Source organism: Verrucomicrobiota bacterium, assembly GCA_016871535.1.
In the GTDB taxonomy this organism is placed as follows: Bacteria; Verrucomicrobiota; Verrucomicrobiia; order Limisphaerales; family SIBE01; genus VHCZ01.
In genome coordinates this window covers 1-40,642 of record VHCZ01000025.1, presented here as the reverse complement: position 1 = coordinate 40,642, position 40,642 = coordinate 1, and the positions used below count along the sequence as shown (strand labels likewise).

29 protein-coding genes are annotated in these 40,642 nt (G+C 59.3%); 10 read left to right on the top strand and 19 right to left on the bottom strand.

Annotated elements, in window-relative coordinates:
* Positions 1-90 precede the first annotated feature (90 nt).
* Both FJ398_05730 and FJ398_05725 read left to right on the top strand, forming a co-directional pair.
* A complete protein-coding gene (locus FJ398_05730; protein ID MBM3837449.1) occupies positions 91-1,197 on the top strand; it encodes a hypothetical protein in 1,107 nt (368 codons plus the stop codon).
* 104 nt (positions 1,198-1,301) lie between these two features.
* Entirely contained in the window at positions 1,302-2,102 is an 801-nt protein-coding gene (locus tag FJ398_05725; protein MBM3837448.1) for a DUF1559 domain-containing protein, read from the top strand.
* Positions 2,103-2,520: 418 nt separating this feature from the next.
* On the opposite strand, the gene FJ398_05720 is transcribed toward FJ398_05725, so the two are convergent.
* Entirely contained in the window at positions 2,521-3,720 is a 1,200-nt protein-coding gene (locus FJ398_05720) for an ATP-binding protein (GenBank protein MBM3837447.1), read from the bottom strand.
* Positions 3,721-3,907: 187 nt separating this feature from the next.
* Here FJ398_05720 and FJ398_05715 point away from each other — a divergent pair, with 187 nt between their 5' ends.
* The 6 genes from FJ398_05715 to FJ398_05690 all read left to right on the top strand — a co-directional run bounded on the left by FJ398_05715 (position 3,908) and on the right by FJ398_05690 (position 10,398).
* Positions 3,908-5,299: a homoserine dehydrogenase gene (locus FJ398_05715; GenBank protein MBM3837446.1), complete on the top strand. Its 1,392-nt coding sequence runs from the start codon at positions 3,908-3,910 to the stop codon at positions 5,297-5,299.
* A 233-nt stretch (positions 5,300-5,532) separates the two neighbouring features.
* Positions 5,533-6,636, top strand: coding sequence for a threonine synthase (locus tag FJ398_05710; protein ID MBM3837445.1), 1,104 nt, complete (start codon positions 5,533-5,535; stop codon positions 6,634-6,636).
* A gap of 164 nt (positions 6,637-6,800) precedes the next feature.
* Positions 6,801-8,021, top strand: a complete 1,221-nt coding sequence (locus tag FJ398_05705) for an aspartate kinase (protein ID MBM3837444.1) — start codon at positions 6,801-6,803, stop codon at positions 8,019-8,021.
* Positions 8,022-8,077: 56 nt separating this feature from the next.
* Positions 8,078-8,614, top strand: a complete 537-nt coding sequence (locus tag FJ398_05700; protein ID MBM3837443.1) for a hypothetical protein — start codon at positions 8,078-8,080, stop codon at positions 8,612-8,614.
* A gap of 22 nt (positions 8,615-8,636) precedes the next feature.
* Positions 8,637-9,710, top strand: a complete 1,074-nt coding sequence (locus FJ398_05695) for a UPF0365 family protein (GenBank protein MBM3837442.1) — start codon at positions 8,637-8,639, stop codon at positions 9,708-9,710.
* Positions 9,711-9,786: 76 nt separating this feature from the next.
* Positions 9,787-10,398, top strand: coding sequence for a hypothetical protein (locus tag FJ398_05690; protein ID MBM3837441.1), 612 nt, complete (start codon positions 9,787-9,789; stop codon positions 10,396-10,398).
* A 122-nt stretch (positions 10,399-10,520) separates the two neighbouring features.
* On the opposite strand, the gene FJ398_05685 is transcribed toward FJ398_05690, so the two are convergent.
* The 5 genes from FJ398_05685 to FJ398_05665 all read right to left on the bottom strand — a co-directional run bounded on the left by FJ398_05685 (position 10,521) and on the right by FJ398_05665 (position 13,752).
* The gene (locus FJ398_05685; protein ID MBM3837440.1) at positions 10,521-11,132 is read right to left on the bottom strand and encodes a YceI family protein; all 612 of its coding nucleotides are present in this window, start codon (positions 11,130-11,132) and stop codon (positions 10,521-10,523) included.
* Positions 11,133-11,338: 206 nt separating this feature from the next.
* On the bottom strand, positions 11,339-12,091 hold the full coding sequence (locus tag FJ398_05680; GenBank protein MBM3837439.1) for a DUF1080 domain-containing protein: 753 nt from the start codon (positions 12,089-12,091) through the stop codon (positions 11,339-11,341).
* A 46-nt stretch (positions 12,092-12,137) separates the two neighbouring features.
* On the bottom strand, positions 12,138-12,878 hold the full coding sequence (locus FJ398_05675) for a hypothetical protein (GenBank protein MBM3837438.1): 741 nt from the start codon (positions 12,876-12,878) through the stop codon (positions 12,138-12,140).
* Positions 12,862-13,248 (bottom strand): bleomycin resistance family protein, encoded by a 387-nt coding sequence (locus FJ398_05670; protein ID MBM3837437.1) that lies wholly within the window; start codon positions 13,246-13,248, stop codon positions 12,862-12,864. Before FJ398_05670 ends, FJ398_05675 begins: the two co-directional genes overlap by 17 nt.
* A 72-nt stretch (positions 13,249-13,320) precedes the next feature.
* Entirely contained in the window at positions 13,321-13,752 is a 432-nt protein-coding gene (locus FJ398_05665) for a rhodanese-like domain-containing protein (GenBank protein MBM3837436.1), read from the bottom strand.
* Between FJ398_05665 and FJ398_05660 the strand changes: the two genes are divergently transcribed.
* Positions 13,507-14,175: a PAS domain-containing protein gene (locus tag FJ398_05660; GenBank protein ID MBM3837435.1), complete on the top strand. Its 669-nt coding sequence runs from the start codon at positions 13,507-13,509 to the stop codon at positions 14,173-14,175. The two genes, FJ398_05665 and FJ398_05660, sit on opposite strands and share 246 nt — an antisense overlap.
* A gap of 972 nt (positions 14,176-15,147) precedes the next feature.
* On the opposite strand, the gene FJ398_05655 is transcribed toward FJ398_05660, so the two are convergent.
* The 13 genes from FJ398_05655 to FJ398_05595 all read right to left on the bottom strand — a co-directional run bounded on the left by FJ398_05655 (position 15,148) and on the right by FJ398_05595 (position 39,740).
* Entirely contained in the window at positions 15,148-23,130 is a 7,983-nt protein-coding gene (locus FJ398_05655; protein MBM3837434.1) for a hypothetical protein, read from the bottom strand.
* Positions 23,131-23,603: 473 nt separating this feature from the next.
* Positions 23,604-27,491: a hypothetical protein gene (locus tag FJ398_05650; GenBank protein MBM3837433.1), complete on the bottom strand. Its 3,888-nt coding sequence runs from the start codon at positions 27,489-27,491 to the stop codon at positions 23,604-23,606.
* A 410-nt stretch (positions 27,492-27,901) separates the two neighbouring features.
* On the bottom strand, positions 27,902-28,825 hold the full coding sequence (locus tag FJ398_05645) for a hypothetical protein (protein ID MBM3837432.1): 924 nt from the start codon (positions 28,823-28,825) through the stop codon (positions 27,902-27,904).
* On the bottom strand, positions 28,825-29,769 hold the full coding sequence (locus tag FJ398_05640; GenBank protein ID MBM3837431.1) for a type II secretion system protein: 945 nt from the start codon (positions 29,767-29,769) through the stop codon (positions 28,825-28,827). Before FJ398_05640 ends, FJ398_05645 begins: the two co-directional genes overlap by 1 nt.
* Positions 29,770-29,775: 6 nt before the next feature.
* Positions 29,776-30,687, bottom strand: a complete 912-nt coding sequence (locus FJ398_05635; GenBank protein ID MBM3837430.1) for a prepilin-type N-terminal cleavage/methylation domain-containing protein — start codon at positions 30,685-30,687, stop codon at positions 29,776-29,778.
* A gap of 281 nt (positions 30,688-30,968) precedes the next feature.
* The gene (locus tag FJ398_05630; GenBank protein ID MBM3837429.1) at positions 30,969-31,772 is read right to left on the bottom strand and encodes a type II secretion system protein; all 804 of its coding nucleotides are present in this window, start codon (positions 31,770-31,772) and stop codon (positions 30,969-30,971) included.
* 261 nt (positions 31,773-32,033) lie between these two features.
* Positions 32,034-32,990 (bottom strand): prepilin-type N-terminal cleavage/methylation domain-containing protein, encoded by a 957-nt coding sequence (locus FJ398_05625; protein ID MBM3837428.1) that lies wholly within the window; start codon positions 32,988-32,990, stop codon positions 32,034-32,036.
* Positions 32,991-33,009: 19 nt separating this feature from the next.
* The gene (locus FJ398_05620) at positions 33,010-33,285 is read right to left on the bottom strand and encodes a hypothetical protein (GenBank protein ID MBM3837427.1); all 276 of its coding nucleotides are present in this window, start codon (positions 33,283-33,285) and stop codon (positions 33,010-33,012) included.
* A 33-nt stretch (positions 33,286-33,318) separates the two neighbouring features.
* Positions 33,319-33,612, bottom strand: coding sequence for a hypothetical protein (locus FJ398_05615; protein ID MBM3837426.1), 294 nt, complete (start codon positions 33,610-33,612; stop codon positions 33,319-33,321).
* A 142-nt stretch (positions 33,613-33,754) separates the two neighbouring features.
* The gene (locus FJ398_05610) at positions 33,755-35,104 is read right to left on the bottom strand and encodes a type II secretion system F family protein (protein MBM3837425.1); all 1,350 of its coding nucleotides are present in this window, start codon (positions 35,102-35,104) and stop codon (positions 33,755-33,757) included.
* 21 nt (positions 35,105-35,125) lie between these two features.
* Positions 35,126-36,838 (bottom strand): pilus assembly protein PilB, encoded by a 1,713-nt coding sequence (locus tag FJ398_05605; protein MBM3837424.1) that lies wholly within the window; start codon positions 36,836-36,838, stop codon positions 35,126-35,128.
* A 5-nt stretch (positions 36,839-36,843) separates the two neighbouring features.
* Positions 36,844-37,941, bottom strand: a complete 1,098-nt coding sequence (locus FJ398_05600) for a type IV pilus twitching motility protein PilT (protein ID MBM3837423.1) — start codon at positions 37,939-37,941, stop codon at positions 36,844-36,846.
* 89 nt (positions 37,942-38,030) lie between these two features.
* Positions 38,031-39,740, bottom strand: coding sequence for a type II/IV secretion system protein (locus FJ398_05595; GenBank protein ID MBM3837422.1), 1,710 nt, complete (start codon positions 39,738-39,740; stop codon positions 38,031-38,033).
* A 454-nt stretch (positions 39,741-40,194) separates the two neighbouring features.
* On the opposite strand from FJ398_05595, the gene FJ398_05590 reads away from it, so the two are divergent.
* The coding region (locus FJ398_05590) for a hypothetical protein (protein MBM3837421.1) at positions 40,195-40,642 on the top strand (448 nt) is incomplete at its 3' end.

Sequence of the window (40,642 nt, the reverse complement as noted above, 5' to 3'; positions counted from 1 at the left end):
GCTGGAGCGTGCGACGCTATCAGCAGCAATTTGCCCGGCGAAACGGTGGCCCCGAACGCCTCCACGCCTTGGTCTTCGCCAAAGAACCGAATGCTTGGAGGTTACCAGCATGAAAAGACGTGCCGTGGCCGAACGCTTGTTTCCGGCAGCAAAGACGGGACGATCCGCTTTTGGACGGCTGGACCAGGGCGTCCGAGCCCAGAACGAATGATACCGCAGACGGGCATTCCACTCGGCTTTTCGCCGGATAGCCGGCGCCTAATGATCGAAACCACGGACAACGCAATCCGGATCTGGGACATCGTTGATCAAAAGGAAGTCGAGACGATCCAACTGCCTGACACGGCATTACGCGTCCGGTTTGATGGGAACACTGCCATCAACGGGAAAACGATTTCCGAAGATGGGCGGCGTTTGGCCGTTAGGCTGACGAACAGTGCGGTTCATATCTGGGACCTGGAGACGCGGCAAACGAATATCCTGCCAGAACATGAACAGGTGCGGCGAGCGGGCTCCTTCGCTCGGACTCGACTGGCCTTTTCTCGTGATGGCCGGGTTCTGGCCGCCGGAGATTACTGGCCAGATCTCGGTGGCAGAGCCTCAGTCGGAATTGTGCGCATGTGGGATTTGCCCTCCTTGCGAGCGGGAGAGTTTTCTATTGCTACCCGCATATGGGATCCAGGTTTGCCTCCCGCCTTGGCCCTCTCTCCGACAGGCAACCTTCTGGCCACCGGGTCAACTGACAACGGGACCCGGCTTTGGGACCTGAACGCGCAGCGGGAATTACTGGTATTGTCTGGTCCGCGCGGCGACGCGCTCAGCTTGGCGTTTTCACCGGACGGAAAGTTATTGGCCGGGGGCTTCCGTGATCACACGGTGTGGCTTTGGGAAGTTCCCTCGGGCAGGAGGCGGGCTCTACTGAAAGGCCGGCGAGCCGTGGTGAACTGGGTCGCATTCTCGCCCGACAGCAAAACCCTTGTCAGCGGAGGGTCCGACGATTTGGTCGAACTTTGGAACATCGCTGCTGCACGATCCGTTCTTACACTCAAAGCGCCTTTGGGTCTGTTTTCCCCCGATGGCAACTCATTTCTCCTGGCTCAGTCCTACAACCTCCTTGAGAACCCGCTCATCAAACTCCTGCGCCCGGATTCGCTGGCCCAAATCGACAGCGAAATCGCGGGAGGGGAAAAGCACTGACACGCCGTCGCGGAGCGAAGAGTCGATGCAAGTTTTCCTGAAACTCCCGCGGAATTTTTCTTCATCTCCCTGGCAAGAGCGAATCCAACCGTTCGCTCCGCGCCATGAAGTTGCTGAAAGATCCATCCCTTGGGTTCACCTTGCTCGAACTGCTGATGGTGATGTCAATCGTGATGGTTCTGGCTTCGGTGCTGATTCCAGCGGTCGTGGCAGCGCGGGAGTCGGCGCGTCTGGCCAGGTGCTTTGCGAACGAGAGGCAACTTTCCCTGGCCTGGACGATGTATTCGGACGATACCGGCCGGATCGCAGGCAATGGGATGGTTCGTGGAGGCGGGGATGCGGCCAATCCGATGTGGGTTCAAGGCTACCTCAATCACCACATCAGCTTTCCAGACGGCACAAATGCTACTCTTCTAAACGATGCCCGCTTCGCTCAGTTCTCGGCCTATCTCAAGGACACGCGAATCTACAAGTGTCCCTCGGATCGAAGCGAGTTTGTCGACGCGAACAGCGGCATTCGATTCTCCAAACTCCGAAGTTACGCCATGAATTGTTACATGGGCTGGATCAACGGCTCGGGCTGGAATCCGAAGGGGCCAGTTTTTCACAAGGATTCGTCCATTGCGTCGCCTTCACAAAAACTCGTGTTCATGGACTTGCATCCCGAGAGCGTCTGCTGGCCGTTTTTGGGGGTTGAGACCAATGACGTGTTTTTCAATTATCCAGCGATTCATCATCGCGGAGCCGCCAGTGTCTCGTTTGCCAACGGTCACGTCTCCGCCAGGCCGAGCGCGGACTCAAGAACAGCCGGCTATCCGGAAGGCCGCGCCTGGCATGACCACCGCCAGGTTTCTCCTGGCAATGCCTACCTGGCCTGGCTCCGGACGCATTCACGACCAGATTGATTGAAACCGCCGTGAACCCTTTGGCCGTCGCAAAGGGCGTGGCAATGCTTCGAGTTTTCGGTGTCAGGCGCCCGGAGTTGGATCCCGAACGATCAATAGGTTGAAGTAATCGCGGTAGTAACCCAAACGCGAGCCAAGAGACGTTGGGCGCACGCCGTATCGGTCAAGAAAGGGCCAGCCAAGTCCACGCCGGAGCACGGCATTCATGCCGCTTCAACTGACGAAAGGTCGTGGCTCCAGACCGCTATCCTTGGTCCGTAGCCAATCCGGACTCGAAGCGGCGTGAACGCCGCGCTCCCCATCCCAACGGAATCGTTCCGGACGCACGAACGCTGGTTCTTTGCCTGGACACGAGTTTCACGGATTCACGCGAATTCAAAGAAGAGGAACCCATTCGCGATGATTCGCGCAATTCGTGTCACTCATTCCTTTCGCGTCTTGGACGCTTGGAAAGCGCAGCGTTCGCCAGGTCGCCCAACTCCTCCACGCGCGCCCGCAACGCGGCGATGCCCACCGCGTCCGCCCAGGCGTTCAACGGATAAGATTGCCGGCCCGGATGCACAATGAAGGCGCGTTTCAGTTTCAGGTCGCGGCGTGCCACTTCGAGCGACTTCGTCACCGCGGGCGCGTCGGCGTATTTGAACTCGAAGCCGTAGCGCTGGCCGTTCAGGAACACGAACAGATCGAGTTCCGCTCCGCCTTGCGTGTTCCAGAAATAGGCTTCGCGATCGTCGGTCACGCGCAGCACTTCCTCCAGCGCGAACCCTTCCCACGAAGCGCCAAGTTTCGGGTGCGCCTCCAGCGCGGCGAACGACGCGATGCCCAGCAGTTCGTGCAAGAGTCCGCTGTCGCGCAAATAAACTTTGGGTGATTTCACCTGGCGCTTGCCCAGATTCTCGAACCACGGAGGCAACTGGCGCATGACGAGCGCGCCGCAGAGAATGTCGAGATGACGCTTGACCGTCGTGTGTGCCTCGCCGAGGGAGCGCCCGATTTCCGAAGCGTTCCAGATCTGTCCATGATAATGGGCCACCATGTTCCAGAAGCGACGCAGCGCCAGAGGCGCCACCTGCACGCCAAGGCGCCGCAAGTCGCGTTCGAGAAAGGTCTGGATGAAATCCGCGCGCCACTGACGGCTCTCGGCGTCGGTCTCGGCCAGAAACGAGCGCGGAAAACCGCCCCTCCACCAGAGGCGGCGCAAATCCTTTGTTCCGGCTTCCGACAAATCAAATCCCGCCATCGGGATCAGCGCGACACGGCCCGCTAGCGATTCGGAAACGCCACGAACCAGGTCCGGCGACGCGCTGCCCACGACCAGAAATCGCGCCGGCAATGAGGATCGATCGGCCAGGACGCGCAACACTTTGAAAAGTTCCGGCCGCAACTGCGCTTCGTCCAGAACCACCCAGCTCCGCAACGGTTCCAGTGCGGTCATGGGTTGAGTAAGCCGGTCGAAATCAGCCGGAGCTTCAAGGTCGAAATATTCGGCCTGGTGTGCATCGGCAAATTGGCGCGCCAGTGTGGTCTTGCCACACTGGCGCGGGCCAAGTAGCAACACGACTGGATTAGCCCGAAAGCGATCTTCAATGCGGGCCAGCAGTTCGCCGCGGTGAATCATTCCCATCGTGCATGCATTTTGAGCATCGGATGCTCAAAATGCATGGAGGCGTTGGCTGAGCCAACCGGGTAAAGGCTTGCGCCAAAAAATAGACTTTGTCGCTGCCATGGCCCTGCCTTTGACGCTCAACGGGAGGCGCAAAAAGGAATTGTCGGAGGCAGTGAATCCCGGCACTCTCTCCGCTCCTATGCAGCAGGTCAATGTGGGCCTTATTGGCGGCGGGACGGTCGGCGGCGGCGTGTTTCGCGCTCTCCAGCGCAACGCGCCGCTCATGGCGTCCCGTCTCGGCGCCCGCATCAGCGTCGCGAAAATCGCGGTCCGCGATCCCAAAAAAGCTCGCGCCATCCCATTCCCCGCTTCGCTGCTGACCTCCAGGTGGGAAGAAATCGTCCGCGATCCGCGCGTCAATCTCGTTGTCGAATTGATCGGCGGGACGACGACGGCGCGAACGATCATTCTTCGAGCATTGGCTGCGGGCAAATCCGTCGTCACGGCTAACAAAGCCTTGCTTTCCGCGCACGGCGAAGAATTGTTCGTGGCCTCTCAGCAATACGGCGCGAACCTTTACTACGAAGCCAGCGTCGGCGGCGGAATCCCGATCATCAAGGTCGTCCGCGAAGCGCTCATCGGCAATCGGATCACCGGCATTTACGGCATCGTCAATGGCACGTGCAATTACATATTGACGCGGATGAAGCACGAGGGCGCGGATTTTGCCGACGTGCTGGCGGACGCTCAACGCCTGGGTTACGCCGAGGCGGAGCCGTCCCTGGACATCGATGGCCACGATGCGTTGCACAAGGTTGGCATTTTGGCCTCGCTGGCTCATGGGTTTTGGGTCAACCCGAAACAAATCCACGTCGAAGGCATCCGGTCGATTTCGCGGCTCGACATTCAATTTGCCGGCCAGCTTGGCTATACGATCAAGCTGCTCGGCGTGGTGAAACTCATTGACCGCCTGCCTTCGGCGAAGGAACAGCCGCCCCGGTTGAAGTCACGGAAATCGCCAATCGCCAATCGCCAGTCGCCGATGCCGCATTGCCCCCCTCCCCGTGTGCAGGTCTCGGTGTATCCTGCGCTGGTGCCGAACGCGCAGGTCCTGGCCAGCGTGAACCATGTGTTCAACGCCATTTTTGTCCGCGGCGATGTGGTTGGCGACACGCTGTATTATGGGCGCGGCGCCGGCCCGGACGCAACGGCGAGCGCCGTGTTGAGCGATCTGGCGGACGCCGCGCTGGATTTGAAGTGCGGCAGCCAGAGCCGGATTCCGCCGTTTGTTCCGCACGAATGCGCCGGCGCCGTGCTGAACATGGGCGAAGTCGTTTCCAGGTATTACGTGCGTCTGAGCGTGATTGACAAACCGGGGACGCTCGCCAAAATCGCCGCCATTTTGGGCCGGAGCAAGATCGGCATCTCCTCGGTCATTCAACCCGAAGGCCACGAAGGAGAGAGCGTGCCGTTGATCCTGATGATTCATGACGCGCCGAATGCCGCGATGGCGCGGGCGCTCACAGCCATCAGCCGGCTGAACGTGATCAAAGCCGCGCCGACGATGATTCGCGTGGAAAGTTTTGAATAATTGAGAACCTCACCATTGAAATCGACCGCCAGGAATGTAGGGCAGGCTTCCAGCCTGCCAGATCGGGAGGCACCCTGCCTCTCGAATGTAAGGACAAACCTGCCAGTGGCGGATTCGCTCGGTGAACGTGGGGCGAGCGAACCGCCATCGACGCACAGCTCGGCAGGAGCCTCGCTCCACCCGCGCTTACCGAGCGATCACCCAGCGGTTTCATCACTCACCCTTCGTTCCCGATGAAGCACGGTCCGCCAGACAAAGGAGGAGAAGCCGCTCGCGCCTTTGTGTGGAAAGGTGTCATTCATCATTACGCGCGGTATTTGCCCGTCTCCAAGTCCACCCCCGTCGTCACGCTCCAGGAGGGAAATACCCCGTTGATCCGCGTTTCGAACTTTGTCGAGGCTTGCGGCGGCATGTTCGAGCTGTGGCTGAAGTGCGAGGCGATGAACCCGACCTGCTCCTTCAAGGACCGGGGCATGACCGTGGCGGTGTCGAAAGCGGTTGAGAAGGGCGCCAAAGTGGTCATTTGCGCGAGCACCGGCAATACTTCGGCGTCGGCTGCCGCTTACGCGGCGCGGGCCCAAATCCGCTGCGTCGTGCTCTTGCCGCACGGAAAGATCGCGTTGGGCAAATTGGCGCAAGCGTTGATGTACGGCGCCACGACCGTGGCGATCGATGGAAATTTCGATGAAGCCCTCCGCATCGTCCGCGAACTCGGTGAAACCGGCCTCGTGGAAGTCGTCAACAGCGTGAATCCCGTGCGCATCGCAGGCCAGAAGACGGCCGCGTTCGAAATCTGCGACCACCTGGGCCGCGCGCCCGACTTTCATTTTCTGCCGGTGGGCAACGCCGGCAACATCACCGCTTACTGGAAAGGGTACACCGAATACTTCTCGGATCAGAAGATAACCGGCCTCCCCCGGATGTTCGGTTACCAGGCCAGCGGCGCCGCGCCGATTGTCGAAGGCCGCCCTATTGAGAAGCCCGAAACTGTCGCCTCGGCGATCCGCATCGGCAATCCCGCCAGTTGGGAAGGCGCCGCGAAAGCATTGAAGGAATCGAATGGGCACATCGACAAGGTGACGGACGCGGAAATCCTGGCGGCTTACCAGTTGCTCGCGCGCACGGAAGGATTGTTCGTCGAACCCGCTTCAGCCGCGGCGCTGGCCGGCTTGATTCAATGCGCGAAAAAGAACTTGATTCCGAAAGGCAGCGTCGTCGCGGCGACGATGACGGGCCACGGTCTGAAAGACCCGGACAATGCGATCAAAACCGCCGGCGTGGAACCCGTCGTTGTGGAAGCCAAGCGAGAAGCGGTGCTGAAAGTGATTGGAGTGTGATGAGATCGACGGCGGCCACGATAGAAGTGACTGTGGAGTGGGCGAGACTCCTGCCGAGCCGGCCATTGCCACTCGATCATGGCTCCGCGGGAGCGTCGCCTCACCGGCTGAGGCTCTGCTTCAGGGTTGCCCCACCGAAGAGAATTTGTAATTGAGTTTAGGCCATGTCTCTCATTGTCCAAAAATACGGCGGCACATCCGTCGCCAATACCGAGCGGATCAAGAACGTCGCCGCTCGCGTCGCTCAATACCGCCAGCGAGGAGACCAGATCGTCGTCGTCGTCTCCGCCATGAGCGGAGTCACCGATAACCTCATCAAACTCGCGAAGGACATCATGCCTTTGCCGAGCGAACGCGAGATGGACGTGCTCCTGGCGACTGGAGAACAGACGACGATCGCGCTGACCGCGATGGCCCTGCACGCGATCGGCGTCGAGGCGATTTCTCTGACGGGGGCGCAGGCGGGAATTGTCACGGACGGCGTTCATACCAAGGCAAAAATCCAGAACATCACTCCGAAACAAGTCCATGCCTTGCTGGCCGCGGGGAAGGTTGTCATCGTGGCGGGCTTCCAGGGCCAGACGCCCGAAGGCCAGATCACCACGCTGGGACGTGGGGGATCGGATTTGACGGCCATCGCGCTGGCGGCGGCGCTCAAGGCGGATCTCTGCCAGATTTACACGGACGTCGATGGCGTTTACACGGCGGATCCGCGCATCGTGCCCGGCGCCCGCAAGCTCAGCGAGATTGCTTACGACGAAATGCTGGAACTGGCGAGCCTGGGCGCGAAAGTGATGCAGTCGCGCTCCGTCGAGTTCGCGAAGAAATTCGGAGTCGTCTTTGAAGTCCGCTCCAGTCTCAATGATAATCCAGGAACCCTCGTGAAAGAAGAAACCGCAAGCATGGAGGACGTCGTCATTCGCGGCGTGTCGCTCGACAAGAATCAAGCCAAAGTGACGTTGGTGGGCGTCCCGGACCGGCCCGGCGTGGCCGCGCGCATTTTCAAGGCCCTCGCGGACGCGGCCATGAACGTCGATATGATCGTGCAAAACGTCAGCCACGGTTCGGGAACGCCGGCGACGGACATTTCGTTCACTGTGGACAAGCCGGACCTGCTCAAGGCGACCAGAGTGATCGAGGCACTGAAGCCCGAGATGGGATTTCGCGAAGCCTTGTCCGACGAGAAGATCGGCAAGCTTTCCATCGTGGGCGTCGGCATGCGCAGCCATTCCGGGGTCGCCGCCAAGATGTTTGAAACCCTCGCGCACGAAGGCATCAACATCGACATGATTTCCACGAGCGAAATCAAGATCTCCGTCGTGATCGACCTGGCCAAAGGCGAAAAAGCGATGAAAGCCGTGCACGCGGCGTTCCTGGAGAAGTGAAGTCATAAACAGCCAATTGCGCTTGCGCCGTCCGCCCTTGCCTTCATAATCGAGGCATGGACACGGTGATCAACGGGCGCATTTTGGGCACCTCAATGCTGCTTGCCAATGCCGCGGGAGATCTCTCGGGCTGGGTTGTCGGAGCCTTGATTCTCGCGGGCGCGGCGCTGTTGCTCCTCGAGACGGTTTTGCCCGGCTTGATCGCGGGCGTCATGGGCCTCATCTGCCTGCTGGCCGGGGTCATCGTCGGCTATGCGAAATTCGGCGCACCCACCGGCAACCTGATTCTGCTGGGCGTCGCCACCGGCCTGGTGGTCGGCACGTTGGCGTGGATGAAGTATTTTCCAAACAGCCGCCTCGCGAAGGTATTTGTTTCGGAGCAAACGGTCGGCGAACTAGGCGTCGAGAAACCCGAACTATTGAATCAGACGGGCGCGGCCCACACGAATCTCCGCCCGTCCGGGACCGCCGTCATCAACGGCCGCCGGGTCGATGTGGTCACCGAAGGCAACATGATCGACCGCGGCACGCCCATTCGGGTTGTGGCCGTGGAAGGCTTGAAAGTCGTCGTCCGGGCTATTGAAAATTCCTGAAAACCCTTAACCCAAACCAACCATGGAAAAATCATTCTCCTTCTTCGCGCAGGGACTGTTCAACGGAGTCAGCGGGTGGACGCTGCTGTTCTTTGGCCTGATCGCGGTCGTCGGGCTGGTGATCGCCATTGTGGTCATCAACTTCTTCAGCGTCTGGATTCGGGCCTTGTTCTCGGGCGCGCGAGTGAGCTTCACGGAACTGATTGCGCTGCGGCTGCGAAATGTCCCGGTCGGCATGATCGTCGATAACCGCATCACGGCCGTGAAGGCAGGCCTGGATGTGACGATCGATGATCTCTCGACGCATTATCTGGCGGGCGGCAATCCGAAAATGGTGGTGGATGCCCTGATCGCCGCGCGCAAAGCCAGCATTCATCTTGTCTTCGACCGCGCCTGTGCCATTGACCTGGCCACGAAAGGCACCGGCAAAACCGTCCTCGAAGCCGTGCAAACTTCCGTCAACCCGAAGGTGATCGATTGCCCGAATCCGTCTTCAGGCAAAACTTCAATCGATGGCGTCGCCAAGGACGGCATTGTCATCAAGGCCAAGGCGCGCGTCACCGTGCGCACGAATCTGGACCGCTTCGTCGGCGGCGCAACGGAGGAAACGATTATCGCGCGCGTCGGTGAAGGCATCGTCTCGACCATCGGTTCGGCTGACACGTTCAAGGTCGTTCTGGAGAACCCCGACCGCATTTCCAAAACAGTTTTGGACAAAGCGCTCGACAGCAACACGGCGTTCGAAATTTTGTCCATTGACATTGCCGACGTGGACGTAGGCGAAAACGTGGGCGCCAAACTCCAGGCCGAACAAGCCGAAGCGAACAAGCTCATCGCTCAAGCCCAGGCCGAAGTGCGGCGCGCCGCCGCTGTGGCGCTCGAACAGGAAATGCTCGCGCGCGTCCAGGAAATGCGCGCCCGCGTGGTCGAAGCCGAAGCGCAGGTGCCGCTGGCCATGGCGGAAGCGTTTCGCCAGGGCAACCTTGGCATCATGGATTACTACCGAATCAAGAACGTCCAGGCCGACACCAACATGCGCGACAGCATTGCCGGCGGCGGCGCATCCCCTGCCCCGGTAAAACCGTCCGGAAGCTGATCTTATTGCGGATTGCAGATTGCAGACTACGTTCGCTGATAACTGGCAACTGGCAACCGACAACTGACAACTGACGATGGACTCACTGCTCGGCACCCTGGTGATCCTCTTGATCATGGCGGCTTCAAGCTGGCTGCAGCGCAAGGCGGAAGAGCAGCAGCAACGGAAGCCGCCGGCCCGTCCGCCCATGCGTCCGCCCGTTGGCCCGCCACCCCCACGTGGGGCTGCGCCGCAAGCGCAAACTCCGCCAAAGCCGGTTCAGAAAATAGACTGGCAAGAAGAATTGCGCCGGTTGTTGCAAGGGGACGTTCCTCCCGCGGAACCGCCGCCAGTGATCGTTCGCGAAGCGCAGCCTCCCGCGCCGCCGCCTGTTGTGAGCACGCCAAAGCTGGTTCCGCGTCCCGCCGTTTTGGCGGAAGTGACAGAAGAGGGACCCCAGAGCAGCCGGCTCACGGAAGCCAGCGCGGCTTACAAGAAGGCGCAACAACTGCATGATGCCGCTGCCATCCGGCTGCAACGTTTCTCCGATCATTCCCGGCATGACCATTCGGGAAAAATCCCCATCCAAAGCAAGGTTCGATCACCGGAGATTGCCGCCGCGAGATTGCTCCTCCGAAACCCGTCCTCCGTGCGGCAAGCCTTCATATCCTCGATTGTCTTCAATCCGCCAAAGGGCTTGGAGAATTAGCCCGGCCGCTGCCGGAGTTCTAAGTTCAAGGTTTCAAAGTTCAAAGCTGCGTCGGCGCGTTGAAAACTTCGGCTCGACGCCCCGCTCTACTGACAACTGATAACTGACAACTGGCCACTGAACTATCGCGGCGCCGCGCCGGCCAGGCTCAATTCGAGGACGATTTCGTCCGCCACCTTCTCTTCGTTCCGGCCCGGTTGAATGCCGAAATCACGCCGGCGCACCGAGAAGTTCGACCTCAAGACCAAGAGATCCCCATCCATGCCAGGCGTCCGCTCGCGCAACCGCCCTTTCAAGTAGGTCATCTTGACGGGCACGGTGATTTCTTTGGTGACGCCTTTGATCGTCATCTTGCCCGTCACATCGGCGGTCGTGACGTTTCCTTCGGCTTTGACGTTTTTCGCGCTGACGGCCTCGAAACTAATTTCGGGAAACTTCGCGGCGCTCATCCATTGATCGCCGTGAAGATGTTCCTTCTGCATCGGATTCCCCAAATGCATCGACGCGGTCTGCACGATGATTTTGCCTTTCACCGCGCCGGGATGATCCGGATCAAAGGTGACTTTGCCGGAGATGCCCGTCGCCGTGCCGTTGATGGCCTCCAGGGGCGCATCCAGTTTGAAGACGATATTGTTCACGCCTTTGGAGTCTTTGAAGTCGAACTCAATCGGCGCCGCGGAAAGCGTGGCTGCAAAGCAAATAGTGGAAGTCAGGATCAAAGCATTTCGTTTCATGATTCGAGAACGGTTTTCGGCATATATGACGCCGGAGCAGCCTCACGGTTTCAAAAAGATTGAACCGTTGTCTTCATTTAACAGGAGGAAACGGAGGGAACAGAGAAGAGCTCTCCGTTGCCTCTGTAATCTCCTGTTAGAAAACCAAGGAATCCAAGGATCTTCAAGGTTGGTAGGGAGCGAAAGTCCATGAGAACATCTCTAACCTATTTCGTGGACGGGATCGCTTTCACCCGGATGTTCCGGTAGCGCACGAACTGGCTCGTGTAATTCCCGCCGCCGTGAACCTGAAGCGCGATGCCGCCTTTGTCCGGATGGCGCAGCTCCTTCTCCTGCCACTCCATGATTTTCACGCCGTTGATCCAGGTCGTAATGTGTGGCGGATTGCCCACGATGCGGGCGCGCAACTCGTTCCACTGGCCATGACGCCAGAAATGCGGCCATGATTCGGGCAGCACGGCCAGAGGGAGCGGCGAATCCGTGACTGCTGCGATTTTCTCCGGCGTGTCCACAAAGCTGTAGTTGCGCACGCTGGGTTTTCCGCCCAGGCCCTCGCCGTAAATGCCCATGACATTTCCCTTCGCGTGGTAGTCAATCATCGCCTGCCACGCCTTGCCGTCCTCGGTGCTGCGGAGGAACAGCCCGCTGTCCGGCCCGAAGTCGTTGTTCATTTCCAGCGCGACCTCGAAGTCGCCGTATGGCTCGTCGGTGATCACGATGCCGCCGTTGGCGGGGATATCCTGGCTGCCGACGATGGCGCCGTTCTCCACCACCCAGCGGCCACCCGATTGATTCTTGCTCACGCGGCTGTGACCGGTCTTGGCGCTGACGTGCCAACCTTTGAGGGTCTTGCCGTCGAAGATGGAGACAAAGCCGTCGTCCTTCGATTGTGCCCAAACGCAAAGGGCGGAGACGATGGCGGAGGTCGAGAAGATCGTTGCGAGATTTCGGGTTTTCATAGGCAAGATTTAGTTCAACCAAATTGGTACTTGGTACCATTCAACACTAATTCACACTGATCAACGGTTCGCTGCAGCGCCCTGGCAAGGCTAGAGCCTTTCGACATTTTGGTTTCAATGTTAGGGTGCGACGCTTGTCCCATGTCCAGAGTGCTCGATCAATTGTCCGAAGATCAAGCGAATGGTGAAGCGCCAGTCCTCTGATCCGGTTAGCGATGCGGATGTAAAGGCGAATGTCGTCATAGGACTTCGGCGCAGTTTCGCCTAGGGCAGTCACCACTCGATAGTCCAAGATGGGGAATCTCTCAGGACGCATCCAGTGGAGAATAGCGGAAGCAGTGCGCAACGCGACTCCATGTAACTGTACCAGCGCCTTAATCGACGCGGCATCATTGGAGGCTTGAAAGGCGGCAGCGGTCGCTGTGCGGATGTCGGTCTCAGTATTCAACTCATAGTTCCGTGTATTCCGAACCGACTTCCACCGCGCGACGCGAACGAAGAGATCCTTTGTCAGATGGCCGCGACTGCGAGCCTCCCGAAAGGCATTTTCAAAGGCATGCTCCGCTTTAGCATCACTGTCAGCAATTAAAGTCCAGTAGTCGTCCGCAAGCGCCACGATCTTGTTACGATCATTAAGAACCGCAAGGGCTGCGCGGCTTAATGTCATCGTTGCTTGCATAGTTTCTGCCAACGACCCAAGCTCACGACGCGGGCAGCCAGTCGCGCTCGAATTGGACTGACGTCGCCCGCCCGCTTTCGGTGCACCGCCGTTAGCCATTTTCTTCAAGCGGCAAATTTCGCTTCGACTCCGTGCCGAGCCACAACACATTACCATCGGGATCTGCGAACATCATCTCATACGCCCAGGAACAATTCCGCGGCTCTTGGAGAACCTTGACGCCACGCGCCCTGAACTTCTCGAACAGGGTGTCGCTCTCCAAGCCGATCCACACCCAAACCGGCGCCGACTTATCGCGCCTGTGCTTCTGACGAAGCATGATCGAGCTTCCATCGCGCGAAACGGAGCAAAGCGCGCCGCCGCGCCAGTCGAGCTTGAACTCCAACTTCTCGGTGTAGAAGCGAATGCTTCGGGCGAGACTGCCCACCGGCAGAACCGGAATCGTGCACTCCACCTGACGACGCGCGCGCTTTTTCATTTTGGCTAACAGTGGAGATTACTGAAAACCAGTGGCTGCTCACTGGGTCTTCCCAAGCCAGTCCATCCCGTCTTACTTTTCCACCGCCTTGCCCGCCTTCTCCCACGCCTTGAACCCCGGCTCGAGGTTGACCAGATGCTTGAACCTGAGATCGCCCATCTTCGCGCAAGCCTTGCTGCTGCGGACGCCGCCGGCGCAGTGAACGAGGTACGTCTTGTCCTTGGCCAGCGCGGCGATTTTCTTTTCAAAGTCCGGGGCATTGAAGTCAATGTTCACCGCGCCTTTGATGTGGCCCGCCGCGAATTCTTTCGGCGTGCGCACGTCCAGCACGACATTCTTCTTGTCCGCGGCAAGTTTCTCGAATTCATCGACACCGACATTTTTGTAAGCCTTATCAACGGCTGTGGCGGCCGTTGGAGAGGTTTTGGTTTGGGCATCCTGGGCGGCCGCCGCCAGGCCAGACGCCAGCATCGCTGCGGCGGCGATCGGAATGAACATTCTCATGGGATAATTCTGGGATTTGATGGTTCGATTGTTCCTGGTTTCTTGATTGGGAGTTATTCATGCCCGATTTTCTCTGTCTTCGACAAGCAAATTGAACCTGCGATAACCCCTCTGCAACGCCATGAAGCGCTGGTACGCGCTCTGGCGGAAATCGTTTACGAGGGATGCCCCTCAACCGGCGAATGGCATTGGGACGGCGATTTCACGCGTCTGCTCAAATACTCCGCCGAGGAAATGGGATGCGATCCGGAAAGCTGGCGAAGCCGCGTGCATCCGGACGACCTTGAGTTTCAGAAACCTTACAAGCTGGAGGACCTGGCCCGTGTCGTCCGCGCATGTTTGGACGCCAGGCCTGTCGTTGAGGCTCCGGAACGCGCAGGCGGTAGAAACGCGGCGAACTGGTGGGATGGGCTGGCTCGGTGACCGTTACGAGCGCGCCGCTTGCGGTCACGTTGGTGAGGGTTGTCCAATTGACGCGCGGCGGATCCCCGACGTTTGGACTCCACTGCAATTCGTATTTCTTCCCCGCTTCCGCGTTCCAACTGAATTGCACGCGGCCGTCCGCCAGGATCACCGGAACCTGCAGCCTCGGCGCCGGAGAGGGCCCGGGACCGCCGGCTTCCGGCACGATTCGAAAGAGCCGATGCGGGTTGGGCAAGTCCAGGCAGTAGGACGAAGTTGAGCTGGAGGCCGTGACCCAGGACAACGGGATCCAAGACGATGCTGCATTGGGAGCAGCTTTGACGGAGGCCGCGAAGCTCCCCTGCACGGCGCCTTCATCAATGAGATTCCGCGTCCAGACGCCTTCGGGGCTCCTTTGCCAGAAGCTCACGATACTGGCGCCGGCCGTGGGGGGACCGTTCAGGAGCAAGCCGGCTTCCTCTCCCGGATCAACCCCGGTGATGACGAGGCTCCAGGTCAGCGCATTGGGCACCGGAACTCCCAGCTCCGTTGCATCGACGATGACATAGCCGCTCGGGCTGGTGTCGAGCGTGAATTCGCCGCTGCGAAACACCATCGTTCCCGGCGTGTCGTCCGGGCCGTCATTCAAGCGGAAGAACAATTCCGCTTTCTCGTTCGCGTTGGCGTTCGGACTCAGAAAATAATCGAAACGAAAATCGGTCAGAAGACGCTCGGTCCCGGCGAGTGTGACGTCGTCTCCAAACTCGATTCCGTTGCCTGGGAAAAACGATCGGACGGAGCTGCTGCTAACCGTGTTGTCGTACACCACCCGGGAAACACCGGAAGTGGCTCCTTCGACGCGATACTTCAGGCCCGCTTGTGAATCCCAGTTGAGGCAAACGTTCGTGCTCGAATATCGGACCCGCGGATCGATCACGCCGCCCTGCGACGAAAGCGCGGCGGAACGCGGGGCGGTCTGTGAGGAGAGCCGGCTCAGCGAAACCCGTCCCGCAAGGCGACCCGGAAGAATTGGTAGGCAGTCGGCAACGCCACACAGTGCTCGGTGTTCGTCGTTGTGGCCGTGATGACGGGCGAGACCCGGCTCCAGGCGGCGTCCTGGACGTTGGTCTTGGCTTCCACGGCGTAGTTTGTCCCGGCGACAGAATTCCAGCTCAGGCAAATGCTGTTCGTCTTCGCCACAGCTTTCACAGCAACGGGCTGGCTGGGCGTCGGTGCGGGCGGCGGTTGAGGCGCCGCTCCGACCACTTCAACGCGGAAGAAACGGTACGGTGTCGGCAACGTCACGCAATACCGGCTATTCGTGCTCGCCGCCGTGATCACAGAAGAAAGCCGGGCCCAGGCCGTGTCCTCGACGTTCGTCTTGGCCTCGATCACGTAATTCGTGCCCGCCACGGAATTCCAGTTCAAACAAAGGTTGGTCGCAGTGGCGACTGCCTTCAAGGCCACTGGCTCGCCCGGCGGCGAGGGCGGCGGGGGTTGAGGCGGCGTCCCGCCTACCACTTCAACGCGGAAGAATTGGTAGGAAGTCGGCAGCGTCACGCAATACTGGCTGTTGGTGCTCGCTGCCGTAATCTCCGCGGAAAGCCGCGCCCAGGCGGTGTCCGCGACGTTCGACTTGGCTTCGACGACGTACTTCGTGCCCGGCACCGAATTCCAGTTCAGGCAAAGGTTGGTGGTCGTCGCTACAGCTTTCACGGCCACCGGCTCGCTCGGCGGCGGCGGGGGCGGTTGAGGCGGCGCGCCGCCCACAACTTCGACGCGGAAGAAGCGGTACGGTGTGGGCAGCGTCACGCAGTATTCGCTGTTGGCGCTCGCCGCGGTGATCACGGAAGAGAGCCGCGCCCAGGCCGTGTCCTCCAGGTTCGTCTTTGCTTCGATCACGTAATTGGTTCCGACGGCGGAATTCCAACCCAGACAGAGATTGTTCGTCCCAACGGCTAGTTTCAACCGGACCTCTTGAGCCGGGGGTGGCGGTGGCGGCGGCGCCGGCTCGGTCACAATCACAATTCGCACAAACCGATACGGCGTGGGCAGCGGCACGCAATACTCCGTGTTCGTACTGGCGGCCGCGATGACCGAAGAGATGCGGCTCCACACTTGATCTTCGAGGTTGGTTTTGGCTTCCACGACGTAGTTCGTGCCCACCGCCGAGTTCCATCGCACGCAAAGGTTGGTTTCGCTGGCGTCGGCCCCGACAATGATGCGCTGGGCCGGCGGCGGCGGCGGCGGGGCCGCGCCCACGACGGTGATCTGGAAGAACCGATACGGCGTCGGCCGATCCAGACAGAATTCGCTGTTCGTGCTCGAAGCCGTCAGCACCGACGAAATCCGATCCCAGATCCGGTCTTCGACATTCGTCCGGGCCTCGACGACATAATTCGTCCCGATCGAAGACGTCCATCTCAGGCAAAGATTCGTGGGGTTCAGCACGAGCACGGGCGTGACAAACTGCACGGGCGGCGGCGGCGGCGGGGCCACACCCACCACTTCAACGCGGAAGAATCGATAAGGTGTCGGCAAGTCGAGGCAATATTCCGCAAGCTGGCCGGCCGTGGTGATCAAAGGCGAGACGCGAGCCCAGGTCGCGTCGTCCACGCTGGATTTGGCCTGGACGTAATAGTTGCTCAACACCATCGACGGCCAGCGCACGCAAAGGTTCGATTGCCCCACCAGGAGCAACGGCGTGATATACTGGCCCACGGGCGGCGGCGGCGGCAGCGGTGTGGTGGGCGTTTCCATGATGCGGAAGAAACGGAACGGTCCGGGGAAACTCATGCAGTACGTGACGCTCTCGCCGGTGCCCGTGCTTTGCGGCGCGGCGTCAATCCAGGCCGGATCATCGACCGCGGCCTTTCCTTGCACGTTGTAGAAATACCCAAACACCGTGTCCCAGGTCAGGCAGAGTTCTCCAGGCCGGAATGTCAGGTCCGGAATGATGAATCGAATTCCGGGCCGCTCGATCTCGATCAACTCGTCCCCTTGAATGGTGAAACGGAAATTCGTGGGGAGCCTGTTCACGACCAGAACGTACCAATCTCCGCGCAGCGTGGGCTGCTGAGAGTTGGTGGTAATCGTGGGGGCCGCGCTGAAATTCGTGCCCGACGTGTTGCTGCTCAGGAAACTCACCGGGGTGGGGAGGGAGTTGAAGCTGGCGAAGATATCCGCGTTCGCATTGAGGTTCGTCACCACGAATCTCACGCCGGGGACCGGATTCGTAATGGTGAAGCGGAAGTAATTCGTAAATTCCGGGCAGTACTGGATCGTGAAATCCAGCGGCACACTATTGGTGAGCGCCACGACATTGGTTCCCGTGATTTTCGCTCCCGCCACCGTTAGCTCGGTCGCCGTGATCGTGTAGAGAACCGTGTTGGTCGATTTCTGATAGACCCCGATGTACCACTCATCCCCCGGCAACATCGGCACAGGCGCGGAATTCGTGCTGATGGTGATCACTTCGTTGGTTCGGTTGCCGGGCAAGTCGATGGAGTAATCGAAATGGGTCAGGTCGGGCAAAGGCGGCAGCGGCCCTTTCTTGATCACCATGCCGAGGTCGCCGTTCCTGGGCTTCAATTCGAATTCCACCTGCCCGGCGTTGCAGGACGGAGTGAAGACGTAGTAATTGAACAGATTCGTCAGCGGCGGAATGCTGTTCGTGTAGGGCACGCTGTTGGTCAGCGGGATGATGCGGCGCGGGCCGTGGCACTCATCGCGGTCCAGATTCAGGACCAGGGAATAATTGTTCGTCTCTTCCTGCTTCAGGTTGTGAACCGCGAGAAAAAACCGCTTGCCCGGCTGCAATGGCACCGGGTGCGCCGGATCGGCGCGCAAGGCGAATGTGCCCGTGCCCAGAGTCGCGTCCGCAGCGACGCTGTTCGTGGTCGGCGAATAATCGTCGCGGAGCAGATCGCCCGTGGGCAAGCCGCTGCGGTCAGCCAGGAGAACGATCTTGTTCGTCGGGCCGGTCAACGTGGCAAACGCTTCTTTCGTGGTGTCGCAAAGGTCCACAATGAAATAATTCGTCTGATTGTTGGTCAGAACGGCGCTGTACGCGACGTCGTTGGTCAGCACGATGGCCCGCGGCCGGGGTTCGCCATATTTGAGGAGCAATTCCCAACTCAAAAGGCCGGTCGGCAGACTGGCCCCAGGTCCCCGGCGCGTGTCGAGGATTTCCAACTTCCATTCCCCGATCGTGCGTTCGCCGTTCAGAATGCTCAAGGCTTCCTCCGGCATCACGAAAGTGTTCGTGGTCGCCACGACGTCGAAGAGTTGGACGTCGTCCACGAGCGGCCCCGCGCTGGTCAGCGAAGCCATCTCAATGACGGTGAGAGGACTTGTGGCGCGGAAGACGATGTCGGTCGAAACCCATCCGAAGCCCTGGACGGGCACGAATTTGTTGGCCGACCGCACGTCCGCAGGCGGGCCGTAATAGACCTGCAAGCCGTGAGCGACACCCGGGCGAATCGCGGCGGGGTTCCGGTTGTATTTGAAGCTCAGCAAATATTGCGATCCGGGCGAGGTGGGGACGGTTCTGAGGATGCCGGCGGGACTTCGCGTCGTGTCCAGCTCGAGGAAGTTCGTTCCCGATGCCGAAGGCACCCCTGGAAGTGTGGCCAGCGTCGCGTGGACTTGCACGCGGCCTTGCGTGACGGTCCAACCGGAGACCACGGCGTTGGAGCTGTATGCGCCCAGAGTGGCGTTCTCGAATCCGTCGGAGAACAACGGGACGTCAAGGCCTCCGCCGACGGCATTGGTGTAGGGCGCGGTGGCGAATTTGATCGGGAGCAGATCTTTGAAGCGGTTCGTGGCCTCGGTGAAAATCGCGAAACTGATGTTCGTGTCGTATCCCGATCCGTAGCCTTGCGGGCTGAAGCCGCCGCGGTTCTCCGTCAGCAGAATGCGCGCGCCTTGCGGACTGACCAGGTGCAAGACCAGGTCCTGGGGCCGCGGATGGTTGACGCGAACTCCGACCTGGACATCGGTGACTTGTTTGTCCGCCAACACGTCAAACGTGGCGGAGGTGCGTCCGTCATCGATTGTCGTGAGAATGTTGGTGGAGGTCAAAGTCAGCGACGTGTCCGCCGTGAGGCCCAGTTCAGCCAGAGACACAATGTGGAACTTCACCGCCGCCGAGAGGCTCGGATTGTACACGCAGATCACGTAACGTCCGGCCAGCAACGGCGCGGGTTCGTCCTTGATTCCCAATCGGAGTTCGCCGCCGGGCGGATTGATGGTGATGGTCTTGTCGAAATCATTCGTGTCCGGGACTTTTTCCCGCCGGATCATGAGTTCGACCGGGCCGGTCAATTGCGAGAGCCGCACCACGAGATTCGTCGCTTCCGGAGGCACATCGTGGAAGAAGCACGTGCGGTCGTTCGGTAAAACCTGGCCGTCCAGACCCGCCGCGCCCGCCGCGCCGAGATTGCCGCCGAAGAGCGGGCGAATCCGGATCGTCAGCGACGCCACGCGTCCGGTGTGCGTCGGCGCATTATCCACCATATTGAGCATCCAGACGCCGGTGCTGTATCGTCCGGCGAAATTCTCCAGACTGCCCGGCCCGTCGGTTCGCTGAGTGAACGGCAAAGGCGCGAACCGGCTGTCGTCATAGACGAAAATGTTGGTCCCGGAGACCCGGCCCGGGATCAGCGTGTGATTGTTCAAAACCGCCGAAGTCCCTTCGTGGCTGAGAATGCCGATCAGGTCACCCAAATCTTCATGAGCCAGCACGCTCGTCACCACCACTCGCTCGGCCACAACGGGCGTGATTCCAATCGCGAACATTTGCACGCCGCCGGGACTGCTGGCCACGCCGTCCGGAATGATCGCGGGAACCGGGAAAGCCTGGAGCACGGGGCTGCCGTTGTCCAACGTTTCGAAGGGCTGGTCGCTGGAGTACGCAATCAGCCCGTACTCGGCCGCTTGTTGGTCCTCGGATTTGACTCCGATATAAAAGACATCTCCGAGCGCGGCGTTGGTGAACGTGATGTATTCCGTGCCGCCGCGCGTGGTGGATTTCCAGGCGGAATCCATCGCGAGCTGATTCAGGTTCGTCAGGCCCGCATCCTTGGAAACGTACAGATCAATGTCCGCTTCGAGATTCCTGGGGCGCCCCAGATCTGGAGGCAAAAAAGTGATGAACGCGACGTTGGTGCCATTGGTAATCGTCAACGGGCTGTTCGTCATGAACGAGTTTGTGAACACGTAAAAATTCCATTGCTCCGGCACGCCATTCCGGTTCGTCGAAAGCGTGGGTTGCGCGCCGGCATGGCGATTGAGCAACGGCACCCCGTTGGTCATGACGGTCGGCGCAGGCGGGATGGCGGGCGCGTTGGTGGTAATGGGCGTGATCGTGAAGGCGTTCGTCAGGCTCAGATCGCCAGTCGAAACCACCAGCGCGAAATCCTGCACGATATCCAGGTTCGTCGTGGTGACCGACGTGTAATCCGAAACCGCCGCGACGTTGACGCGGTGGCCCACGACGCTGACGACGAAATTGGAGCCGAACGGTTCGCGGATGAACACGTTCTCCACGTTGTTCACCATGTCCGTGACCGGAGGCGTATCCGGTTCGCTCGGTTGCGTGAAGTCGCTCGCGACCGGGATGTTGTTTCCGTAATAGACCTGCCGCGTGACGGTATTGGAGACGACAAGGTTCAGGTCGTTGACCAGTTTGATCGCGGCGTTGGGATTGCCGGGCGGATCGGTCCAGACCAGCGTCACGCGCAACGGCACTTGCTGCGCGCTTTCGGTAAGATTGACGTTCCACGATTTGGTCTGGCCGGTGGCGACGGCATTGGTCGGGTGTTGATCGAAAAATCGGATGGGCCAACTGGCTTCAGGCTGGGACAGCATCAGCGCGGGCAGCGTATTCGAGATGTTGACCAATCCCCAGCCCTGGTAGTTGATCGAGCTTTTCGGGTAGCTGTCGTAAAGCGGTCCCGCGGAACGCGCGCCGTGAATCAGCAACGCTTTCATCAACGCCGGGCTGTTCGTGCGCCGCAGACTCTGCGACCCGAACGTAGGGGGTCCCAACTGGGTGACCGGGAGCCGCGACTCAAAAAACTCCTGGATGAGCGCGAGCATCCCTGAAACCACGGGCGCGGCCATGCTCGTGCCGGATTCGTAGCGGTAATAGCGGCCCAGCTTGGGATGAAGTTGCTGCAATACCTGCGCCTCGGCCGCATTGGTGCCCGGTTCGTAAGCCCAATCCTTGGAGCGCAGCGAAACGATGAAACCACCGGGGGCCACGACGTCCGGTTTGAACCGCCCGAAATCGCCTTCCGCTCCTATCTCGATGTTCCCCCGGCTCGAAAAGGCGGCGACCTGATCGTCGCTATCGCTCGAGAGCGCGAATGGTTCATTCGTGCTCAATGTCAGGTCCATGTTCGTCACGACCGCCTGATTGGTGATCCTGCGAAAACTCTCCAGAGCGCCGACCGAGATGACGTTCTTGGCGGTCGCGGGAGAGGGTACGCTGCTGGAAAGACCGCCCAGGCCGTCGTCTTCGCCCTCGCCGGTGTTGCCCGCGGAAACGACATAAAGCGTGGATTGGGCATTCGTTACGCCGGGCAACGCGTCGCGCGTCGCGGCGTCAAAGCGAGCCGCGGAAGAGTCGTATTCGTTCGCGCCATTGTAATTCCAACTGTTGTTCGAGATGAGCGTGCTGCGGCGCCGGAAGGAAAACAGGTTCGTCGCCGCGGCTCGCTCGTGTAAATAGGTGTCCGAGACGGCGGGATTCACGGCCGGACCGAACACGATCGGCATGGTGAAAATTCGGGCGCGAGGCGCGACGCCGCGGAAGTTCGAGTTCGTAACCGAACCGTGCGGCAATTCCGGGATGGACGCGGACTGCGTTCCGTTGCCCGCGATGATTCCGGCCACGTGCGTGCCATGGCCAACGGTATCCGTCAGCAGCCGCTGCTCTGAAACGGTCACGCGGCCTTGCAGATCCGGATGCGAGGCATCGGTCCCGGAGTCGTTGATGTTGACGACGATGTTGCTTCCAGTCAGTCCGAGATAATTGACGGCGGTGGTGGTGTTGGTCGCCAGCCCGATCCTCACCCGCATCTTGTCGTTCATGAGCTGGCGGTCGTGGCAAAGCTCGATGCCCTGAACCGATGGAAGCTGCGCCAGCGCGGGCAAACTGCGGGGTTCCGGGCGAATCACAAGCTGGGGACCGAACGGCGACGGCTCCTCCGCAATCAACTCTGCCCCGAGCGCTTGCACGGCCCGCACTGCTGACTCGCGCTCTCCCGGGAAGAGAGTCAGCCGCAACCAGCGAGCTTCGGGCACCGGCTCTTGCTCGACGGCGAGAACGAGCAGCTTGTTTTCAAGTTTATAGTATGGTTCGTACGGCAGAACGGACCTGACCCCGGCCCAGGTTTTCAACCGCCGGGCGCCTTCCGGCGAGACACGCACCAAGTAACTGTTGTTCGGGATGTAAGAGATGATCGACGCGTTAGCTTCACGCAACCGTGCGCGAAATTCATCACGGATCGGCCCGCGCGCCTGGACCAGATAACTCCCCGGATCCCCGGACGACTTCAGATGCGCGGGAATCGGAAGCGCGGCCGACTGCGTCGTGTCAATCCAGGCATTGCGGAGCAGGATGGCCGTGTCAGAACGGGCCAGTTCCTGCGCGGATTTCGGAGTGTTGCTCACCCGATACGCGGCGCGCCCGCTTTGCATGGCGGGTCGTCGCTCGGATGCGGTGCGGACCGTCTGGGCTGGCGTGGCAGCGATTTGCGCGGCCAGAGCGCTGTCGAGCCGCGTCAGAAGCGGGAAGTTGTAGCCGGAGGCGGATTGAGAAAGCGAGGAGGCCTGGCGTTGCTGATTGGTCTGCGGCGGAGGCTGGATCGATTTCCGGGCCTGGTAATCGTTGCCATAAAGCCAAAAAAACAGCGCCGCCGCCAGCAGCAACAGGCTTAACAAGAACCACGTTCGACTTTCCAGGCGCATAGTGAAATGCTCGTCACGTCTCTATCCCGCAAGACCCAGGACAAGGCTTTTTCTTAGGATGCGCGTTCCACGCGAACAATGGCAAAGAAAAAACTGAGAAAGACTCGGAATGGAGAGCCGGATTCCGCTCCTTCACCCTGCCCTCCCCACGAACGCCCCCCTCTCCCGTCCTGCGGACCCCCTCTCCCCCTCCGAGGAAGAGAGGGGGAGGCTCAGGGGGACAATGCGCGACGTCCTGCTGCGGAGAGTTCTCTCCCGGGTATTTGTTCAGCGTAGCGCAGATTCGTAATCTGCCGTATCGCGGAATTGCATTCCGCAGGGGCTCGGCAAGTTCGAGGGCTCTGAAACTCGCCGAACCGCTGCCGATTGCAAATCGGCGATACGGCAGAGTGCAACTCTGCGCTACGGCGAACGGCACGCTGAACACATGATTCATCCCCTGATCCCGTTCTCTCATTCGTCCCTCTTGTCCCTCATTCCGGCGGCAAAATCGTAAAGCTCTCGACCACGGCGCGCGGCTTCCTCGGCGCGTCTTCAATGCGGATGACGGTCTTGGTCGCGTATTCGCCGGTGATCTGATAATTCGTGCAGATGTTGTAAAAACTGCCGGCCGTGACCAGGGAACGCTCGGCGGGCTTCAAGGATTGTCCGAAGGCATAAATTACGATGCGCGGATCGTCGGTTTTCAGAAGCGAAAGAATCTGCTGCGGGATGCGCTCAACCGCCACGTCGGTCAGCCCGCGTTCAAGCTGGGCGGGCGAACTCAAATTGAGGAACGGGGACGCCACGGTCAATTCAGGCGCCGCCAGCACGTCGCCCAACGACTGGAACGTGCCGGTGGGCTGCTGGGCTTTGGCGCGGTTGATGCCATCGACGATTCTTGAGAGGTGAGGCGAGTTGGGCTGGATGAACAAATCGTCGAACTTCATTCCCGTGATCGGCCCCGGATTTGCCAGAGAGTTGGAAAGCACCGCCACGCCGCTCAACACTGCGGACCACGCGGCCAGATTAGTCTGATTCACGGACAACAGGCCGCGCGCGGCGCCGGGGTTCGGAGCGACCGTGAACAAATCGAGCAGCTTCCAGTCGTTGGTCGGATGCGTGCCGTAGCTCCCGGCCCACTGGACCCACAGGTTCGGTTCCTCCGCGCCTGCTTTCAAATAGATCGTCTGCCAGGGCGTTCCGCGATGCACGCGGCCCAGCCAGCCGATGTTCGGGAATCTGTTGGTCGGAAAATCCCAATCATCCGAGCTGCGCACGAGCGGATCTTTGATCGACATCCGATAACTGCTGGCGTCGGCAGTCCGGTTTGGGTTGCCGCCCCAGGGCCGGTACCGTTCGTTCATCAGGCCGAGGTTGGAAACGGGAAGCGGATTGTTCGGCGGGCGGATGAACAGCGCGTTCCGGGAACTGGTGAGCACCGGGTCGGTCAAATCTTCCGGCGTGTAATGCACCAGCGGATCGTTCGCCTGCCACGTCGTGCGCTGGTAAATCTTCCGCGTCGGCGTGAACGGAACCTGCATGACCAGATTCGTCGAAAGCGGGGAAAAGAACTCCCGGAATTTCTCGATGGCCTTCTGTTTGTCGCCGCCGGTGACCGGATTCTCGACATGGCTGCGCCACACGTCCGGCGCGACATTCGGATCGCCGAGAGCGACGTTGATTTGATTCACCACGCCGATGGTCGGGCTGCGCGCGCTGGCGGCGACACGGTTCGTGTTCCACAAGTCGCCGTCGCTCATTTGCGAGCCGCTGAAGAAGCGGCCGCCTGTCCGCGCGGTGTCCGCGACCAGCAGCCCGGAGATGTCCACCGAAGTCACCAGGTTGTCCAGGTTCACAAAATCGACGATCCGGGGCGGGACGACGCTTTTGTCGATCATGGCGTACTGAAGCCGGTTGCTGATCAGGAGGAACAGTTGCGGCGGATCGAATGTGTTCTCGAAGCTGTTCGTCGAGCGCGGATCCAGCAGGAACGGGAACCGCCGCGAAAGGTACGCAGAATTGGTCAGGAAATGGACATTGGTGTGAATCGGCAACAGAAACGAACTCGGGCTGAGCCGGTTGGTCCAGATATTATTGGTGATCGTGCTGGAGACCAGGCCGCTGGTCGTCCGCAGCGTGCGGACCGTGTTGTCCACGACGTGGAACAGCCGCGTCCAGTATCGGTTCGTCACGCGCAACTCGAACGGAAACGCTCGTTGGAAGTTTTGTGTGTAGGAATTCCAGGCTTCGACGCCGAAGATGTTGGAAATGCCCACCACGTACATTTGATTCGTTTGGAATGTGTTCGCAGAGAGCTTGCGGATTTCCAGTTTGCGGCTGACCTGCACCGCCGTCTCCATGGAGAGTTCGTTGAAGTTGGGATAGCCCTTCTTGGCGCCAATGACGGCCGGAACTCCAAAAATATTGATCCCGAAGAGCGGCGTGTTCGTGGGGATGTTCGGCGCCAGGGCTACTTCCTGCGCGGTCATCCAGTTGTTGAGCAGGAGGTTCATTCCCCTTTCCTCGACGTAACCATGAATGATGACGTTGGTGGAGGTCTTGACGAAGTACGGCCGGAACACGGACGGATAATCGTTCGTCGTGCCTAGAGTGCGCGTCGTGGTGCTGTCATACAGATTGGCCGCGACCTGGAGCAACCGATGCGTCGTGGCGTTGTACTCGTTGTTCGTCATGTAGAACGGCACGCCGTTGGCCGCCCCGGAGTAAAGTAGTTGAATATTGTTCAGGCCGAAATTCGTCCGGACCGGCGTGTTGCCCATCAGGAAATGCGTGTGCGGGCCCGGCAGTGCTTCGGATGTGCTTACGGACATTGGGCTGACCGCCTCCAAAAGCTGCCCGGATGGGGTAAGGACAAGGGCATTGGTGGTGTCGCCCCGGCGGAGATTCGCGCGCAGCAAGCGGTCCGCAGCCTGGCTGAAGAAAGCGGCCGCATTGGTCGCGGCCATTGACGGATTTCCCGGAACCACCGGATCCCACGGAATAAAACTGGAAAGTCCGTCCGGAAGATCGTTTCGATAATTGATATGAAGCTTGTTCGTGTAGTGCATCCGGAAATCCGCGCCATAAAGCCGGTTGGACACGGCCGGTGTCGAATCGGTCCCCATCTGCGCCAGATAACGGTAGAACGTGTAACGGTCGTAGGAGGAAAACGCGTTCGTCATCGGCGAAACGAAACGATTCGTGAAGAACGCCGAGAAAGTGCGCGAGGCGGGATCCGGATTCGCGGGATCGAGATTAAATAGCTCCTGCACGTCATAGTAGAGTTGCGGGTTTGGGCTGCCTGGCCAGGGCTTGGCTGGCTGGTCGGCCAGGGGCCCTACGTCCAGATTCTTCAGCGACGTGCTCAAAAGCAGCGGACCGTCTCCGTAGTTGTCGAGGCCATCGGTTCGGAATGCGAGCGTCGCAAACGCGCCCAGCGTCGTGGGAACATTCGGAAGCTGGTAAGTCGTGGGCAGATTGGGCCGCTCGTCGCGATAGCGGTGGCGCAGCAGCGTCCGGGCGTCGTCAAAAGCCGTGCCGGTATTTGCAACCAGAGCGGCGGGGCGATAAACGTAATCTCGCCAGGAGTTCGTGTTGAGATCGCGGAGGAAGCCCGCGAGATTGAGTTCCCAGGAACCGAGGCCCGTGTTGCGGCTGTAGCCGTCAGCCAGCAGCGTCGGGTTGTTCAATGACTTGACGCTGTTGTGAATGAAATTCAGGTCCAGCGTCTTTCCCGCCGGCAGCACGAGGTAGCAGTAGCGTCCGATGAAGAAATTTGAATCCGAGTGCGGCCTCTCCGGGCGCTCCAGCACCCCGATCCACTCCGGATCGCCGACGAAATGCGACCACACCGCGCTCGCGGGATCGGTCGTGAACCCGTTGGTGGATACCAACTCGCCGGGCCGGTTGCCGAGCATGGGGAGAAAGCCATTGGTCTCGAACCGGCCATTGCGATTGAGATCCAGATAGAACCTGAATTCGTTCGATCCGAGCCGGTTGGTCGGGACAAACACCGGCGGGCGGGGATCGAACTGGAGGTTGGCCAGATTCCGCAGTTGGTCGTCGAGATTCGCAAGAGGCCGTCCGTTGGCGTAGGTGTAACTGACGTTGTCCAGGGCCGCGGCACCGGGCCGGAATCCGTTCGGGTTGATGAAATTCGTCGAGACGATCAAATCGTAGTTGAACGGGTTGGTCGTCGCGAGAATCCGGGCGATGATTTCGGACACCGCGCGCGCCGTGCCCGCTTCCGCCATCAATCGCGAGTCCGTTTGATCGTTGGTGACGGTGACGGAGATTTTTTCGCGGCGGCTGACGGCGAGAAACACCACCGCCATAAGCGTCACCAGGGAAAGCATGATCAACGTGATGACCAGGGCCACGCCACTCTGTGCTGTTGAACCCGGTAGGGACGCGTTCCACCGCGTCCCTGATCTCTCTCTGCAACCCCTGATCCCACCTCCTGGGAGGGGTGGAGCGGTGGGTTCGTGGGGAGAATTCTCCCAAGCAACACTTCGCGCATGCCCCCCCTGAACAGATTCTTGGACCACGGATTTCGCGGATTTCGCGGATAACGAAGCACTCTTATCCGTGTTATCTGTGTAATCCGTGGTTAAATCAGGTTCGTTGGCAGGGAATACCGGAGTCCGCGTGCCGTAGATGGGAAGGCCGCCGGCATTGTTCCCTCGCTGCGCGCGATCCTCCTTCTCCCCAGGGGAGAGGGCCGGGGTGAGGGGGAAGGGCGTGTGCCGCCGGTCGGTGCGGACAAAACGGAGATTGGGAATTGGAGAGTTCATTGCCATGCGGTTCGGATGGGGATTCGTTGGCGGAACAAGTGGACCTTGTTCGCGCGCTTTTTGAGGAAGTCCTGCGCGACGCTCGCCGACGCCAGTCTCATCGAGTCGTATTGAACCAGAGTGTCAGGTTCGACCACGCCGAACTCCAGTTCCAGATACGCCGGGAGCGCGTTGCTCAGGAAAATCAGTCTCGTTTGCCGCGCCACGTCCTCCCGCAGAATCACATTGTTGGCCGTGCCAACGGGAAGGGAGGCCTGCCGCAATGTCTGGCGCAACACGCGATATTGCGGATGGAAAAAGTTGGTCGTTTCCACGCCGATCCGCCGGCCTTGCGGATCGTAGGCGAGCAATCGCATATGAATCACGCCGTCCGCCACGCGGTGGAAATTCGTGGAAAGTGCCCCGGTCGCGCGGTTGGTCGGGTCGGCCGTAAAATAGGCGCCGCTGAGATTGTTCGAGGAGATGAAGCGATAGTTGGTCGAAACTGTGAACCGGTAAAGCGACCCCACGCCGTTCTGCGCGCCGAGGATCCGGTAGCCCGTGCCCACCCACGTGTTCGTGCGGCGGCTCACGAAGAAAAGCTCCTGCAGCACATTGGTGCGCAGTGGCTGCTGTTCGTCCAGGTCCGATTGCACCACCGGCGCGATGGCCGGGATGGACCCGGCGTAAAGATTGGTCGCGCCGGCAATCCCGGTCGCGGTGATCTGTTCCAATTCGCGGCCGATCATGTCCAGCGCGGCGCGCCCGGCTTCGAGGACATCGACCTGGGTGATGCTTCCGCGCAGGGCCTTCTGCGTCTGATTGAACATGTGATAGAGCGCATAGACGATCAACGACATGATCGACACGGCGACGAGCAGCTCCATGACGGTGAAGGCCGTCCTTTTTGTCCACACGCGATTTTGAAATGGAGTTTTCATTAGAATCCGGCCACGAGCGCGTTCGTGGCAAACGCGTTGGGTTCAAACCAGTAAAACGAGTAACGAGAACGGGGCGGCGTGAAAGGCCTCAATTCGCCGCTCACCAGCGTGCGGAAGGATTTTCGGCTCCGGCCCGTCTCCCAATTCTGGCCCTTCTGATACAAGGGCCAGCGCAGGGTCAGACGCACATCGTAGAGGTTGTTCAGCAGGTTGGTCGCGATGGCGAATTCGTTCGACCGCCCGGAAACCCAGCCGGGCGGACGATTCATGAACGGCACGACTTCGGATCGCACTCGGTAGCGAAACGCCACTTGATCGTTCAGCCGGCTTTTCTCCCCGGCCACGCCCGTGATCGCCCGCACGTGCGCCTCGACGGCGTTGGAGCGGGTCGAACCGTCCGGCATCCGCTCGAACTTCGGCGTGCTCAGGAGACCGATAATTTGCAGGCCGTTGGTCAGGCGATTGGGCACGTTGGCGGCCAGGGTGTTGGTGAACGTGATGGAATTGAGCCGGCCGTAACGCACGGTCACGGACTCGACGTAGTTGGTCAGGTCATCGACGCCTTTCGATCCTGTTCGGATGGCTTCCAGCAGAAACAGGCCATCCTGGTTGATGATCGTCTCTTCGCGGTTCTCCTGTTGCACCTTCACGCCGGCGGGCAGCACGCCAATGATGGCGACAAGTGCGAACGCAATGATCGCCAAACTCAGCGCGATCTCGACCATGGTGAAGGCCGCGCAACGCGACGTAGCGTAGATTTGAAATCTGCCGTATCGCAGAATTGCATTCTGCGAACGCCTGACAGGCTTGATCGCCTCGGAACTTGCGGGAGCGACGCCGATTGCAAATCGGCGATACGGCAGAGTGCAACTCTGCGCTACGACACCGCACCGCAACGCGCCGGCTGGGTGCCGGCCTGATCGCTTCTCAAACTGCGTTTTCATGATGTTCTATTGCGGGATGACAGGTTCGATTTTGGCGCGGCCCGTGAGCCAATTGACCCGGACGTATTGAAAGGTATTTGTGCCTTGTCCGGGCGGGATCAACTGCACGTCCGGCGTGGAATGGATGAAATTTCCAGCGTCGTCGCGCGGAAATGTGATGTGGCCTTTGGCCAGCGGAATCAACTCGTCCTGTTGCGAGGTAAGCTGGCCGTACGGATTGAAAGCGATGTACGGCAGCATGAACGGCGAGCTGTTGGCATCCGGAAACGGAAACGCATTGGTCGCGAAGCTCCGCAGATAATCGTTGGGATGCCTAGAAAGCCTGGAGTCGAATTTGTACGGAGCGAACAGGGCTCCTTCAGGAAGCGTCTTCCAATCGGAAAGATACCGGCGCCGGCCTCGGCCCGGCTGGTCGCCCACCGTGCGCGCGGCCAGCAGCGCGTAGCCTCGGTACGGTCCACCGAGCAGATTGGTCACGTACCGCAGTTCCTGAAAGTCGCCCCGGGCCTGGTCCAGCTTCTGAGCGACATACGGCGGGACGAACACCATGTAAACCGTCGTGCGGTCGTTGATGGCACGAAGGCGGGCGAACGCGAGATCGTCCAGAATCTGGCGGTTGGCGGCCGCGTTGAGGTTGGCTTGGCCAATGCCCTTCAACGCCGGCAGCGTGATCGACGTCAGAATGCCGATGATTACCATGACCACGAGCAATTCGACCAGCGTGAAGGCGCGGCAAGATTTTGGAAGGAGCGTGGACAGCTTGTCCGCACGGCGTCTTGGCGAAACGTTCGCGAGACTTGCGGGCAGGCTGCCCGCGCTCCGTTCGCGGGATTCTTGAAGTTCCCCGCTGTTTTCGGCCGTTCTCCCTCTCCTAGCGGGAGAGGGTTGGGGTAAGGGAGAACCACCGATACTTCCCATGAACCTGGTAGGGACGGATTCCACTCCGTCCCTGACTTTGCTCAGCGATCGAAACGACAATTTCAGGGACGCGGTGGAACGCGTCCTTACCAGTTCATGAGTCGTGCGCACGGCTTGGAGGCCGTGGCAGCTTTCCAAGAACGTGGATTTTCCCAACGGCTTCACCCTCAGCCTGTCCCTGTCCCTCTCCCTCAAGGGAGAGGGAATTCCGCAGAACCGAAGATCCGAACCTGTGGCGCAAGCTTTCAATTCTGTCCGTTGTTCATTCATGCCGCCGTCATTTACTGCCAGCTCAGGATATTGTCCTTGTTGGGGGGCAAAGCCGCCGGCACGGCCGGATTGGCCCAACCATCAGGCCCCATGGACCAGACCATGACCTCCGTGCGGGCTTCGAAGGAGTTCGCCTGTTTGGGATTGCCCCTGAACAGACCATTGTGGCCGATGCCTTTCGCATCAGCCGAAACCTTGTCGTAGCGGTAAAGCCCGTCCCGGCATTGCCCATCGTAGTTCAGGTCGATTGAGATGATGTAGGGGTTGCCCCACGGGTCGCGATACACTCCGTCGGGGCCAATCCCGGGAGTCTGCAGACCGTCCACTTCCTTAGCGTCGAGAAAAGATGTCTTCTGGGTGTTGAGCGAGTGATTGATGTTGACCGTGGGCTGGCCGTTTCGAAACACGGTCAGGTCCTTCAAAATGGCGATAATCTCCGAGTTATTGGCCTGTGCCCGTGCGTTGACTCCCAGCGTTCCGATTTGCGATTGCTGGCCTTTCTTGTTCGCCCACCAACCACCGCCGTACCTGGTGCCATAAGTAAAGTCGGGACTGTTTTCTCCGGCCTCAGATAGGGCGGCGCGTGTGTCCCTGGAAGCCGGGAAAACATGATAGGTGGACTGATAGGCTTTGATTGCGCCAACGATGCTGCTGATCTCGGTTCTGGCCTTGATGACCTGCGCTTTAAGTTTCGCCTTGCTCACGACGGGCAGAAGCATCGACGCCAGAATGCCGATGATCGAGATGACCACGAGCAACTCGATCAAGGTGAATCCCACAATGAATTTCCGGGAACGAGTAAAGAAGTTTTTCATAATAAGTTCAAAAATCAATTATTTCGGGCCGGCGGATCAGAAATCAGAATGGAGATGTGCGGCTGCGCGCCATGCGCCACCCCTCTCTCTAAGGGAGAGGGCCGAGGTGAGGGGGAACGCAGTTTTCGGCCCCCGGAACTGTCAGCCACCGGAATCAGCAATGAACCTGGCTGGACGATCCTGGCCAGCCAACTCGAAGAGGACCATCTCACCCGGAGTGACTTGGGATGTTTAACATGGTTTTCTGAAGCAGGCATAAAATCATTTCGCCCGGCCAATCACAACGGGGTCTTTGTCCCAGTTGCTGAACCGGACAATGTTCCGGCCAATGATGACTTCGGTCCACAAATCGAACGTGTTTCGATTGTTGCGGCCCGGAGAAGAGGAGTCGTAGAGCCACGGATTCAGCTTGTTCTTCGGGTTGCCCCGCACAGGGATGGCCAATTGCACCGGAGGCCGGCCCTGGTAGGAAAACAATTCAGGGCCCCTGACCGGAGAGACCAGGACTTCCACGTCGGTTTCCAAGGCGATCTCCCCGTGCTGCGCCTGTTTGAACTCTTCTTCAAACTTCGGGTTTTCTCCTGGGCGGGCCGAATTGGAAAACCCGCGAGCGCCGAACACCTGGCGGATCGATTCCGCGTCGATTCGCTCCTGTTTGTTCGGAGTCACAAAATTGCCTCTGGCTCCTGATTGCTCGTAGATCGTGCCGCTCAGTTCATAGAAAAGCTGATTCGTAGAAGGTTTCCCCGGATTATCGGGCGGATACATGCCCAGCGCGGCTTTATAGTTCTCAATCCCCGTGACCAACCTATCCAGGTCCGCCCGGACCCTGGATTCCTTGCTCTTCCGAGAGGCGACGGCGCTGAGGCCGACCGTCAGGCTGGCCAGCACGCCGATGATGCTGATGACCACCAGCAGTTCGATCAGCGTGAAGCCCGGTTGTCTTCCCATGAACCGTTCCTCCGGACCGTGGCCTTTAGGCCGCTTCAGCGCTGGACTCCGGAAGGTGCGCGGAAGGAGCCTGAGGGCTGTGGTCCGGATGGTTTTCGGTTCATGGGCCATGCGCATGGTCCTGAGATCATGGAAACTTCCCCTAAACCGTCTCTTCGGCCTGTGGCCTTCAGGCCGCTTCGACGCCCGACCGCCGAGAGTGCGCGGAAGCAGCCTAAAGGCTGCGGTCCGCACAGTCGAATGGCTTGTTTTCAGGACAATCTTCATTCAAGAGTTCAGAATCTGTCTATCTTTCCCGCAATTCCTGTTCCATGCGCTCGCTCAGCCATTGCTTGATCATGCTCTGGTAGTTTAGATACCTGGAACGAGCGAGGCGTTTGATTCGCGCGAGCATCCTGGGATCCATCCGCAACGTAATGGTGATCGATTCCGACACTTCTGTGCCTGCAGCCACCGCGCCTTCCATGAGCCGCATGTCAATACTGTTTTCCGACCAGAAAGAGGCCTCAGCCTCTTCGCTGTCGAAGAGCGGGACTTCTTCCCAACTCATTACGGCGTTCATTCGGTTCGCCTCAGTTGCCCGCGAGGGCCACGATCAACTTTGCTGCGAAAGGCTCTGGTTGAGCTTCCGCTGATAAAAAAACTGTTCTTCGGCGGTAAAGGGTCTGGCGCACACGACGCGGATTTGTTTTCCATTCGTGCGGTAAACGCTGAATATCCCAACTCCGGCCGCCGACTTGCCGAGGTTGAAATACCGCGCTTGCGCGGCAAATCGCGAGGAATCGGGCAGCAACCGAACCGCGAACGGATCCTCAAAGGATTCTTCCACGTCTCTGGCCGTCAAAGAACCATCCCACTCCAATGGCGGATTATTCCAATCAAACTCCATCTTGGGTTTTCTTGTAAATCAAACGCCAATTCAATGTGATTACATTGTATTTACACCTGCGCGTCCGATGTGTCAATATCAACATTTCGAAAAATGAAGCCACCGGTGATGCCGGTGGCTCCAAAGAAATGTACTGGCGTGATCAATCATCACCGCCGCCCTGGCCTCCGGCGCCTTCAGAACCGAGCTTGTCGATCAAGGTGATCAACGGGAGGAACAACGCGATGACGATGCTTCCTACGACTACCGCAAGGAAGACGATCATAATGGGTTCCAGAAGCGAGGTCATCGCGGCAACCGCATTATCCACTTCGTCGTCGTAGTTATCGGCGATCTTTATCAACATTTCCGGCAAGGCGCCCGTTTGCTCGCCGACGTCCACCATGCTGATGACCATCGGTGGAAAAACATTCGCTGCCTCAAGTGGCGCCGTGATGGTCTCGCCCTCTTTGACGCTTTCATGAACCGCGGCTACGGCATTCCCAACGATCACGTTTCCCGATGTTTCTTTCACGATGGTAAGCGCCTGCAGAATCGGCACACCGCTGCTGATCAAGGTGCCGAGTGTCCGGGCAAAGCGAGAGATGGCGACTTTGCTGACCACGGGACCCAGAACCGGGAATACGAGCTTGAACTTATCGAAGGCTTTGCGGCCAATTTTGGTTTTCAGCGACAATCGGAAAAGGATGAAGACACCCACGATACTCCAGACAACCGGACCTGGAATGTAGTAAGGAAAGAAGGTGACCTCCATTATGGAATAATTCTTGATGGTGTCGCTGATGGCCAGAACCGTGTCCGTGAACGCAGGCAGACTGGCGCCTTCGAGCATGTCCGCAAAGATCGACTTGAACTTCGGCACCACGACAATCATCAAGACGGCCAGAATGACCGTTGCCACGAACATGACCGCAGCCGGGTAGAACATGGCGGCGACGACCTTGCCTTTGATCTTCTGGGCTTTTTCCATGAATTCAGCCAGCCGGTTCAACACCACCTCCAACACGCCGCCCAGTTCACCGGCCTTCACCATGTTCACGAAGAGGCGGTTGAAAACTTTGGGATGCTGCGCCAAACCTTCAGAAAACGTGCTTCCGCCTTCGATCGATACGGCGAGGTCGGAAATGATCCTTCTCAGCGTGGCGTTCTTCTCTTGTTTTTCCAAAACCCGCAAGCCACGCAACAAAGGAAGACCCGCATCCACCAGCGTCGCCAATTGGCGTGTGAAAGCCGTGAGCACTTTTGGCTTAACCTTCCCGCCCAAGCCCGGGATCTTGATGTTGATTTGCATGGAGCCCTTCTTCTTGGCTCCAGCCTGGGGGGCGGCTTTTTTTCCGGGCTTTTCCTTGACCTTGTCAGCCTCCACGACTTTCGTCGGGAAGTAATTCATTTCTTTGAGGCGGGCGATGGCTTCGTTTTGATTCGCGACTTCCAAAGTGCCTTTGGTTTCTTTGCCACGGGAGTCCATGGCGACGTAATTGAATTTCGGCATAGCGAACCTTTCTCTGAGCGATTATGTGTACTTCAACACTTCTTCAATCGTGGTTTCACCGTCGAAGATGCCCCGCAGCCCATCTTCGCGCAGCGTCACCATTCCCAATTCAACGGCCTTTTGACGTATGACAACTGTCGGGGCCTTTTCGTTGATCAAGGCCCGAATTGGCTCGCTCACCACGAGCAACTCAAAGATGCCTTTTCGTCCCCGATAGCCCGTGTCGTTGCACGCCGCGCAGCCGCGGCCATAATGGAAAACCTTGTCGCCCAGGTCGTGGGGAGAAAGGTTCATCAGAGACAACTGGTTCTCGGTCGGTTCAAACGGGGTCCGGCACTTCTTGCAAATCGTCCGAACGAGCCGCTGGGCAAGTACCGCCGTCAAGGTCGAAGAAATCAGGAACGGCTCCACGCCCATGTCGATCATACGAGTCACCGCGCCAGGCGCATCGTTCGTGTGCAGCGTGGTCATCACGAGGTGGCCGGTCAACGACGCTTGAATGGCGATCTGGGCGGTTTCCAGGTCGCGCATCTCACCCACCATGATGATGTCCGGATCCTGTCGAAGGAACGAGCGGATGGCCTTGCCGAAAGTCATTCCGACAGAATCATGAACGGCGACCTGCATGATTCCCTCGATGTCGTATTCGACCGGATCTTCGACCGTGAGGAGCTTTGAGTCGATGACATTGACCCGCCGCATGCATGAGTAAAGGGTCGTGGTCTTGCCGCAACCGGTCGGTCCCGTAACGATGACGATTCCGTTGGGCTGCTGGATCGCCTCATTCATGTAAGTAAGAATGAATTGAGGAAATCCCAATGACTCCAGCTCCAGCCGAACTGCCGAGCGATCCAGCACGCGCAACACCACTGACTCTCCGAATTGGGTCGGCAACGTCGAAACCCGCAGGTCCACGTCGCGGCCCGCCACGCGAATGGCGATGCGCCCGTCCTGAGGCAAGCGCCGCTCGGAGATATCCAGATTCGCCATGACCTTCAATCTCGAAGTAACCGGCAACGCGAGGTGCTTGGGCGGCGGAGACATTTCGTAAAGCGCTCCGTCCACGCGGTAGCGAATCTTGAACTCATCCTCGAAGGGCTCGAAATGAATGTCGCTCGCCCGATCCTGGATTGCTTGATAAAGGACCAGATTGACGAATTTGATGATCGGGGTCGCGTTGGCCTGGTCTGCCAGATTCCCCACGTCATAACCTTTGGGAGCTTCAACGGCAGCTTCCTTCCTTCCCGCTTCGAGCTCCGCGCCCAATTCTTTGAGAACCTGGCTGACGCTTTCGGTGTCCTCCGGGTAAAGATTATTGATGGCCCGTTCGATTTGGGCCGGGTCCGCAACCACGACCTGAACTTCCCGTCCAATCGTGAATCCGAGTTCGTCGATCACTCCCGGATTCAGCGGATCGGCCAGGGCTACGCGCAGGCTGGAGCCAAAATCCTCCAGCGGCAAACACTGATACATGCGGGCGGGCGGCGCCGGGATCACCTTCAAAACGTCCGGAGGGATATCCTGTTCCCGAATCTCCACAACCTCCGTCCCCAGATGATCGGCCGTGATCTGGAGTTGAGTGAAGGTGTCCACGATCCCAAACGCATTCAGAATCTCGCCGATGGGCTTGCCCGTGCGGCTCTGTTCCTGAGAGACTTCCTCCAATTGCAGATCGTCAATGAGGCCTCGCTCCTTGATGAGCGCCAACAGCGGGCTGGGAGAAATATCCGACATAAGGTTCAGTGGACGGCGGCGGCGGCGCGGCTGGCTTCTATCTCTTGCAGTTTGATCAGGATCGTCGTCGGATCCTGAGCTTTCGTGATGACTTCCTCCTGGGAGATCATTCCCAATTGATATTTGTCGAGGAGGAAACTATCGAGCGTGACCATGCCGTATTTGGCGCCGGTCTGAATATCCGAATTGATCCGGAACGTTTTGTTATCGCGGATGAGGGCGGCGATGGAAGGCGTGTTCACCATGATCTCGAAAACGGCCACGCGGCCGGGCTTATCGACGCGCGGGATCAGCAGTTGCGAGATGACCGCCTGCAAGACGGTGGAAAGCTGGATGCGAATCATTTCCTGCTGCTCCTTCGGAAAGGCGTTCGTAATGCGGTCGATCGTTTTCGCCGCGCCGGTCGTGTGCAGCGTGCCAAACACCAGGTGGCCCGTCTCCGCGGCTGTGATCGCCGCTTCCATGGTTTCCAAATCGCGCAACTCACCGACCAGAATCACGTCTGGATCCTGGCGCAAGGCGCGGCGCAGCGCCTCCGCAAAGTTTGGCACGTCCACGTTGACCTCTCTCTGGGTGACCAACGCTTTCTTGTGTTTGTGGTAGTATTCGATGGGATCCTCGACTGTAATGATGTGGGCTTCATCCCGCTCTTCATTGATGATGTTGATCATCGAGGCGAGGGTCGTCGTCTTGCCCGAGCCGGTTGGCCCCGTGACCAGGACCAATCCTCGCGGTTTGTAAAGCATCTCTCGCACGGACGGCGGCAGACCGATTTGCTCCATGGTGAGCATCTTGCTTGGGATTTGCCGCAGCACGACGCCAAAATTGCCCCTCTCTCTGAAAGTGCTGACGCGAAAACGGGCCAGCTCCCCAAAGGCAAAGCCAAAGTCCGCGCCCCCCCGTTCGCGCACGTGCTGGATGTTGTCCTCCGAGGTGATGGTCCGCATCAGTTCTTCGGTGTCTTCCGGACGCAAAGGCGGGCCTTCGACGCGGTGAAGTATGCCGTGCAACCGTATTACCGGCGGCGCGCCGACGCGGATGTGCAAATCAGATGCGCCTTCGGAAACGACCAGATGCAACAAATCAGACATCGAATAGGACATACAAGCGGGGAATTGACAGGAAGCGTGGGTTGTTCAGCGTGCGGTCAGAAGCAGAATTGAAAGTGATTGAATCGAGGTCCGCATAAGGCTTAGTCGGCGTCCATCACCGTGGCCCGGATCACTTCATCAGGGGTGGTGAGTCCGGCAACAACTTTTCGGCATCCATCCTCCCGGAGCGTGCGCATCCCCGTCTCGCGGGCGCGCGTCCGGAGAACCGTCGCCGAGACTTTTTCGTAAATCAGTTTCCGGGCCTCGTCGTCGATCACGAAAACCTCAAAAATTCCAAAGCGCCCCCGATAGCCGGTTTTGTTGCAGTCCGCGCAGCCTTTGCCGCGCTTGAACGTGGCGCCTTCGGCCTTCTTTGCGTCCAGTCCCAGCGCGCGCAACTCCGTGTCCGTCGGCGTCGAAGGCGCGCCACAGCGCTTGCAGACCTTGCGCACCAGGCGTTGCGCCATGAGTGCTCGCGTGGATGAGGCCACGAGGAATGGCTTGACGCCGATGTCGATCAACCGGGTGACCGCGCTCGGCGCGTCGTTCGTGTGAAGGGTCGAGAACACGAGATGGCCTGTGAGAGAGGCGTTGATCGCGATCGTGGCCGTTTCGAGGTCGCGAATCTCCCCCAACATGACGACATTGGGCGCCTGGCGGAGCATCGATCGCAATGCCGCCGCGAAGCTCAGTCCGATTTCGTCATTGACTTGCACTTGATTGATTCCCGCAAGCACGTATTCAACCGGGTCTTCCACCGTAATGATCTTTCGGTCCGGCCGATTGATAAAGTTTAGACAGGAGTATAGCGTGGTTGTTTTGCCAGAGCCCGTGGGCCCGGTGACCAACAAAATCCCGTCAGGGAGGCCAATCAAGCGCTCGAAGGTCTGCTGATCGTCCGTGAAAAACCCGAGTTCGCCCAACCCCAGGCGCAACCCTTCCTTGTCCAGAATACGCATCACGATGCTTTCGCCGTGATTGGTCGGGAGGCACGAGACGCGCAGATCGATGGTTTTGCCGCCCACCGACGCTTGAATGCGCCCGTCCTGAGGGATGCGCTTCTCGGCGATCGACATGTTCGACATGATCTTCAACCGGCTGATGATCGCCGCCTGCAACCGTTTGGGCGGGCTTTTCATCTCGTGCAACATGCCGTCGATCCGATACCGAACCCGGAATCGCGTCGCCAGAGGCTCCAGATGGATGTCCGAGGCGCGCATCTTGAACGCCTCGACGATCATGGTATTGACCAATTTGATGATCGGTGCGTCGGCCTCCACCACCGACGCGTCATCCCCCTCGCCGCCGCCGCCGAACCGCCCGATCTCGACTTCACCTTCAGTGATGTCCTGAATCATTTTCCCGACGGCGTCGTCCCGAGCCCCGTAATACTGAGCAATCGCAGCCTCGATATCCTCGGCGCTGGCGACGAGGATTTCCACGTGGGTGTTCAGGGCGTGCTGAAGGCCATCGATCGTATCGAGGTCAGATGGATCACTCAGCGCCACCTTCAGGGACGCCTCATCCTTGTAAACCGGGACGACATTAAAGCGCTTGGCAATGTGGCGGGGAATCGACTTGATCACGTCGTCCGTCAGACGCATTTCGCTCAGATTAACGAACTCGGCCCCGGAGTGGGCTGCTTTTGCGCGAGCCACGTCGGCAGGGCGAAGTAGTTTCTTGGCCACGAGCGTGTCAACGACACCTTCGCCGGTCTGGTCTGCTTCAGGTCGGGCGGCATCCAACTGTTCGTTGGTCACCAACCCCATGTCGAGCAGCGTGTCAATTAAAGCGTCGTCTCTTGAAGCCACAACAAATTCATTATGCGCATGGGTTAATCAGGTAAATTCAGGAGACATTAAATCGTCGGCGAGTTCAATGTCAATCCGCGGAGATTCCTTCGAGAAATCTTCCGCATTTGACCTTCGCGGTCCCGCCGGGTCCCCCTCACTCAGATGGCTTGGGAAACAGGCGCGGAGCCAGGAGGAAGGGCCGGACTTAACCGATTCCGCGCGCGCGCCAGCCATAAATGGCTGATCCCAATCTTGCGGGTGATGCATGGATCGATTTTAGCAAAGTATATGCCGGGAACGAAGAGGTAAACGCAGGACGACTTCCTTCGGTTGATAGTAACTGGCGCACCCGTCAGGAGTTGAACCTGGCGGAGTACAACCCGGAGATGATCGTTCGCAAAGACTCGCCCACGGTTGGCGTCTTCCTTGATGAAGTGAAAGCGAAGAGCGGCCTCCGCGAGCGCACGCTCCGGTGTTACACGAATTGCCTCCGCACGATCGTGGCTGGCGTCTTTGGAATCGAGTGCGGAAAGGAGAAATTCGACTACCGGAAGGGTGGTTGCCTGGGTTGGCGGGGCAAGGTGGACGCTGTGAAACTCGACTCCCTCACGCCGGACAAAGTGCAGCGGTGGAAAGTCAGTTTCGTCAATGCTTCTCTATCGCATCAATCGCCAAGCTGTGGGAACAAGAGGTGTTCGCGCTGCTGCTGGCCGAGGGCAAGATTACCGAGGAGGTGGTCGCCAACATCCGTTCCTGGAAGCATTCGGGCTTCAGTGTGGACCAGAGCGTGCGCTTGGAGGCGGGCGATCGGGCGGGAATCCAGCGCCTCATCCAGTATTTCTTGCGCTGCCCGTTTTCCCAGGCGCGCATGATCGAGGTGACCAATGCGGGCAAGGTGCTCTACAAGACCGGGGACAATC

What these genes read in the sequence shown, in the direction of transcription:
- FJ398_05730 (MBM3837449.1), top strand. Translation starts at nt 91, where the DNA reads ATGCTTGGAGGTTACCAGCATGAAAAGACGTGCCGTGGCCGAACGCTT.
- FJ398_05725 (MBM3837448.1), top strand. Translation starts at nt 1,302, where the DNA reads ATGAAGTTGCTGAAAGATCCATCCCTTGGGTTCACCTTGCTCGAACTG.
- FJ398_05720 (MBM3837447.1), bottom strand. Translation starts at nt 3,720, where the DNA reads ATGATTCACCGCGGCGAACTGCTGGCCCGCATTGAAGATCGCTTTCGG.
- FJ398_05715 (MBM3837446.1), top strand. Translation starts at nt 3,908, where the DNA reads ATGCAGCAGGTCAATGTGGGCCTTATTGGCGGCGGGACGGTCGGCGGC.
- FJ398_05710 (MBM3837445.1), top strand. Translation starts at nt 5,533, where the DNA reads ATGAAGCACGGTCCGCCAGACAAAGGAGGAGAAGCCGCTCGCGCCTTT.
- FJ398_05705 (MBM3837444.1), top strand. Translation starts at nt 6,801, where the DNA reads ATGTCTCTCATTGTCCAAAAATACGGCGGCACATCCGTCGCCAATACC.
- FJ398_05700 (MBM3837443.1), top strand. Translation starts at nt 8,078, where the DNA reads ATGGACACGGTGATCAACGGGCGCATTTTGGGCACCTCAATGCTGCTT.
- FJ398_05695 (MBM3837442.1), top strand. Translation starts at nt 8,637, where the DNA reads ATGGAAAAATCATTCTCCTTCTTCGCGCAGGGACTGTTCAACGGAGTC.
- FJ398_05690 (MBM3837441.1), top strand. Translation starts at nt 9,787, where the DNA reads ATGGACTCACTGCTCGGCACCCTGGTGATCCTCTTGATCATGGCGGCT.
- FJ398_05685 (MBM3837440.1), bottom strand. Translation starts at nt 11,132, where the DNA reads ATGAAACGAAATGCTTTGATCCTGACTTCCACTATTTGCTTTGCAGCC.
- FJ398_05680 (MBM3837439.1), bottom strand. Translation starts at nt 12,091, where the DNA reads ATGAAAACCCGAAATCTCGCAACGATCTTCTCGACCTCCGCCATCGTC.
- FJ398_05670 (MBM3837437.1), bottom strand. Translation starts at nt 13,248, where the DNA reads ATGAAAAAGCGCGCGCGTCGTCAGGTGGAGTGCACGATTCCGGTTCTG.
- FJ398_05665 (MBM3837436.1), bottom strand. Translation starts at nt 13,752, where the DNA reads ATGAGAATGTTCATTCCGATCGCCGCCGCAGCGATGCTGGCGTCTGGC.
- FJ398_05655 (MBM3837434.1), bottom strand. Translation starts at nt 23,130, where the DNA reads ATGCGCCTGGAAAGTCGAACGTGGTTCTTGTTAAGCCTGTTGCTGCTG.
- FJ398_05645 (MBM3837432.1), bottom strand. Translation starts at nt 28,825, where the DNA reads ATGAAAACTCCATTTCAAAATCGCGTGTGGACAAAAAGGACGGCCTTC.
- FJ398_05640 (MBM3837431.1), bottom strand. Translation starts at nt 29,769, where the DNA reads ATGAAAACGCAGTTTGAGAAGCGATCAGGCCGGCACCCAGCCGGCGCG.
- FJ398_05635 (MBM3837430.1), bottom strand. Translation starts at nt 30,687, where the DNA reads ATGGGAAGTATCGGTGGTTCTCCCTTACCCCAACCCTCTCCCGCTAGG.
- FJ398_05630 (MBM3837429.1), bottom strand. Translation starts at nt 31,772, where the DNA reads ATGAAAAACTTCTTTACTCGTTCCCGGAAATTCATTGTGGGATTCACC.
- FJ398_05625 (MBM3837428.1), bottom strand. Translation starts at nt 32,990, where the DNA reads ATGAAGATTGTCCTGAAAACAAGCCATTCGACTGTGCGGACCGCAGCC.
- FJ398_05620 (MBM3837427.1), bottom strand. Translation starts at nt 33,285, where the DNA reads ATGAACGCCGTAATGAGTTGGGAAGAAGTCCCGCTCTTCGACAGCGAA.
- FJ398_05615 (MBM3837426.1), bottom strand. Translation starts at nt 33,612, where the DNA reads ATGGAGTTTGATTGGAATAATCCGCCATTGGAGTGGGATGGTTCTTTG.
- FJ398_05610 (MBM3837425.1), bottom strand. Translation starts at nt 35,104, where the DNA reads ATGCCGAAATTCAATTACGTCGCCATGGACTCCCGTGGCAAAGAAACC.
- FJ398_05605 (MBM3837424.1), bottom strand. Translation starts at nt 36,838, where the DNA reads ATGTCGGATATTTCTCCCAGCCCGCTGTTGGCGCTCATCAAGGAGCGA.
- FJ398_05600 (MBM3837423.1), bottom strand. Translation starts at nt 37,941, where the DNA reads ATGTCCTATTCGATGTCTGATTTGTTGCATCTGGTCGTTTCCGAAGGC.